Annotated in this window: 52 protein-coding genes (1 of these 52 running past the window's edge); 36 read left to right on the top strand and 16 right to left on the bottom strand. The window is 53.2% G+C overall.

The window, feature by feature from the left end; all coding sequences use genetic code 11:
* The 14 genes from mnmG to glmS form a co-directional block, all read left to right on the top strand.
* Positions 1–1415, top strand: partial view of a tRNA uridine-5-carboxymethylaminomethyl(34) synthesis enzyme MnmG gene (gene mnmG / locus NA986_RS23160; protein WP_023215948.1) — the 3' portion only. It extends 475 nt beyond the left edge of the window; the window shows 1415 of its 1890 coding nt (coding positions 476–1890); its start codon lies beyond the left edge, outside the window; the stop codon is at positions 1413–1415.
* 102 nt (positions 1416–1517) lie between these two features.
* Positions 1518–2141: a 16S rRNA (guanine(527)-N(7))-methyltransferase RsmG gene (gene rsmG, locus NA986_RS23155; RefSeq protein ID WP_023215949.1), complete on the top strand. Its 624-nt coding sequence runs from the start codon at positions 1518–1520 to the stop codon at positions 2139–2141.
* A gap of 616 nt (positions 2142–2757) precedes the next feature.
* Complete coding sequence (gene atpI / locus NA986_RS23150) at positions 2758–3138, top strand: F0F1 ATP synthase subunit I (RefSeq protein ID WP_000116685.1); 381 nt, start codon at positions 2758–2760, stop codon at positions 3136–3138.
* An 8-nt stretch (positions 3139–3146) separates the two neighbouring features.
* Complete coding sequence (gene atpB, locus NA986_RS23145) at positions 3147–3962, top strand: F0F1 ATP synthase subunit A (protein WP_000135632.1); 816 nt, start codon at positions 3147–3149, stop codon at positions 3960–3962.
* Positions 3963–4008: 46 nt separating this feature from the next.
* Positions 4009–4248, top strand: coding sequence for a F0F1 ATP synthase subunit C (atpE, locus tag NA986_RS23140; RefSeq protein ID WP_000429386.1), 240 nt, complete (start codon positions 4009–4011; stop codon positions 4246–4248).
* Positions 4249–4307: 59 nt separating this feature from the next.
* Positions 4308–4778, top strand: a complete 471-nt coding sequence (atpF, locus tag NA986_RS23135) for a F0F1 ATP synthase subunit B (protein WP_001052212.1) — start codon at positions 4308–4310, stop codon at positions 4776–4778.
* A 14-nt stretch (positions 4779–4792) separates the two neighbouring features.
* The gene (atpH, locus tag NA986_RS23130) at positions 4793–5326 is read left to right on the top strand and encodes a F0F1 ATP synthase subunit delta (protein WP_001288957.1); all 534 of its coding nucleotides are present in this window, start codon (positions 4793–4795) and stop codon (positions 5324–5326) included.
* A gap of 12 nt (positions 5327–5338) precedes the next feature.
* Positions 5339–6880, top strand: a complete 1542-nt coding sequence (atpA, locus tag NA986_RS23125; protein WP_001176751.1) for a F0F1 ATP synthase subunit alpha — start codon at positions 5339–5341, stop codon at positions 6878–6880.
* Between the two features lie 50 nt (positions 6881–6930).
* Positions 6931–7794 (top strand): F0F1 ATP synthase subunit gamma, encoded by an 864-nt coding sequence (gene atpG / locus NA986_RS23120; protein ID WP_000896506.1) that lies wholly within the window; start codon positions 6931–6933, stop codon positions 7792–7794.
* A gap of 26 nt (positions 7795–7820) precedes the next feature.
* Positions 7821–9203 (top strand): F0F1 ATP synthase subunit beta, encoded by a 1383-nt coding sequence (gene atpD, locus NA986_RS23115; RefSeq protein ID WP_000190499.1) that lies wholly within the window; start codon positions 7821–7823, stop codon positions 9201–9203.
* Positions 9204–9223: 20 nt separating this feature from the next.
* A complete protein-coding gene (locus NA986_RS23110) occupies positions 9224–9643 on the top strand; it encodes a F0F1 ATP synthase subunit epsilon (protein WP_001251971.1) in 420 nt (139 codons plus the stop codon).
* A 229-nt stretch (positions 9644–9872) separates the two neighbouring features.
* Positions 9873–10571 carry a Bax inhibitor-1/YccA family protein gene (locus tag NA986_RS23105; RefSeq protein WP_000009904.1) on the top strand — a complete coding sequence of 233 codons (699 nt, stop codon included), beginning with the start codon at positions 9873–9875 and terminating at the stop codon, positions 10569–10571.
* Between the two features lie 319 nt (positions 10572–10890).
* Positions 10891–12261 carry a bifunctional UDP-N-acetylglucosamine diphosphorylase/glucosamine-1-phosphate N-acetyltransferase GlmU gene (gene glmU / locus NA986_RS23100; RefSeq protein ID WP_000934851.1) on the top strand — a complete coding sequence of 457 codons (1371 nt, stop codon included), beginning with the start codon at positions 10891–10893 and terminating at the stop codon, positions 12259–12261.
* A gap of 187 nt (positions 12262–12448) precedes the next feature.
* On the top strand, positions 12449–14278 hold the full coding sequence (glmS, locus tag NA986_RS23095) for a glutamine--fructose-6-phosphate transaminase (isomerizing) (protein WP_000334061.1): 1830 nt from the start codon (positions 12449–12451) through the stop codon (positions 14276–14278).
* 150 nt (positions 14279–14428) lie between these two features.
* On the opposite strand, the gene NA986_RS23090 is transcribed toward glmS, so the two are convergent.
* A complete protein-coding gene (locus NA986_RS23090) occupies positions 14429–16186 on the bottom strand; it encodes an SgrR family transcriptional regulator (RefSeq protein ID WP_023215950.1) in 1758 nt (585 codons plus the stop codon).
* A 94-nt stretch (positions 16187–16280) separates the two neighbouring features.
* Between NA986_RS23090 and NA986_RS23085 the strand changes: the two genes are divergently transcribed.
* The 7 genes from NA986_RS23085 (at position 16281) to phoU (ending at position 23312) form a co-directional block, all read left to right on the top strand.
* A complete protein-coding gene (locus tag NA986_RS23085) occupies positions 16281–17099 on the top strand; it encodes a shikimate 5-dehydrogenase (protein WP_000166709.1) in 819 nt (272 codons plus the stop codon).
* A 48-nt stretch (positions 17100–17147) separates the two neighbouring features.
* Positions 17148–18521 (top strand): fructose-specific PTS transporter subunit EIIC, encoded by a 1374-nt coding sequence (locus tag NA986_RS23080; RefSeq protein ID WP_023215951.1) that lies wholly within the window; start codon positions 17148–17150, stop codon positions 18519–18521.
* 165 nt (positions 18522–18686) lie between these two features.
* Positions 18687–19727 carry a phosphate ABC transporter substrate-binding protein PstS gene (gene pstS, locus NA986_RS23075; protein WP_000867131.1) on the top strand — a complete coding sequence of 347 codons (1041 nt, stop codon included), beginning with the start codon at positions 18687–18689 and terminating at the stop codon, positions 19725–19727.
* A gap of 135 nt (positions 19728–19862) precedes the next feature.
* A complete protein-coding gene (gene pstC, locus NA986_RS23070; RefSeq protein WP_000741630.1) occupies positions 19863–20822 on the top strand; it encodes a phosphate ABC transporter permease PstC in 960 nt (319 codons plus the stop codon).
* Entirely contained in the window at positions 20822–21712 is an 891-nt protein-coding gene (gene pstA, locus NA986_RS23065; protein WP_000212197.1) for a phosphate ABC transporter permease PstA, read from the top strand. The genes pstC and pstA overlap by 1 nt, the downstream gene beginning before the upstream one ends.
* 86 nt (positions 21713–21798) lie before the next feature.
* Entirely contained in the window at positions 21799–22572 is a 774-nt protein-coding gene (gene pstB, locus NA986_RS23060) for a phosphate ABC transporter ATP-binding protein PstB (RefSeq protein ID WP_000063118.1), read from the top strand.
* A gap of 14 nt (positions 22573–22586) precedes the next feature.
* Positions 22587–23312: a phosphate signaling complex protein PhoU gene (gene phoU, locus NA986_RS23055; RefSeq protein WP_000377800.1), complete on the top strand. Its 726-nt coding sequence runs from the start codon at positions 22587–22589 to the stop codon at positions 23310–23312.
* A 94-nt stretch (positions 23313–23406) separates the two neighbouring features.
* On the opposite strand, the gene yieH is transcribed toward phoU, so the two are convergent.
* Both yieH and NA986_RS23045 read right to left on the bottom strand, forming a co-directional pair.
* Positions 23407–24072 (bottom strand): 6-phosphogluconate phosphatase, encoded by a 666-nt coding sequence (yieH, locus tag NA986_RS23050; protein ID WP_000061716.1) that lies wholly within the window; start codon positions 24070–24072, stop codon positions 23407–23409.
* A 12-nt stretch (positions 24073–24084) separates the two neighbouring features.
* A complete protein-coding gene (locus NA986_RS23045; RefSeq protein WP_023215953.1) occupies positions 24085–24894 on the bottom strand; it encodes a WG repeat-containing protein in 810 nt (269 codons plus the stop codon).
* A gap of 205 nt (positions 24895–25099) precedes the next feature.
* On the opposite strand from NA986_RS23045, the gene adeP reads away from it, so the two are divergent.
* Positions 25100–26437, top strand: coding sequence for an adenine permease AdeP (gene adeP, locus NA986_RS23040; protein ID WP_001519317.1), 1338 nt, complete (start codon positions 25100–25102; stop codon positions 26435–26437).
* A 44-nt stretch (positions 26438–26481) separates the two neighbouring features.
* On the opposite strand, the gene NA986_RS23035 is transcribed toward adeP, so the two are convergent.
* The 10 genes from NA986_RS23035 to NA986_RS22990 form a co-directional block, all read right to left on the bottom strand.
* Positions 26482–27066 (bottom strand): NADPH-dependent FMN reductase, encoded by a 585-nt coding sequence (locus NA986_RS23035; protein WP_001575173.1) that lies wholly within the window; start codon positions 27064–27066, stop codon positions 26482–26484.
* Positions 27066–27821, bottom strand: coding sequence for a 4'-phosphopantetheinyl transferase family protein (locus tag NA986_RS23030; protein ID WP_000190678.1), 756 nt, complete (start codon positions 27819–27821; stop codon positions 27066–27068). The genes NA986_RS23035 and NA986_RS23030 overlap by 1 nt, the downstream gene beginning before the upstream one ends.
* Before the next feature lie 157 nt (positions 27822–27978).
* Positions 27979–28938, bottom strand: a complete 960-nt coding sequence (gene yidZ, locus NA986_RS23025; RefSeq protein ID WP_000749365.1) for an HTH-type transcriptional regulator YidZ — start codon at positions 28936–28938, stop codon at positions 27979–27981.
* On the bottom strand, positions 28907–30094 hold the full coding sequence (locus NA986_RS23020) for an MFS transporter (protein ID WP_023215954.1): 1188 nt from the start codon (positions 30092–30094) through the stop codon (positions 28907–28909). Before NA986_RS23020 ends, yidZ begins: the two co-directional genes overlap by 32 nt.
* Positions 30095–30276: 182 nt before the next feature.
* Positions 30277–31641 (bottom strand): tRNA uridine-5-carboxymethylaminomethyl(34) synthesis GTPase MnmE, encoded by a 1365-nt coding sequence (gene mnmE / locus NA986_RS23015; RefSeq protein WP_023215955.1) that lies wholly within the window; start codon positions 31639–31641, stop codon positions 30277–30279.
* A 140-nt stretch (positions 31642–31781) separates the two neighbouring features.
* Positions 31782–33428: a membrane protein insertase YidC gene (yidC, locus tag NA986_RS23010; protein WP_000378283.1), complete on the bottom strand. Its 1647-nt coding sequence runs from the start codon at positions 33426–33428 to the stop codon at positions 31782–31784.
* A 2-nt stretch (positions 33429–33430) separates the two neighbouring features.
* Positions 33431–33688, bottom strand: coding sequence for a membrane protein insertion efficiency factor YidD (yidD, locus tag NA986_RS23005; RefSeq protein ID WP_001307474.1), 258 nt, complete (start codon positions 33686–33688; stop codon positions 33431–33433).
* Entirely contained in the window at positions 33652–34011 is a 360-nt protein-coding gene (gene rnpA / locus NA986_RS23000) for a ribonuclease P protein component (RefSeq protein WP_000239725.1), read from the bottom strand. The genes yidD and rnpA overlap by 37 nt, the downstream gene beginning before the upstream one ends.
* 16 nt (positions 34012–34027) lie before the next feature.
* Positions 34028–34168, bottom strand: coding sequence for a 50S ribosomal protein L34 (rpmH, locus tag NA986_RS22995; protein ID WP_000831330.1), 141 nt, complete (start codon positions 34166–34168; stop codon positions 34028–34030).
* A gap of 228 nt (positions 34169–34396) precedes the next feature.
* A complete protein-coding gene (locus tag NA986_RS22990) occupies positions 34397–34489 on the bottom strand; it encodes a hypothetical protein (protein WP_418142141.1) in 93 nt (30 codons plus the stop codon).
* A 339-nt stretch (positions 34490–34828) separates the two neighbouring features.
* On the opposite strand from NA986_RS22990, the gene dnaA reads away from it, so the two are divergent.
* The 4 genes from dnaA to gyrB all read left to right on the top strand — a co-directional run bounded on the left by dnaA (position 34829) and on the right by gyrB (position 40998).
* Entirely contained in the window at positions 34829–36229 is a 1401-nt protein-coding gene (dnaA, locus tag NA986_RS22985) for a chromosomal replication initiator protein DnaA (RefSeq protein ID WP_000059093.1), read from the top strand.
* Between the two features lie 4 nt (positions 36230–36233).
* A complete protein-coding gene (gene dnaN / locus NA986_RS22980; RefSeq protein ID WP_000673474.1) occupies positions 36234–37334 on the top strand; it encodes a DNA polymerase III subunit beta in 1101 nt (366 codons plus the stop codon).
* Positions 37335–37481: 147 nt separating this feature from the next.
* Positions 37482–38555 (top strand): DNA replication/repair protein RecF, encoded by a 1074-nt coding sequence (gene recF / locus NA986_RS22975; protein WP_000060081.1) that lies wholly within the window; start codon positions 37482–37484, stop codon positions 38553–38555.
* Positions 38556–38583: 28 nt separating this feature from the next.
* The gene (gene gyrB, locus NA986_RS22970; RefSeq protein ID WP_000072047.1) at positions 38584–40998 is read left to right on the top strand and encodes a DNA topoisomerase (ATP-hydrolyzing) subunit B; all 2415 of its coding nucleotides are present in this window, start codon (positions 38584–38586) and stop codon (positions 40996–40998) included.
* Positions 40999–41348: 350 nt separating this feature from the next.
* On the opposite strand, the gene NA986_RS22965 is transcribed toward gyrB, so the two are convergent.
* Positions 41349–42041, bottom strand: a complete 693-nt coding sequence (locus NA986_RS22965; protein ID WP_024147149.1) for a hypothetical protein — start codon at positions 42039–42041, stop codon at positions 41349–41351.
* Positions 42042–42481: 440 nt separating this feature from the next.
* Here NA986_RS22965 and yidA point away from each other — a divergent pair, with 440 nt between their 5' ends.
* The 4 genes from yidA to NA986_RS22945 all read left to right on the top strand — a co-directional run bounded on the left by yidA (position 42482) and on the right by NA986_RS22945 (position 46778).
* Positions 42482–43294, top strand: coding sequence for a sugar-phosphatase (gene yidA, locus NA986_RS22960; RefSeq protein ID WP_000985571.1), 813 nt, complete (start codon positions 42482–42484; stop codon positions 43292–43294).
* A gap of 201 nt (positions 43295–43495) precedes the next feature.
* Positions 43496–44518 carry a hypothetical protein gene (locus tag NA986_RS22955; protein WP_023215957.1) on the top strand — a complete coding sequence of 341 codons (1023 nt, stop codon included), beginning with the start codon at positions 43496–43498 and terminating at the stop codon, positions 44516–44518.
* Positions 44515–45654 (top strand): BamA/TamA family outer membrane protein, encoded by a 1140-nt coding sequence (locus NA986_RS22950; RefSeq protein WP_001078025.1) that lies wholly within the window; start codon positions 44515–44517, stop codon positions 45652–45654. The genes NA986_RS22955 and NA986_RS22950 overlap by 4 nt, the downstream gene beginning before the upstream one ends.
* Complete coding sequence (locus NA986_RS22945; RefSeq protein ID WP_001258173.1) at positions 45651–46778, top strand: DUF4056 domain-containing protein; 1128 nt, start codon at positions 45651–45653, stop codon at positions 46776–46778. Before NA986_RS22950 ends, NA986_RS22945 begins: the two co-directional genes overlap by 4 nt.
* A 104-nt stretch (positions 46779–46882) precedes the next feature.
* On the opposite strand, the gene torS is transcribed toward NA986_RS22945, so the two are convergent.
* Complete coding sequence (gene torS / locus NA986_RS22940) at positions 46883–49618, bottom strand: TMAO reductase system sensor histidine kinase/response regulator TorS (RefSeq protein ID WP_023215959.1); 2736 nt, start codon at positions 49616–49618, stop codon at positions 46883–46885.
* Positions 49619–49697: 79 nt separating this feature from the next.
* On the opposite strand from torS, the gene torT reads away from it, so the two are divergent.
* Positions 49698–50738: a TMAO reductase system periplasmic protein TorT gene (gene torT / locus NA986_RS22935; RefSeq protein ID WP_001202049.1), complete on the top strand. Its 1041-nt coding sequence runs from the start codon at positions 49698–49700 to the stop codon at positions 50736–50738.
* Here torT and torR read toward each other — a convergent pair.
* Positions 50711–51403 (bottom strand): two-component system response regulator TorR, encoded by a 693-nt coding sequence (torR, locus tag NA986_RS22930; protein ID WP_001562512.1) that lies wholly within the window; start codon positions 51401–51403, stop codon positions 50711–50713. The genes torT and torR overlap by 28 nt on opposite strands.
* A gap of 130 nt (positions 51404–51533) precedes the next feature.
* Here torR and torC point away from each other — a divergent pair, with 130 nt between their 5' ends.
* The 5 genes from torC to NA986_RS22905 all read left to right on the top strand — a co-directional run.
* On the top strand, positions 51534–52718 hold the full coding sequence (gene torC, locus NA986_RS22925) for a pentaheme c-type cytochrome TorC (RefSeq protein WP_001230254.1): 1185 nt from the start codon (positions 51534–51536) through the stop codon (positions 52716–52718).
* Complete coding sequence (gene torA, locus NA986_RS22920; RefSeq protein WP_023215960.1) at positions 52708–55260, top strand: trimethylamine-N-oxide reductase TorA; 2553 nt, start codon at positions 52708–52710, stop codon at positions 55258–55260. Before torC ends, torA begins: the two co-directional genes overlap by 11 nt.
* Positions 55253–55885 (top strand): molecular chaperone TorD, encoded by a 633-nt coding sequence (torD, locus tag NA986_RS22915; RefSeq protein ID WP_000595415.1) that lies wholly within the window; start codon positions 55253–55255, stop codon positions 55883–55885. The genes torA and torD overlap by 8 nt, the downstream gene beginning before the upstream one ends.
* A gap of 189 nt (positions 55886–56074) precedes the next feature.
* The gene (locus tag NA986_RS22910; protein ID WP_000724476.1) at positions 56075–57475 is read left to right on the top strand and encodes a cytochrome-c peroxidase; all 1401 of its coding nucleotides are present in this window, start codon (positions 56075–56077) and stop codon (positions 57473–57475) included.
* Between the two features lie 5 nt (positions 57476–57480).
* The coding region (locus NA986_RS22905) for an ATP-binding cassette domain-containing protein (protein WP_198889153.1) at positions 57481–57671 on the top strand (191 nt) is incomplete at its 3' end.

Here is a 57671-nt window from a genome sequence, read left to right as displayed (position 1 = left end):
TGGACGGCAAAATTCATATTGGTCTGGATAACTACAGCGGCGGTCGTGCTGGCGATCCGCCATCCATCCCGCTGTCTCGCCGTCTGCGTGAGCTTCCGCTACGCGTCAGTCGCCTGAAAACCGGCACACCGCCGCGTATTGATGCGCGTACTATCGATTTCAGCGTGTTGGCTCAACAGCATGGCGATAACCCGATGCCGGTTTTCTCGTTTATGGGGAATGCTTCTCAGCATCCGCAACAGGTGCCGTGTTACATCACGCATACCAATGAGAAAACCCATGACGTGATTCGTAATAACCTCGATCGTAGCCCAATGTACGCTGGCGTGATCGAAGGGATCGGCCCACGCTACTGTCCTTCGATCGAAGACAAGGTGATGCGTTTTGCCGATCGTAACCAGCATCAGATCTTCCTTGAGCCGGAAGGACTGACCTCTAACGAGATTTACCCTAACGGTATCTCCACCAGCCTGCCGTTTGACGTGCAGATGCAGATTGTCCGTTCCATGCAGGGCATGGAGAACGCGAAGATCGTTCGCCCTGGTTACGCGATTGAGTACGATTTCTTCGACCCGCGCGATCTGAAACCGACTCTGGAAAGTAAATTTATTCACGGCCTGTTCTTTGCTGGTCAAATCAACGGTACTACTGGCTATGAAGAGGCTGCGGCGCAGGGCTTGCTCGCTGGTCTGAATGCCGCGCGTCTTTCCGCCGACAAAGAGGGCTGGGCGCCTGCGCGTTCTCAGGCTTATCTCGGCGTGCTGGTGGACGATCTCTGTACGCTAGGCACCAAAGAGCCGTATCGCATGTTTACCTCCCGCGCCGAATATCGCCTGATGCTGCGTGAGGACAACGCCGATCTGCGTCTGACCGAAATGGGCCGCGAGCTGGGTCTGGTGGATGATGAACGCTGGGCGCGCTTCAACGAGAAGCTGGAAAATATCGAACGAGAACGTCAGCGGCTGAAATCGACATGGGTAACGCCGTCTGCGGAATCCGCCGATGAAGTGAATGCGCATTTGACCACGCCTCTCTCCCGTGAGGCCAGCGGCGAAGATCTGTTGCGTCGTCCGGAAATGACCTACGCGCAGCTCACTTCGCTTGCCGCATTCGCGCCTGCGCTTGAAGATGAGCAAGCCGCTGAGCAGGTGGAAATCCAGGTCAAATACGAAGGCTATATCGCTCGCCAGCAGGATGAGATTGAAAAACAACTACGTAACGAGAATACGTTGCTACCTGCCACGCTGGATTATCGTCAGGTTTCCGGTCTGTCGAACGAAGTTATCGCCAAGCTGAACGATCATAAACCGGCGTCTATCGGCCAGGCATCGCGTATCTCCGGCGTTACGCCAGCGGCAATCTCCATTCTGCTGGTATGGCTGAAAAAACAAGGTATGCTGCGTCGTAGCGCTTGATAACACTAATTTGGCGGGGGCGCTTCGCTTGCCCGCCCTACAAATTTGTAGGCCCGATAAGCGAAAGCGCATCGGGCATTTGATTATTAACAGGTAATGACCGTGCTCAACAAACTCTCTCGTCTGCTGGCTGATGCCGGTATTTCTCTTACCGATCACCAGAAAACGCTGCTGGTCGCCTACGTTGATATGCTGCACAAATGGAACAAAGCATACAACCTGACGTCAGTGCGGGATCCCAACGAAATGTTGGTACGCCATATTCTCGACAGCATAGTCGTTGCGCCGTATCTTCAGGGACAGCGTTTTATCGACGTAGGAACAGGACCGGGGCTGCCGGGCATCCCGCTGGCTATTGTTCTCCCTGACGCGCATTTCACCTTACTCGACAGCCTGGGCAAGCGGGTACGTTTTCTGCGTCAGGTCCAGCACGAACTGAAACTGGAAAACATCACGCCGGTTCAAAGCCGCGTTGAAGCCTATCCCTCCGAACCGCCGTTTGATGGCGTTATCAGCCGCGCTTTCGCATCGTTGAATGATATGGTGAGCTGGTGTCACCATCTGCCGGGAGAGAAAGGGCGTTTTTATGCCTTAAAAGGGCAATTGCCAGGGGATGAAATTGCCTTACTACCTGACAATTTTAGCGTCGAATCTGTTGAAAAATTACGCGTTCCGCAACTGGAAGGCGAGCGGCATCTGGTGATTATTAAGTCAAACAAAGTTTAATTTTTATCAAAAAAAAATAGAAAAAAAACGACGCGGCTTGTGTTAAAAATCGACAGGTATAACGCATTTCAGCGTTGTTACATTTAACTCTGGATTTACGGTTTCGTTTCAACATGACAACGTCGCTTCTTTTGTTAAAACAGAGAGTAATCAACTTTGTAAATATCAGTCTGCTAAAAATCGAATCGAAAAATCACTTTTGCTTGTTAAATTTTTATTATAAATGTCAATGGGGCGTTTTTAAGGTGTAAGCTGGTATTTTTAAAACAGTACCTGGTTTTACGCTTAAATATCAAAAAGATGAAAAGGCATGAATTGACACGTAAATGAATTGCGTAAGCATGAATATGTTTAATGTGTGATCTGGTGCACGCTTTATCGCCAGTGTTTTCGCGCTATTTGCAGTTTTGTACGATCGTTCACACTTTGGCTAAAAGTTAAAAATGCGGGCCAGAGAAAAATATTTAAACATTTATTCACCTTTTGGCTACTTATTGTTTGAAATCACGGGGGCGCACCGTATAATTTGACCGCTTTTTGATGCTTGACTCTAAGTCTTAAAGAACGTTTTATACGACACGCGGCATACCTCGAAGTGAGCAGGAGTAAAAACGTGATGTCTGTGTCGCTCGTGAGTCGAAACGTTGCTCGTAAGCTTCTGTTCATTCAGTTTCTGGCGGTAATAGCAAGTGGATTGCTGTTTTGCCTCAAAGACCCCTTCTGGGGCATCTCCGCAGTATGTGGGGGATTGGCAGTGGCACTGCCTAATATGTTGTTTATGATATTTGCCTGGCGTCACCAGGCGCATACACCTGCTAAGGGCCGCGTGTCCTGGACTTTCGCCTTCGGTGAAGCCTTCAAGGTGTTAGCGATGCTGGTTTTACTGGTGGTGGCGTTGGCGGTTTTAAAGGCGGTGTTTTTGCCGCTGATCGTTACGTGGGTTTTGGTGCTGGTGGTTCAGATACTGGCGCCGGCTGTAATTAACAACAAAGGGTAAAAGGCATCATGGCTTCAGAAAATATGACGCCGCAGGAATACATAGGACACCATCTGAATAACCTTCAGCTGGACCTGCGTACTTTCTCGCTGGTGGATCCGCAGAACCCCCCAGCCACCTTCTGGACGCTCAATATTGACTCCATGTTCTTCTCGGTGGTGCTGGGTCTGTTGTTTCTGGTGATGTTCCGTAGCGTTGCTAAAAAAGCGACCAGCGGCGTGCCAGGCAAGTTTCAGACCGCGATTGAGCTGATAGTCGGCTTTGTGCATGGCAGCGTCAAAGACATGTACCATGGCAAAAGCAAGCTGATTGCGCCGCTGGCCCTGACGATTTTCGTCTGGGTATTCCTTATGAACCTGATGGACTTACTGCCTATCGACCTGCTGCCGTATATCGCTGAGCATTGGCTGGGTCTGCCGGCAACGCGCGTGGTGCCGTCTGCTGACGTCAACATCACCCTGTCGATGGCGCTGGGCGTATTCATCCTTATTCTGTTCTACAGCATCAAAATGAAAGGCATCGGCGGCTTCGCAAAAGAGTTGACGCTGCAGCCGTTCAATCACTGGGCGTTCATTCCTGTCAACTTAATCCTTGAAGGGGTAAGTCTGCTGTCCAAACCGGTTTCTCTCGGTCTGCGACTGTTCGGCAACATGTATGCCGGTGAGCTGATTTTCATTCTGATTGCTGGTCTGTTGCCGTGGTGGTCACAGTGGATTCTGAATGTGCCGTGGGCCATTTTCCACATCCTGATTATTACGCTGCAAGCCTTCATTTTCATGGTTCTGACGATTGTCTATCTGTCGATGGCGTCCGAAGAGCATTAATTTACCAACACTACTACGTTTTAACTGAAACAAACTGGAGACTGTCATGGAAAACCTGAATATGGATCTGCTGTACATGGCTGCCGCTGTGATGATGGGTCTGGCGGCAATCGGTGCTGCGATCGGTATCGGCATCCTCGGGGGTAAATTCCTGGAAGGCGCGGCGCGTCAACCTGATCTGATTCCTCTGCTGCGTACTCAGTTCTTTATCGTTATGGGTCTGGTGGATGCTATCCCGATGATCGCTGTAGGTCTGGGTCTGTACGTGATGTTCGCTGTCGCGTAGTAAGCGTTGCTTGAATTAAGAGCAATATCAGAAGGTTAACTAGATAGAGGCATTGTGCTGTGAATCTTAACGCAACAATCCTCGGCCAGGCCATCGCGTTTATTCTCTTTGTCTGGTTTTGCATGAAGTACGTATGGCCGCCGTTAATGGCAGCCATCGAGAAACGTCAGAAAGAAATTGCTGACGGTCTCGCTTCTGCTGAACGAGCACATAAGGATCTTGACCTTGCAAAGGCCAGCGCGACCGACCAGCTGAAAAAAGCGAAAGCGGAAGCTCAGGTAATCATCGAGCAGGCAAACAAACGCCGCGCTCAGATCCTGGACGAAGCCAAAACTGAAGCAGAGCAGGAACGTACTAAAATCGTGGCGCAGGCGCAGGCGGAAATTGAAGCCGAGCGTAAACGCGCCCGTGAAGAGCTGCGTAAGCAAGTTGCTATCCTGGCTGTTGCTGGCGCCGAGAAGATCATCGAACGTTCCGTGGATGAAGCTGCTAACAGCGACATCGTGGATAAACTTGTCGCTGAACTGTAAGGAGGGAGGGGCTGATGTCTGAATTTGTTACGGTAGCTCGCCCCTACGCCAAAGCAGCTTTTGACTTTGCCGTTGAACACCAAAGTGTAGAGCGCTGGCAGGATATGCTGGCGTTTGCCGCCGAGGTAACCAAGAACGAACAAATGGCAGAGCTTCTCTCTGGCGCGCTGGCGCCGGAAACGCTCGCTGAGTCGTTTATCGCAGTCTGCGGTGAGCAGTTAGACGAAAACGGTCAGAACCTGATTCGGGTGATGGCTGAAAATAATCGTCTGAACGCGCTCCCGGATGTTCTGGAGCAGTTTATTCATCTGCGTGCCGCCAGTGAAGCTACCTCCGAGGTAGAAGTTACGTCGGCAACCGCATTGAGTGAAGAGCAGCTTTCGAAAATCAGCGCCGCGATGGAAAAACGTCTGTCACGCAAAGTGAAGCTGAATTGCAAAATCGATAAGTCTGTAATGGCAGGCGTTATCATCCGGGCGGGTGATATGGTCATTGATGGCAGCGTACGCGGCCGTCTTGAGCGCCTTGCAGACGTCTTGCAGTCTTAAGGGGACTGGAGCATGCAACTGAATTCCACCGAAATCAGCGAACTGATCAAGCAGCGCATTGCTCAGTTCAATGTGGTGAGCGAAGCTCACAACGAAGGTACTATTGTTTCTGTCAGTGACGGTGTTATCCGCATTCACGGCCTGGCCGATTGTATGCAGGGTGAAATGATCTCCCTGCCGGGTAACCGTTACGCTATCGCACTGAACCTGGAGCGCGACTCCGTGGGTGCGGTAGTCATGGGTCCATACGCTGACCTTGCCGAAGGCATGAAGGTTAAATGTACGGGTCGTATCCTGGAAGTTCCGGTTGGCCGCGGTCTGCTGGGACGTGTGGTGAACACCCTGGGTGCGCCAATCGACGGTAAAGGTCCGGTTGATAATGACGGCTTCTCTGCCGTTGAAGCGATTGCGCCGGGCGTTATCGATCGTCAGTCTGTCGATCAGCCGGTGCAGACCGGCTATAAAGCCGTTGACTCCATGATCCCAATCGGTCGTGGTCAGCGTGAACTGATCATCGGTGACCGTCAGACCGGTAAAACCGCGCTGGCTATCGACGCCATCATCAACCAGCGCGACTCCGGCATCAAATGTATCTATGTCGCTATCGGCCAGAAAGCGTCCACCATCTCTAACGTGGTGCGTAAACTGGAAGAACACGGCGCGCTGGCTAACACCATTGTTGTGGTGGCTACCGCGTCCGAATCCGCTGCGCTGCAGTATCTGGCGCCGTATGCCGGTTGCGCAATGGGCGAATACTTCCGCGACCGCGGCGAAGATGCGCTGATCATTTACGATGACCTGTCTAAACAGGCTGTTGCTTACCGTCAGATCTCCCTGCTGCTCCGTCGTCCGCCAGGACGTGAAGCATTCCCGGGCGACGTATTCTACCTCCACTCTCGTCTGCTGGAGCGTGCTGCGCGTGTTAACGCCGACTACGTCGAAGCCTTCACCAAAGGTGAAGTGAAAGGGAAAACCGGTTCACTGACCGCGCTGCCGATTATCGAAACGCAGGCAGGTGACGTTTCCGCGTTCGTTCCGACCAACGTAATTTCGATTACCGATGGTCAGATCTTCCTGGAATCTAACCTGTTTAACGCCGGTATTCGTCCTGCGGTTAACCCGGGTATCTCGGTATCCCGTGTAGGTGGCGCAGCCCAGACCAAGATTATGAAAAAACTGTCCGGTGGTATTCGTACCGCGCTGGCGCAGTATCGTGAACTGGCGGCGTTCTCTCAGTTTGCATCCGACCTTGACGATGCCACCCGTAAACAGCTTGACCACGGTCAGAAAGTGACCGAACTGCTGAAACAGAAACAGTATGCGCCGATGTCCGTCGCGCAGCAGTCTCTGGTTCTGTTCGCAGCAGAACGTGGTTATCTGGCGGATGTCGAACTGGCGAAAATCGGTAGCTTCGAAGCCGCACTGCTGGCTTACGTCGACCGTGATCACGCTCCGCTGATGCAAGAGATCAACCAGTCCGGTGGCTATAACGACGAAATCGAAGGCAAGCTGAAAGGCATCCTCGATTCCTTCAAAGCAACCCAGTCCTGGTAACGTCTGGCGGCTTGCCTTAGGGCAGGCCGTAAGGCATTGAGGAGAAGCTCATGGCCGGCGCAAAAGAGATACGTAGTAAGATCGCAAGCGTCCAGAACACGCAAAAGATCACTAAAGCGATGGAGATGGTCGCCGCTTCCAAAATGCGTAAATCGCAGGATCGCATGGCGGCCAGCCGTCCTTATGCAGAGACCATGCGCAAAGTGATTGGTCACCTTGCGAACGGTAATCTGGAATATAAGCACCCCTACCTGGAAGAGCGCGACGTTAAACGCGTGGGCTACCTGGTAGTGTCGACCGACCGTGGTTTGTGCGGTGGCTTGAACATTAACCTGTTCAAAAAGCTGCTGGCGGATATGAAGGCATGGTCCGATAAAGGCGTTCAGTGCGAACTCGCAATGATCGGCTCTAAGGGCGTGTCATTCTTTAATTCCGTAGGCGGCAACGTTGTCGCTCAGGTGACAGGTATGGGGGATAACCCTTCTCTGTCCGAACTGATCGGTCCGGTTAAAGTGATGTTGCAGGCCTACGACGAAGGCCGTCTGGACAAGCTTTACATTGTCAGCAACAAATTTATTAACACCATGTCTCAGGTGCCGACGATCACTCAACTGCTGCCGCTGCCGGCGTCAGAAGATGATGATCTGAAGCGTAAAGCCTGGGATTACCTGTATGAACCAGACCCGAAAGCGCTGCTGGATACTCTCCTGCGTCGTTATGTGGAGTCTCAGGTTTATCAGGGCGTGGTAGAAAACCTGGCCAGCGAGCAGGCCGCACGAATGGTGGCGATGAAAGCCGCAACCGATAATGGCGGCAGCCTGATTAAAGAGCTGCAGTTGGTATACAACAAAGCTCGTCAGGCCAGCATTACTCAGGAACTCACCGAGATCGTCTCGGGGGCCGCCGCGGTTTAACCAGGTTATTTCGTAGAGGATTTAAGATGGCTACTGGAAAGATTGTCCAGGTAATCGGCGCCGTGGTCGACGTCGAGTTCCCTCAGGATGCCGTACCACGCGTGTACGATGCCCTTGAGGTGCAGAATGGTAATGAGAAGCTGGTGCTGGAAGTTCAGCAGCAGCTTGGCGGCGGTATCGTGCGTACCATCGCGATGGGGTCTTCTGACGGTCTGCGTCGCGGTCTGGATGTAAAAGATCTCGAACACCCGATCGAAGTCCCGGTAGGTAAAGCCACGCTGGGTCGTATCATGAACGTCCTGGGCGAACCGGTCGACATGAAAGGCGAGATCGGCGAAGAAGAGCGTTGGGCGATTCACCGCGCAGCACCTTCCTACGAAGAGTTGTCAAACTCTCAGGAACTGCTGGAAACCGGTATCAAAGTTATCGACCTGATGTGTCCGTTCGCGAAGGGCGGTAAAGTCGGTCTGTTCGGTGGTGCGGGTGTAGGTAAAACCGTAAACATGATGGAGCTTATCCGTAACATCGCGATCGAGCACTCCGGTTACTCTGTGTTTGCGGGCGTAGGTGAACGTACTCGTGAGGGTAACGACTTCTACCACGAAATGACCGACTCCAACGTTATCGATAAAGTATCCCTGGTGTATGGCCAGATGAACGAGCCGCCGGGAAACCGTCTGCGCGTTGCATTGACCGGTCTGACCATGGCGGAGAAATTCCGTGACGAAGGTCGTGACGTACTGCTGTTCGTCGATAACATCTATCGTTACACCCTGGCCGGTACGGAAGTATCCGCACTGCTGGGCCGTATGCCTTCCGCGGTAGGTTATCAGCCGACTCTGGCGGAAGAGATGGGCGTTCTGCAGGAACGTATCACCTCCACCAAAACCGGTTCTATCACCTCCGTACAGGCGGTATACGTACCGGCGGATGACTTGACTGACCCGTCTCCAGCCACCACCTTTGCGCACTTAGATGCAACCGTGGTACTGAGCCGTCAGATCGCATCCCTGGGTATCTACCCGGCCGTTGACCCGCTGGACTCCACCAGCCGTCAGCTGGATCCGCTGGTTGTTGGTCAGGAACACTACGACACCGCGCGTGGCGTTCAGTCCATCCTGCAGCGTTATCAGGAACTGAAAGACATCATCGCCATCCTCGGTATGGATGAACTGTCTGAAGAAGATAAACTGGTGGTAGCTCGTGCGCGTAAAATTCAGCGCTTCCTGTCCCAGCCGTTCTTCGTGGCGGAAGTATTTACCGGTTCTCCGGGCAAATACGTTTCCCTGAAAGACACCATCCGTGGCTTTAAAGGCATCATGGAAGGCGAATACGATCACCTGCCGGAGCAGGCGTTCTACATGGTCGGTTCCATCGACGAAGCCGTGGAAAAAGCCAAAAAACTTTAACGCCTTAATCGGAGGGTGATATGGCAATGACTTACCACCTGGATGTCGTCAGCGCGGAGCAACAAATGTTCTCCGGTCTGGTCGAGAAAATCCAGGTTACGGGTAGCGAAGGCGAACTGGGGATTTACCCGGGGCACGCGCCGCTGCTCACCGCCATTAAGCCTGGTATGATTCGCATCGTTAAGCAGCACGGTCATGAAGAGTTTATCTATCTGTCCGGCGGCATTCTGGAAGTGCAGCCTGGCAGCGTGACCGTTCTGGCGGATACCGCGATTCGCGGTCAGGATCTCGACGAAGCGCGAGCCCTGGAAGCGAAGCGTAAAGCCGAAGAGCACATTAAGAGCTCGCACGGTGACGTGGATTACGCTCAGGCGTCTGCGGAACTGGCCAAAGCGATCGCTAAACTGCGCGTTATCGAGTTGACCAAAAAAGCGATGTAACACCGGCTTGAAAGCATAAAACCAGTCTGATTGCGGACTGGTTTTTTTTTATCCTCTCAATTTTTATTCGATAAACTAGCAACGACAAAAACAAGCGGCTGAAGGCGACGCGTTTTCAGCGACAGCGCTGTTTTCATTAAATCCTTCTTTCTGGCATTGGCATCTGCACATTGTGCGAAGAAGGGAGGAATGGATGCGTTTTTATTGCATAAAATGAGGGATTATTACTATGTCATTTCAGCCATCCTTTGCGGGTCCACAACCCGACTCAAGGATTGATCGTACTACCTTTATTCGTCGTGCTTATCTTCATCTCGCCGTCGCCATCGTCGGTTTTATCGTATTGAGCGCGGCGTGGAGTTTTATAGGGGTCGGGGAGTATGCGCTTGATGTGCTGCTGGCTGGTGGAAGATATAGCTGGTTGGTGGTTCTCGGCGCTTTTATGCTGGTGGGAATGCTGGCGACCCGTCTGGCGGATAATGCGGGGAATAATCAAACGCAACTTATCGGGCTGGGGATTTATGTGTTGGCAGAATCCCTGATTTTTGCCCCCCTGTTAACGGTGGCGGCGTATATTAACCCGTCGAGCATTGGCGCGGCGGCAATAACGACTCTGTTGCTGGTCGGCGGCCTGACGTTTACCGCGTTTTCCATAAAAAAAGACTTTTCTTTTCTGCGCTCGTTTCTGACTATGGCTGGGTTCATTGCTTTTGGCGCGATTATTGCCAGCGTCATCTGCGGCTTCTCGCTGGGCGTCTGGTTTTCTGCGCTAATGGTACTGCTGTGCGCCGGGTTTATACTTTACGACACTTCTAACATTATTCACCATTACCCTACCGATCGCCCTGCTGGCGCGGCATTACATCTGTTTGCTTCTATCGCGACCATGTTCTGGTATATTTTGCGGATTTTTATGTCGCGTAATTAAGTAAAAAATACGCGCAACGGAAAACCAGCGGCCTCTGTCGCTGGTTTTTGCTTTTCTGACTCCCCTGCGCTTTATTTCGTTATCTTCTTTATTTATGGAGTAAAAAAACAGCAAAAACATCGGACTACATTGCCAATACGCGGGTGTTTTTACTTTTCAGGAGACAAGAGGCGCGGTAATGAACGAAAATGATTCATTAGCAGGCGGGGATTTTATCCCGGTGAGCGTTTTATCCTTCTTCCATTTTACGATGAAAAAAATGTAGTATTTTCAACGTGAAACAGTATAAATTCGTTCTCAAATTACAGTCAGGACGCGTATGTTAAATAGTGCTATGAGCGTAGTGATCCTTGCCGCAGGTAAAGGCACGCGCATGTATTCCGATATTCCTAAAGTGCTGCACACGCTGGCGGGTAAACCCATGGTGCAGCATGTCATTGATGCAGCTACTAAATTAGGGGCCGCACAGGTTCATCTGGTCTATGGCCACGGTGGCGAGTTGTTAAAACAGACCCTGAAAGATGACAAGCTAAACTGGGTGCTTCAGGCGGAACAGTTGGGAACAGGTCACGCAATGCAGCAGGCCGCGCCCTTCTTTAGCGACGATGAAGATATTTTAATGCTTTACGGCGACGTGCCGCTGATTTCGGTTGAAACCTTACAGCGCCTGCGCGATGCCAAACCGCAGGGTGGTATTGGGTTATTAACCGTGAAGCTGGACGATCCGAGCGGCTATGGCCGTATTACGCGTGAAAACGGTAAAGTGACCGGCATCGTTGAACATAAAGACGCCACTGATGAACAGCGTCAAATCCAGGAAATTAACACCGGTATTCTGATCGCCAACGGCGCGGACCTGAAACGCTGGTTGTCTAAGCTGACTAACAATAATGCGCAGGGTGAATATTACATCACAGATATCATCGCGCTGGCTTATCAGGAAGGACGGGAAATCGCCGCGGTGCATCCGGCTCGCATCAGCGAAACGGACGGAGTGAATAACCGTCTACAGCTTTCTCGTCTGGAGCGTATTTACCAGGCCGAACAGGCGGAGAAACTGCTGTTATCCGGCGTTATGTTGCGCGATCCGGCACGTTTTGATCTCCGCGGCACCCTTCATTGTGGAATGGATGTGGAAATTGACGCTAACGTTATCATCGAAGGTTATGTAACGCTCGGTCACCGCGTGAAAATCGGCGCGGGCTGCATTATTAAAAACAGCGTTATTGGCGATGACTGCGAAATTAGCCCATACAGCGTGGTGGAAGATGCGCATCTGGAAGCGGCCTGCACCATCGGTCCGTTTGCTCGCCTGCGTCCCGGCGCGGAGCTGTTAGCGGGCGCTCACGTCGGCAATTTCGTTGAGATGAAAAAAGCGCGTCTGGGTAAAGGTTCTAAAGCCGGCCATCTGACCTACCTGGGCGATGCGGAAATTGGCGACAACGTGAATATCGGCGCGGGGACCATCACCTGTAACTATGATGGCGCGAACAAATTCAAAACGGTTATTGGCGACGATGTGTTTGTCGGCTCCGATACCCAACTGGTGGCGCCGGTTACTGTTGGTAAAGGGGCCACCATCGCCGCAGGGACTACTGTCACCCGTAACGTAGCTGACAATGAACTGGTATTAAGCCGCGTGCCGCAGGTGCATAAGCAAGGCTGGCAGCGTCCGGTGAAGAAAAAGTGATTTTGTAGGCCGGATAAGCGTCAGCGCCATCCGGCAGACCGGAGATGAGAGGATAAAATAATCCTCCGCTCCATGAGCAGTACTTATAAAAATACCCCACTCTCTACAAGGCTCGGGGTGCCCGCAACGACGGGCATACAGGTCAGCGACAACGCATGGCGTAATGCCATAATCAGGAAATAAAACTATGTGTGGAATTGTTGGCGCTATCGCGCAGCGTGATGTAGCTGAAATCCTTCTCGAAGGTTTACGTCGTCTGGAATACCGCGGATATGACTCTGCCGGTCTGGCCGTGGTTGATGCAGAAGGTCATATGACCCGCCTGCGTCGCCTCGGTAAAGTCCAGATGCTGGCTCAGGCAGCGGAAGAACATCCTCTGCATGGCGGCACCGGTATTGCTCACACTCGTTGGGCGACGCACGGTGAACCTTCAGAAGCTAACGCGCATCCGCATGTTTCTGAACACATTGTGGTGGTGCATAACGGCATCATCGAAAACCATGAACCGCTGCGTGAAGCGTTAAAAGCGCGTGGCTATACCTTCGTTTCTGAAACCGACACCGAAGTGATTGCACACCTGGTAAACTGGGAACTGAAACAGGGCGGTACTCTGCGTGAGGCTGTTCTGCGTGCTATCCCGCAACTGCGTGGTGCGTACGGTACAGTGATCATGGATACCCGTCACCCGGATACCCTACTGGCGGCACGTTCTGGTAGCCCGCTGGTGATTGGCCTGGGTATGGGCGAAAACTTTATCGCTTCTGACCAACTGGCGCTGTTGCCAGTGACTCGTCGCTTTATCTTCCTTGAAGAGGGCGATATCGCTGAAATCACTCGCCGTTCGGTAAATATCTTCGATAACACCGGCGCGGAAGTAAAACGTCAGGATATCGAATCCAATCTGCAATATGACGCGGGCGATAAAGGTATTTACCGCCACTACATGCAGAAAGAGATCTACGAACAGCCGAACGCGATCAAAAACACCCTTACCGGGCGTATCAGCCACGGTCAGGTGGATTTAAGCGAGCTGGGACCGAACGCCGATGAACTGCTGTCGAAGGTTGAGCATATTCAGATCCTCGCCTGCGGTACGTCTTACAACTCCGGTATGGTTTCCCGTTACTGGTTTGAATCGCTGGCAGGTATTCCGTGCGACGTTGAAATCGCCTCTGAATTCCGTTATCGCAAATCTGCCGTGCGCCGTAACAGCCTGATGATCACCCTGTCACAGTCTGGCGAAACCGCAGATACCCTGGCTGGCCTGCGTCTGTCGAAAGAGCTGGGATATTTGGGCTCTCTGGCAATTTGTAACGTGCCGGGATCTTCGCTGGTGCGTGAATCCGATCTGGCGCTGATGACCAACGCGGGTACGGAAATTGGCGTAGCATCTACCAAAGCCTTTACCACCCAGTTAACCGTGCTGTTGATGCTGGTGGCGAAACTGGCGCGTCTGAAAGGTCTGGATGCGTCCATTGAGCATGATATCGTGCATGGCCTACAGGCGCTGCCGAGCCGTATTGAGCAGATGCTGTCGCAGGATAAACGCATCGAGCTGCTTGCAGAAGATTTCTCTGACAAGCATCACGCGCTATTCCTCGGTCGTGGCGATCAATATCCGATTGCGCTCGAAGGCGCTCTGAAGCTGAAAGAGATCTCTTACATTCACGCGGAAGCCTATGCTGCAGGCGAGCTGAAACACGGGCCGCTGGCGCTGATTGACGCCGACATGCCGGTGATTGTGGTGGCGCCGAACAACGAACTGCTGGAGAAACTGAAATCCAACATCGAAGAAGTTCGCGCGCGTGGCGGTCAGTTGTACGTCTTCGCCGATCAGGATGCGGGTTTTGTGAGCAGCGACAACATGCACATCATTGAGATGCCGCATGTGGAAGAAGTGATCGCGCCTATCTTCTACACCGTTCCGCTGCAACTGCTGGCGTATCACGTGGCGCTGATTAAAGGCACCGACGTTGACCAGCCGCGTAACCTGGCGAAATCAGTGACGGTAGAGTAAGTACAAATGTTGCACCAGAAAAAAGGCCGTCGATAGACGGCCTTTTTTTGTGCGCCGTGACAGGCGCTGTTCTTTCTCTATGGTGGCTGAAGAGCGACTAAGAGGTGCTACGCCTGCCAGCGCTACGGGCACCCGGTAACATTCTCTTCTTTAAGGCCCTGGCTCAATCCAGGTGGATCGGAAATCAAACCATCCCAGGTTATTCAGGTGGATCCCCCTGGCCCGGTCGGGGCTTTTGAGTCGCATCCAGTGGTGAAAAAGCGGCTGTAGCCAGCCTGAACGGGTGGTTTCCCTGACCAGTTGTTCCGCGCTGATGGTTTCGGCATGCCACTGGGTTTCCCATTGGGCCAGCAGCGCATCATCCCCACCGCTGATGGCGTGGCGCAGTAAAGGGGAGCCCAGTAGCCATGTACCGACGTTCCACTCTTCGGGAATGGGGAAATTGACCGTCCCCAGCCAGAGATCCACATTGGCTTTGCCATTCGCCCAGTCATCATAATTCAGCTCAACGCCCTCAAGTAAAATGCCCTGCTGGCGCATGATCTCTTGCATGATATCCAGGAGCATTGGAAATTCAGGGTGCTGATCGTGATAGGCCAGACGCAGTTTCGCGTAGGGCGACGACGAGATAAAAGGTGAACAGGCCGGGCCCGCCTCAATAGTATGAAACCAGGAGGACAGCAGGCTGCCGCCCGGTACCCAGAAGGGGCGAATTGCCTCACTCAGATGCTGGAGTATGGCGTAAGGGCTGAGTGTTTCCCGCAGCCAGCGGCGATGTTCGGCGGTATGCCAGTGCGGGGAGCGGCTGTCGCATAATAAAAAATATCCTCCACGCTCAAGAAACATCTCGCGCAGGTTGTCAGAAGGTTTGCCTGATACCTGGCTAAGCCGTCCGGAAACGTAATCCTCATCGCTCAGGCTGGAGCTGAGCCAGGCTGCCGTGTCGTTATCCGACAGCGATTCCGCCAGGTTGTCTGTCTCCGTTAAATTCGGCCAGATAAAGACCTCCACTTCATCCAGCAGCCCGCGCAGACCGAAATAGTGGTCAAAGGCCTTCATTTGCAGATGAAAGCCATTGTTTTCCACCACCTCATAAGGGCCAGTTCCCACGGGATGTGCCGGGAAATCAGCGCGTTGCGTATGGTCAGGCGGTAGGATCATGGCATCAATATGGCTGAGCAGTAGCGGCAGTCGGTTATCCGGGTGCGCCAGCGTAATTTCAAGGCTCAGCGGCCCGGTGGCCTGAATGGTCTGCAAGTGCGAGAACAACGGCAGCTTAGCGCTGCGGGTCAGTGAAGCGATAACCGCGTCGATCGTCAGCTCCTGACCATCATGCCAGAGGACGGCGGGGCGCAGATAAAAACGCCAGCGCAGCGGATCAATCTGCCGCCAGTGGTGGGCAAGATCGGCTTCGACTTCACCTTTTTCCTCATTTATGCGCGTCAGGCCGCTAAAAATCTGCCTGACCAGATGCTGTTCAGAGCGGCGCAACGGCGTGCCGGGGCACAGCGACGGCATTGTCCGGTAATAGGGGATGCACAGCCGCTGATAGTCTGCCCGCACGCTATAGCCCAGCTTTGAACGCAGCAGTTGCGCCACCTGGTGCTTATTTTTACCCAGCAGCTGAATGGCCTGATCAATATGACCAGACTCCAGCAACTGCTCCGCCTTTTCGCTTAACAGCTGTTCTGGTTTATAGCGCAGGTGAAGCCGGGCGCGATGCCCACGTCCGGCCTGTGATTGCCAGATGAGCCACTTTGCCTCCTGCATCTGAAGCAACAGATTACGCATATGCCGCCGGGTGCAGAACAACACATCCGCCAGCTCCTGTAGCGTCACGCTAACAGGCTTGTCGCCATAGTGCTGGAGTAGCTTTAAGTATTTTTGTTCAGTGTGCCGGGTTGTCATAAAAGGTGAAATTTCCCGAACGGGAATGAGCAATTTTTAATATCCCCTTTTTAGCCGATGATTTTCTCTATCGCAACTTCCATGAGGATTCATCATGACAAAGCGCATTAATAAAGATACTCAGGTCTGCATGTCCCTGGCGGCACGCCCGAGTAACTTCGGTACACGCTTTCACAACTATCTGTACGAAGCGCTGGATCTCAATTATCTCTACAAAGCCTTTTCGCCGACCGATCTTACGCAGGCCATTAGCGGCGTGCGCGGTCTGGGGATCCGTGGGTGCGCGATCTCTATGCCATTTAAGGAAGCCTGCATTCCGCTGGTGGATGAACTGGATGCTTCCGCTCAGGCCATTCACTCAGTTAATACCATTGTGAATACCAATGGCCATCTGAAGGCGTACAACACCGATTACATTGCAATAGCTCGCTTGCTGGCGAATTACAAGGTCTCTCCCGACCTGGTGTTTGCTTTGCGTGGCAGCGGTGGTATGGCAAAGGCGGTGGCCTGCGCGCTGAAGGATGCGGGGTTTACCCGTGGTTATATTGTCGCGATTGATGAAGCGTCAGGTAAACAACTGGCCGAACTCTATGGCTATGAATGGCGCCCGGATACCGACGGTATTGAAGCCGATTTGTTAATTAACGCCACGCCTATCGGAATGGCTGGCGGTAATGATGCCGACAAACTCTCTTATTCCGAACAGGAAGTGGATAAGGCGAGCGTTATCTTTGATGTGGTGGCGCTACCGCCCGTCACGCCGCTGATCCGCTACGCCCGTGAACGCGGTAAAACCGTGATTACCGGTTCCGAAGTGTTTGCTATTCAGGCCGTGGAGCAATTTGTCCTTTATACCGGGATTCGCCCGGATGACGCGCTGTTCCAGAAAGCAGCGGCCTGGTCACGCCTGTAACATTTTTTCCCGCTTTTTCTTTAAATTAAAAGAACAGGGTACCCTACTATGACTAAAAAAATTGTTGCTGTGACGGCCTGTCCGACGGGCGTCGCCCATACCTTTATGGCGGCAGAAGCGTTGGAAATTGAAGCCCGCAAGCGTGGTGACTGGATCAAGGTTGAAACCCGCGGTTCCGTCGGGGCGAAGAACACGCTGACCGCGGAAGAGATAGCGCAGGCGGATGTGGTGATTATCGCGGCGGATATTGAACTGGATCTGTCAGGCTTTGTTGGCAAAAGACTCTATCGCACCAGTACCGGCGCGGCGCTAAAAAAGAGTGCGCAGGAAATGGATAATGCTTTCAATAGCGCCGAGGTCTATCTGGGGAGTGCCGGGCGCTCTTCTTCAGCTGGTAAAACAGAGCTACCCGGCGTTTATAAGCATTTAATGACCGGCGTATCCCATATGCTTCCTTTGGTGGTGGCGGGAGGATTGTGTATCGCGCTCTCTTTTGTCTTCGGTATCCAGGCCTTCAATGAGCCGGGCACGCTGGCGGCTGCGCTATTTCAAATTGGTGGTAAGGCGGCCTTTGCGCTGATGGTGCCGGTACTGGCTGGGTTTATTGCCTTCTCAATTGCCGATCGTCCGGGTCTGGCCCCGGGGCTTATCGGCGGGATGTTGGCCAGCCTGTGCGGCGCTGGTTTCCTGGGAGGGATTGTGGCCGGTTTTCTGGCCGGTTACAGCGTACGGTTTCTGGCGCAAAATATTAAGCTGCCAGCGTCAATGGAAGCGCTTAAGCCGGTACTGGTTCTGCCGCTACTGTCTACGCTGATTACCGGCCTTATCATGATTTACGTGGTGGGTGGCCCCGTTTCTGCGGTGATGGAAGGGCTGACGACGTTCCTGGGGAATATGACCTCTACGAATGCTATCTTGCTGGGAATGTTGCTGGGCGCAATGCAAGGTTTTGACCTTGGCGGGCCGGTGAATAAAGCTGCGTATACCTTCGGCGTCGGTTTACTGGCTTCTCATTCTTATATGCCAATGGCGGCCATTATGGCGGCAGGGATGGTACCGGCATTAGGAATGGGCGTCGCAACCTGGGCGGCCAGAGCGAAATTCACTGCCTCTGAGCATGAAGCGGGTAATGCATCTTTTATCCTGGGGCTGTGCTTTATCTCTGAAGGGGCGATTCCCTTCGCCGCGCGTGACCCGATGCGCGTCATCCCTTCTACGATGGTCGGTGGCGCAATCGCCGGGGGACTATCCATGTATTTCGGTTGTACACTGATGGCGCCACACGGCGGCCTCTTTGTCCTGGCGATCCCACATGCGGTAGAACATGTGATGCAGTACCTGCTCTCGATTGCCCTGGGCACGATTGTCTGCGGCCTGATGTACGCGCTGTTGAAACCGTCTGCGGTTGCGCAAACAGTCTAATTCATCTCCCCCTGCAGGCTGGTCTGGTGTCTCCCCAGGCCAGCTTTTTTATTTCCATTGTCATCAAACCGTCATAATCAAGACATATAACTGTCATCAATTTGTCCTATTTTGCTCATCGTAGCAACTCAAACAACGATTTACCGAAACCGTGCAGGAGACATTATGAAAGTTATGCGTACCACTGTCGCAACTGTTGTCGCCGCGACCTTATCGATGAGCGCGTTCTCTGCCTTTGCAGCAGCAAGCCTGACAGGTGCCGGTGCAACGTTTCCTGCGCCGGTGTATGCCAAATGGGCGGATACCTACCAGAAAGAAACCGGTAACAAAGTCAATTACCAGGGGATAGGCTCTTCCGGCGGCGTGAAACAAATCACCGCGAATACCGTTGATTTTGGCGCTTCCGATGCGCCGCTGTCTGACGAAAAACTGAATCAGGAAGGCCTGTTCCAGTTCCCGACGGTGATCGGCGGCGTGGTGCTGGCGGTGAATATTCCAGGCCTCAAATCCGGCGAACTGGTGCTGGATGGTAAAACGCTGGGTGACATCTACCTCGGTAAAATCAAGAAGTGGGATGATGAAGCCATCACCAAACTGAACCCAGGCGTGAAGCTGCCTTCTCAGAACATCGCTGTGGTGCGTCGCGCTGACGGTTCCGGTACTTCCTTCGTGTTCACCAGTTACCTGGCGAAAGTCAACGACGAGTGGAAATCGAAAGTGGGCGCGGGTTCTACCGTGAACTGGCCAACCGGTCTGGGCGGTAAAGGTAACGACGGCATCGCGGCATTTGTACAGCGTCTGCCAGGCGCTATTGGCTACGTTGAGTATGCGTATGCCAAGCAGAACAACCTGGCCTACACCAAACTGGTTTCTGCCGACGGCAAACCGGTAAGCCCGACGGAAGAGAGCTTCTCTAATGCGGCGAAAGGCGCAGACTGGAGCAAAACCTTCGCGCAGGATCTGACCAACCAGAAAGGTGACGATGTGTGGCCAATCACCTCCACCACCTTTATCCTGGTCCACAAAGCGCAGAAGAAACCTGAGCAGGGTGCTGAAGTGCTGAAGTTCTTCGACTGGGCCTACAAAAATGGCGCTAAGCAGGCGAATGATCTGGACTACGCCAGCCTGCCGGATAACGTTGTTGAGCAGGTTCGTACCGCCTGGAAGACCAGTATAAAAGACAGCAACGGTAAGGCGCTGTATTAATTAACGAATTGGCGGATGGCGCTACGCTTATCCGCCCTACGGTTTCGACCGCAGGCCCACGTTGTAGGCCGGATAAGCGTAGCGCCATCCGGCAGGGGCAACGTCGTAAAACGCGTTTAATGGAAAGAGTAATTTATGGCTGCAACCAAGCCTGCTTTTAACCCGCCGGGTAAAAAAGGCGACATGATTTTCAGCGCGCTGGTAAAACTGGCTGCGCTGATTGTGCTATTGATGTTGGGCGGTATTATCGTCTCATTGATCATCTCCTCCTGGCCAAGTATTCAGAAATTTGGTTTCTCATTTCTTTGGACTAAGGAATGGGACGCGCCAAACGATATCTACGGCGCACTGGTGCCCATTTACGGCACGCTGGTGACCTCCTTTATCGCACTGCTGATCGCCGTTCCGGTCAGTTTCGGCATTGCCCTGTTTTTAACCGAGCTGGCGCCAGGCTGGCTAAAGCGTCCGCTCGGCATCGCCATTGAGCTGCTGGCGGCGATCCCCAGTATCGTGTACGGCATGTGGGGGCTGTTTATCTTCGCGCCGCTGTTTGCGACGTACTTTCAGGAGCCGGTCGGTAATATTCTTTCCAACATTCCGTTTGTCGGCGCGCTGTTCTCTGGCCCGGCGTTTGGTATCGGCATTCTGGCGGCGGGCGTCATCCTCGCCATCATGATCATCCCCTACATTGCGGCGGTTATGCGCGACGTCTTCGAGCAAACGCCGGTAATGATGAAAGAGTCCGCTTACGGTATCGGCTGCACTACCTGGGAAGTTATCTGGCGCATCGTGCTACCGTTCACCAAAAATGGCGTGATCGGCGGCATTATGCTGGGGCTGGGCCGTGCTCTGGGTGAAACGATGGCGGTCACTTTTATCATCGGTAATACCTACCAGCTCGACAGCGCGTCGCTGTATATGCCGGGCAACAGCATCACTTCCGCGCTGGCGAACGAATTCGCTGAGGCGGAATCGGGTCTGCACGTGGCAGCGTTGATGGAACTGGGGCTGATCCTGTTTGTGATCACCTTTATCGTCCTGGCGGCGTCTAAGTTCATGATTATGCGTCTGGCGAAGAACGAGGGAGCACGTTAATGGCTACGCTTGATATGCAGAACACCGCGCAGCTCGCGGAATCCCGTCGCAAGATGCAGGCGCGTCGCCGCATGAAGAACCGTATCGCACTAACGCTCTCAATGGCGACGATGGCATTTGGTCTGTTCTGGCTGATCTGGATTTTGATGTCCACCATCACGCGTGGTATCGACGGGATGTCGCTGGCGCTGTTTACCGAAATGACGCCGCCGCCGAACACGGCGGGCGGCGGGCTGGCGAACGCCCTGGCGGGGAGTGGATTATTGATTCTCTGGGCTACCGTATTGGGTACGCCGCTGGGGATTATGGCGGGTATTTACCTGGCCGAGTATGGCCGTAAATCCTGGCTGGCGGAAATCATTCGCTTTATTAACGACATTCTGCTTTCCGCGCCGTCAATTGTTGTGGGGCTGTTTGTTTACACCATCGTGGTGGCGCAGATGCAGCACTTCTCCGGTTGGGCAGGGGTGATTGCGCTGGCGCTGTTGCAGGTACCGATCGTTATCCGTACCACTGAAAACATGCTCAAATTGGTGCCGGATAGCCTGCGCGAAGCCGCCTACGCGCTGGGTACGCCGAAGTGGAAGATGATCTCCGCGATTACGCTGAAAGCCTCTATCTCCGGGATTATGACCGGTATCCTGCTGGCTATTGCGCGTATCGCCGGGGAAACGGCGCCATTGTTGTTTACCGCGCTCTCCAACCAGTTCTGGAGCACCGACATGATGCAGCCGATCGCCAACCTGCCGGTGACCATCTTTAAATTCGCGATGAGCCCATTTGCCGAATGGCAACAATTAGCCTGGGCGGGCGTGCTGATTATTACCCTGTGCGTACTGCTACTGAATATTCTGGCGCGTGTTGTTTTCGCGAAGAAAAAACACGGTTAAAGACATTGTCGGCCTGATAAGCGTAGCGCCATCAGGCATTATTTTACGGCGTGGCGGATGCGGCGCTGGATGAGGAAAAGAGTGAAATGAGTATGGTTGAAACTGCCCCGAGTAAGATTCAGGTTCGTGATTTGAACTTCTACTACGGCAAATTCCATGCCCTGAAGAACATTAATCTGGATATCGCGAAGAATCAGGTAACGGCATTTATCGGGCCATCCGGCTGCGGTAAATCAACGCTACTGCGTACCTTCAATAAAATGTATTCGCTTTATCCGGAGCAGCGCGCGGAAGGTGAAATTCTGCTGGATGGCGACAATATTCTCACCAACACCCAGGATATCGCGCTGCTGCGCGCAAAAGTGGGGATGGTATTCCAGAAGCCGACGCCGTTCCCGATGTCCATCTATGACAATATCGCCTTTGGCGTGCGTCTGTTTGAGAAGCTGTCTCGCGCCGATATGGACGAGCGCGTGCAGTGGGCGTTGACCAAAGCCGCATTATGGAACGAAACCAAAGATAAATTGCACCAGAGCGGGTACTCTCTCTCCGGTGGTCAGCAGCAGCGCCTGTGCATTGCGCGCGGTATCGCCATTCGCCCGGAAGTGTTGCTGCTGGATGAGCCATGTTCAGCTCTGGACCCGATCTCTACCGGGCGTATTGAAGAGCTGATCACCGAGCTGAAACAGGATTACACCGTGGTGATCGTGACCCACAACATGCAGCAGGCGGCACGTTGCTCCGATCATACGGCGTTTATGTACCTGGGCGAGTTGATTGAGTTCAGCAACACGGACGATCTGTTCACCAAGCCCGCGAAGAAACAAACAGAAGACTATATCACCGGTCGTTACGGTTAATTCAGGAGTGCGTAATGGACAGTCTGAACCTTAATAAACATATTTCCGGCCAGTTCAACGCCGAACTGGAAAGCATCCGCACTCAGGTAATGACCATGGGCGGCATGGTGGAGCAGCAGCTTTCTGACGCTATCACCGCCATGCACAACCAGGACAGCGAGCTGGCGAAGCGCGTGGTAGAAGGCGACCATCAGGTTAATATGATGGAAGTCGCCATCGATGAAGCCTGCGTGCGTATTATCGCCAAGCGCCAGCCGACGGCGAGCGATCTGCGTCTGGTAATGGCGATTATCAAAACCATCGCCGAGCTGGAACGTATTGGCGACGTGGCGGATAAAATTTGTCGCACCGCGCTGGAGAAATTCTCCCAGCAGCACCAGCCGCTGTTGGTCAGCCTGGAGTCACTGGGCCGCCACACCGTGCAGATGCTGCACGACGTGCTGGATGCGTTCGCGCGCATGGATCTCGACGAAGCGGTGCGTATCTACCGTGAAGATAAGAAAGTTGACCAGGAATATGAAGGCATTGTGCGTCAGCTGATGACCTACATGATGGAAGACTCGCGCACCATTCCCAGCGTGCTGACCGCGTTATTCTGCGCTCGTTCTATCGAGCGTATCGGTGACCGTTGCCAGAATATCTGCGAATACATCTTCTACTTCGTGAAGGGGCAGGATTTCCGTCACGTCGGCGGCGATGAGCTGGATAAGCTGCTGGCGGGGAAAGATCCGAAAGAGTAAATCTCATTCTTTTGCCCGGTGGCGCTGCGCTTACCGGGCCTACAGGTACAGATGCTGTAGGCCGGATAAGCGTTAGCGCCATCCGGCATTTCAGTTAACGCGTAATCTCCCACCCGCGCGCTTTCCACAATCCCGGCAACTGCGCCAAATCGGTAAACGTCGTCACGTTAGGGTGATCGATCGGCTTGTTATGCGGATCGGCGCAGAAATAAAACACTTCCATTCCCGCCGCAATTCCTGACTGCGCGCCTGCGCTGGAGTCATCCACCAGAATACACTTCTCAACATTGACCTTCATGGCGTTCGCCGCATGGAGCATCAGCGCCGGATCGGGTTTCCAGCGTTGAATATCGTAACCGCTAAACAGCAAATCGGGAAAATGATGCAACATGCCCAGTTTACCCAGCGAATGCTGCATCTTACTGACCGGCCCGTTGGATACCACGCACATCGGCGTCTTAATGCTCTCCAGCAGGGTATTTGCGCCCGCGATCGCTTCCAGTTCGGTATCGAACAGGCGCGCCACTTCCGCGCGGTACACCGGCTCCAGAACGTCGCGTCTTAGTGTAACACCGTACTCCTTGCTGATAGTTTCGATAATTTCGTAGAGTTTTACGCCCTTAAAGCGTTTAAATACCGTTTCGAGATCGAGCGTGATGCCAAATTCCTGAAACATTGCGACATAGGCACGCGAGCAAATCACTTCACTATCGACCAGCGTACCGTCGCAATCGAAAAATACCGCTTCTATCATGGACATGATGTTTCCTGTTTAGTCGCCAAACCGTGGACGCGCGCCGCGTTGCGTTAACCATTTTTCTGTGTCATCCCGGCTGTAGCGCAGCGGCCTGACCAGGTTGCCTGTTTTATCGATCACTCCCCAGCGCCCGTTTTTAGCAACGGCGATGAAGTTGATATTGTACCGATAATCTGTATTAGAGACAGTATCGTAGCGAAAGGGAATAATGATGTTTCCTGAAAAATCAAGAAGGCCGTATAAAATCTTGTCGTTCATCCGCTTTCCCGCGACAAACGCATCGGGTCGCTGGTTTATCATCTGTATCGACGAAAATTGCGGCGCAATAATCACATTGCCGTAAGCATCGCCCATGCCGCTTAGCTGAGCGCTATTCTGGTAAGTCGAGAGAAAAACTATGGCGCTGCTTTCGGCTAACTCAATGCTGGAATAGACGGGCGGGTAGATAAATTGCTGCTGGCGGGCGCTATACAAACCGGTATGGTTACCGGTGAACGATGTTGAGACGTAAAACAGATCTGTTTCGCTGTCATAATGCTCAATATAGATTTTTTTCCACGGAATGATTGCCTGCCCAGCGGCGTTGTAGAGTCCACAAAACTCATCCTGACAGATGACGTAAAAGCGCGTTACTGGCAGTCTTAAGCCGTCGGCGCTAAAAGAAACGTCAGATATTTCTACCTGGTCAGGTTTTAGCGGTAACGGTACAGGTGCGTTCAGATAAGTTTTTGGTTGAATGGTGTTGATAAGACTCAGAATGGATGAGCCTGCCGCCCCGGATGTTGAAGAAACCAACGCGAGTAAGAAAAACAGACGGGTAAACATAAAAATCCTTTTCATATCCTGGTCGCTGCCTCAGTATTTCCTGTCTCATATCGCTAGTTTAACGTTTACGTAATGCTGAATGAGGGGACGCAATCGTTGCCGTACTAACAAATTGAGTGAAAAAAATTACCACACAACTGCGCCAGGTGTCGCATTTTGGTATAGGATAACGGCGAATTTTCCCTCCTTTCTCCGGAAATTGATAATGAGTCAACAACACACCACCCAGGCTTCTGGTCAGGGTATGCTGGAACGCGTGTTTAAACTGCGCGAACATGGCACGACGGCACGAACCGAAGTGATCGCCGGTTTTACCACTTTCCTGACGATGGTTTATATCGTTTTTGTTAACCCGCAAATTCTGGGCGTAGCTGGCATGGACACCAGCGCCGTCTTTGTGACCACCTGTCTGATTGCGGCCTTTGGCAGTATTCTGATGGGCCTGTTCGCTAACCTGCCGGTGGCGCTGGCGCCCGCGATGGGGCTGAACGCGTTCTTTGCCTTCGTGGTTGTGCAGGCAATGGGACTGCCGTGGCAGGTAGGCATGGGCGCCATTTTCTGGGGCGCTGTTGGTCTTTTATTGCTGACTATCTTCCGCGTGCGTTACTGGATGATCGCCAACATTCCGGTCAGCCTGCGCGTGGGCATCACCAGCGGCATCGGCCTGTTTATTGGCATGATGGGGCTGAAAAACGCCGGCGTGATCGTCGCTAACCCGGAAACGCTGGTCAGCATCGGCAACCTGACCTCGCACAGCGTGCTGCTGGGGGTTCTCGGATTCTTTATTATTGCGATTCTCGCTTCGCGCAACATTCATGCGGCGGTGCTGGTGTCCATCATCGTCACGACGCTGCTTGGCTGGATGATGGGTGATGTACACTACAACGGCATTGTCTCCGCGCCACCAAGCGTCACCAGCGTGGTAGGGCATGTCGATTTGGCAGGCTCGTTCAATCTTGGCCTGGCGGGGGTTATTTTCTCCTTCATGCTGGTAAACCTGTTTGACTCCTCCGGTACGCTGATTGGCGTGACCGATAAAGCCGGCCTGGCGGATGAGAAAGGCAAATTCCCGCGCATGAAGCAGGCGCTGTTTGTTGATAGTATCTCTTCCGTCACTGGCGCATTTGTCGGAACGTCTTCTGTGACCGCTTATATTGAATCGTCTTCCGGCGTTTCGGTGGGCGGTCGCACCGGTTTGACGGCGGTGGTGGTCGGTATTTTGTTCCTGCTGGTTATCTTCCTGTCGCCGCTGGCGGGCATGGTGCCGCCTTACGCGGCGGCGGGCGCGCTGATTTACGTCGGCGTGCTGATGACCTCCAGCCTGGCGCGGGTAAACTGGCAGGATTTAACCGAATCGGTCCCGGCGTTTATTACGGCGGTAATGATGCCGTTTAGCTTCTCGATCACCGAAGGTATCGCGCTGGGCTTTATCTCTTACTGCGTGATGAAAATCGGTACCGGTCGCCTGCGCGACCTTAGCCCGTGCGTAGTGATTGTCGCGCTGTTATTTGTGCTGAAGATTGTGTTTATTGACGCACACTGATGAAATGAACCCTCGCCCCATCGGGGTGAGGGTTTTTAAATAACTTACGCTTTAACGCGCTGAATATACTCGCCAAATGCGGTCAACTGACCGGTCAAATGATCTAACGTTCCCTGATCCACCACTTCTCCAGTCTGCGGGTCGACTTTATTCTGAATCACGCCACCCATAAATTCCGGTTTATTCATCACCATCGCATCAAGGAACACCAGAATCTGGCGCAGATGATACTGGCAGCGCGCGCCGCCAATCGCCCCCATTGAACTGGTCTGGATAAGAACGGGCTTACCCGCCAGCGGCTGCTCAGGCAGACGGGATAGCCAGTCGATGGCATTCTTCAGGCCGCCGGGAACGGAATAGTTATATTCCGGCGTCACAATGACGACGCCGTCGGCGTTGCGAATCTGCTCCGCCAGCGCCTCTACGCTGGCTGGAAATCCCTCTTCCTGCTGGATATCGGCGTCATACAGCGGAATATCCCCGATCGAAGGCAGCGGCGATACTGTCATTCCTGCCGGCGCGACTTTAGGCAACGTACGCGCCACCATCCCGTTAAAGGAACCTTTGCGTAAACTTCCCAGCAATGTAACCACATTCAGCGTTTCAGACATACGTGCCCCTTTTTTCATTATGAACGATTAAGCGTATACGATTTGGCGGCGGGGAGTTGGGCGAATCGCATCAGACGGCCGGTTGGCTCATTGGCGCGCGTCTGGATATCGGGCAGGCTTTTCCAGCCCAGTTTGCCATCGAACTCCCACACTTTTAATTTTTCTATCGCTGGCGTAACGGTTACGGACCATACCAGCACATCTTCCGCATCGCACACGGCTTCAAGCTGCGTGACATGCGCGCACTTCAGGCGTCCGGCAACGGGTAAAAGTTGCAGCTCCCGCGGATCGTCATTCATGACATCGCCGGTGAGTTTTAACACGCTCTGGCGCAATGTAATGAGTTGCGCTCGCGCTTCGTTGGGATCGTTTTGATTGGCTACCCATAAGTTTTCATTACGGGAGAAAGGGTGGCGTTCGAGCGAATGTGGATGGTGAAAGCCGCGGGAGGTGCGCTGTAATTCCATATCCAGCCCGCACTCTCCTTCGGTGGTCAACGCCACGCCAACCATATTTCCAGCGTAGGAGATAGAAAAACCTGGCAGATTTTTGTCACGAAACGCGGGTTTACCTTTCGCCTGAATAATGATTTCCGGCAGCTCGCTAATTCCGTACAGCATAAACATCAGTTCGGCAAGAAGGCCTCTGGAGGCGAGAAAACGCGTTCGTCGGTGAGCAGGCAGGTTTCTGGCTTCAATATGGCAAGACGAAGAGAGACGAATTGAAACCAACTGTCCCTCCGTAAGTATCCCTCTGGCAAAGTGAGTCGCCATTTTTCGCTCCGTGATTAATGGGCCGTGATAATGACGAGAGTAACATTAACGTAAATTATGGACAGGTTTTACGCGCTAAAAATTCAATTTCAGAAGGTTCTTTAATCAGACGGTGACATTTCTGGTAAGAGGAAGGTTAATTTATCAACGCAGGTGGTCAGATAAGGCGACGGCAGAGCGTGTTGATAGCCTGTCGTAGCCACACAATCTTGGGATTATGACTATTACGTTTGTGCCATAATAGGGTAAACGGCACCATCAGCTTTTCCCGCTGTTGCGCATCAAAAGGCAGGGGGCGCGCCACTAACGGTAGCTGGTGGAGCTGATTGTAGTGCTGGCAATAGCGCGGCGCGGTTGCTATCAGGGTGTGATCCGGCTGGGCGGCCATAAAGAGCGACTGCTCGAACCCCGGCAGGCTCAACGCAATATGGCGTTTGCGTCCCATTTCTTGCAGGACATCATCCAGCGCCCAGGTATCGCTTTGCTCCCAGCAAATACTGATATGCGGGTAGCGCAGAAAAGTGTCCAGATCCCACGCTTCGCGCAGCGCCGGATGATCTTCCCGCAGCCAGACCCACGGTAAATCGCTAAACAGTACCTCAAAATCAATCGCGAGCGGCAACAGACTGAGCAATTCTCGCGAGCGGGGATGGCTTTCGCGTCCGGTAAATCCGATATCGACTTCCCCGCGCGTAATCGCCTCCAGCGAGTCATAATCCCAGTTGCGAACCTTAATGGTAGCCTGCGGATAGCGCTGATAAATCTGCTGCGACAGTGAATTAAACATAATCATCATCAGCGGCGACTCTGCCGCCAACTCAAATTTTAAACCGCGCGGCGTTTGATGATGCGGCTTATCAAGCAGTTGATTCCCCATCTGCATCCAGTCCGCCAGACTTTGCTCCATACTGACCATCAGCGGCGTCGGCGCCAGGCCCAGCGGCGTATTGACGAACAGCGGATCGTCAAACCATGCCCGGAGTTTCGCCAGCGATTTGCTGACCGCCGATGGCGTTACGTTCATCCGTTTTGCAGCTTTAGTGACGCTGCGCTCCTGCATGAGTAACTGTAGGCATAACAGCAAATTAAGGTCGAGATTGGTAAGGGATTTCTTCATGCTCGGCTACGGACCTGTTGGGCGTGACGGAGAAGATCAGCAGAATACTCACTATGCTACAACCAATCAGAATCCCGATCAGCATATTCATCGCGCTGATACCGAGTATTGCCGCCAGCCAAATCCACAGTGATGAACCGCAAACCTGCGCGATACCGAGCGTGGAACTGGCCACTCCGGCGCGCAGCGAAAACGGCCCCAGCGCCTGGCTCATCGCGACGCCAAAACCAACCGAGAATCCGGCGCAGATAAGCGTCAGGCCAAAGAGCGTGACGGTATTGGTATGAGCAAGGCTTAACGTCACGCCAGCCGTCAAAAACAGCCCCTGTGAGACGAGCATTAAGGTTCGCGGCTTAAATAACCCAAGCGCAAAAGGGGTAGAAAAAGAGACGACCATGCTGACGCCTGCGGTGAGCGCCATGGTAATGGCATAGTCGCCACGACTAAATCCCATCACCTCCATCAGCAGCACTGGAGAGGCATTGACGAAGGTCAGGATCACCGACACGCTAAGGGTGGTGATCGCCAGTCGACTGACGAAAAAACGGTTAACCAGCGACTCGGCGGCGGGCGACGATCGTGATAAATCGCGTGGAGCCAGCCTTGCCGGGCGCGTCTCGCGCAGGATAAACAGTGATAACAGGCCCACAATAATGCCCATCGAGGACATCGTATAGAACAGACTTTGCCAGGGGAAACGAAGCATAATCAAATGCCCCACCACCGGGGCGAGTACCGGCACAATACAGGTAATCCCATTCAATAATGACAGCACTTTCGCCCGGCGATGCTCGTCGAGCGTATCGCGCAGAATGGCGAACGCCACCACATAGCAGCCGCCTGCGCCTACTCCCTGAAGAAAACGCCCACTCAGAAATAGCGAGCCTTCCGACGCCCGTGAACAAAGCAGTGAGGCCATCATAAAGACGAGCGCGCCGACGATCGCGACCGGCTTGCGGCCTGACTGGTCGGCTATCTTCCCGGCAAACAGCATGGCCGTCGCCATTCCGGCCAGGTAAACGGAGAAGGCGATATGCAACTGCGCCTCGCTGGCGTTCAGATCGGCGGCTATACGCGGTAAACCGACCAGATACATATCAATACCGGCAGGATAGAGTAAAACCAGGGCAAAACTACACAGTAGAAAACGTTTCATAGCGGCCTCACGAAAAGTGTGGCGCTAAGAATACGGGGCGACGTTGCGCGAGACGAGTTGCCATTTGGACAACAGTGATTTCCTCATGGGAAAACATTGCTGCCGGATGGCGGCATAAACGCCTTATCCGGCTTACGGGTTTTGTAGGCCCGGTAAGCATTGCGCCACCGGGCAATACAACGTTACTTACCAATACAGAAGCTGGAGAAAATCCGTCCCAGCAGGTCGTCGGAGGTAAACTCGCCGGTAATCTCGCTTAAGCTTTGCTGCGCCAGGCGCAACTCTTCCGCCAGCAGTTCCCCCGCCCATGCGCCTAATAGCTGCGCTTTGCCCTGTTCAAGATGGTCAGCGGCTTCCGCCAGCGCCTGCAGGTGACGGCGGCGGGCCAGGAATCCGCCTTCCATATTGGTATCAAACCCCATGCTCTGCTTGAGGTGGTTACGCAACACGTCGACGCCTTCGCCGGTACGCGCCGAGAGGCGAACCAGTGAGTGACCGTTTACTTCACTAATACCCAGCGTTTCGCCGGTGATATCCGCCTTGTTACGTACCACGGTAATCGGTAGATTTTTGGGCAGACGGGCGATAAAGTCCGGCCAGATGTCGGCAGGGTCAACGGCGTCCGTCGTGGTGCCATCCACCATAAACAGCACGCGATCGGCCTGTTCAATCTCCTGCCAGGCGCGTTCGATGCCGATACGCTCAACTTCGTCGTTGGCGTCGCGCAGTCCGGCGGTATCGATGATATGCAGCGGCATCCCGTCGATGTGAATATGCTCGCGCAACACGTCGCGCGTGGTGCCGGCGATATCGGTAACAATGGCCGCTTCACGGCCTGCCAGCGCATTCAGCAGGCTGGATTTCCCGGCATTCGGGCGTCCGGCAATCACTACCTTCATCCCTTCGCGCAGCAGGCTGCCCTGGCGCGCTTCGGTTCGCACGGCGTCAAGATCGGCGATGACGCCATTGAGCTGCGCTTCAATTTTGCCGTCAGAGAGAAAGTCGATCTCCTCATCCGGAAAATCGATAGCCGCTTCGACGTAGATTCGCAGGTGAGTAAGTGCTTCCACAAGGTGGTTAACGCGGGCGGAAAATGCCCCCTGTAACGAGTTTAGCGCCGAACGCGCCGCCTGTTCGGAACTGGCATCGATCAGGTCGGCAATGGCTTCTGCCTGGGCTAAATCGAGCTTATCGTTGAGGAACGCTCGCTCGGAGAACTCGCCCGGTCGGGCAATGCGCACGCCTGGAAGCGTCAGGATACGTTTTAATAGCAGGTCCAGGATCACCGGACCGCCGTGCCCTTGTAGCTCCAGCACATCTTCACCGGTGAAGGAGTTCGGGCCGGGGAACCACAGCGCAATACCCTGATCCAGCGCGCTGCCGTCAACGTCTTTAAACGGCAGGTAGTCGGCATAGCGCGGCTTCGGCAGTTTGCCCAGCACCTCTTGCGCAACGTCGCGCGCTTTCAGACCAGAGATACGCAGGATACCCACGCCACCGCGTCCCGGTGGGGTTGCCTGGGCGACGATAGTGTCGTTATGGCTCATGGTTAGTCTCAACTTTGTTGCAATAAAAAAGGCGGTCATATGACCGCCTTTTGATTGTAGGCCTGATAAGCGTTAGCGCCATCAGGCTGACCGGCGCGCCTTGCCGGATGGCGGCTTCGCCTTATCCGGCCTACACCGAATCAGGATTTTTTCTTCTCGCGGCTATGCAGGCCACGCTTCTCCAGACCACGGTAAATCAGCTGCTGCTGAATGATGGTGACCAGGTTGCTGACGATATAGTACAGCACCAGACCTGACGGGAACCACAGGAAGAACACCGTAAAGATGACCGGCATAAAGGTCATGATCTTCTGCTGCATCGGGTCGGTCACGGTGGTCGGCGACATCTTCTGAATGAAGAACATCGTTACGCCCATCAGGATCGGCAGAATGTAGTACGGGTCCTGTGCGGACAGGTCATGAATCCACAGCGCGAACGGCGCATGACGCAGTTCAATGGAACCCATCAGCATGTAGTACAACGCCAGGAAGATAGGCATCTGGATGATCAGCGGGAAGCAGCCGCCCAGCGGGTTAACCTTCTCCGCTTTGTACAGGGCCATCATCTCCTGGCTTTGGCGCTGTTTATCATCGCCAAGACGTTCGCGCATCGCCTGAATTTTCGGCTGCAGCATACGCATCTTCGCCATTGACGTGTACTGCGCTTTGGTCAGCGGGTACATGATACCGCGAACGATAAAGGTAATGATGATAATGGAGAAGCCCCAGTTGCCCACAAAGCTGTGGATCCACTTCAGCAACTTGAACAGCGGCTGAGAGATGAACCACAACCAACCGTAGTCCACGGTCAAATCCAGGTGCGGTGCAACAGCCGCCATTTTATCCTGAATTTCCGGGCCGACCCACAGGGTGCTGGTCATCGCGCCAGTCTGGCCTGGCTGTACCAGTACCGGCTGCGCTTTATAGCCGATAGCGACAATGCCGTTACCCAGATTAGCGGTGTAGAAATTGTTGGTGCCGTCGTTACGCGGAATCCATGCGGTAGCGAAATACTGCTGCAACATTGCCACCCAACCGCCTTTGGAGCTGACGTTGAGGTTTTCGTTATCGGCAATAGTGTCGAATTTGTATTTCTCATACTTCTCATCCGGCGTGGAGTACGCTGCGCCGCGGAACGTATGCAGCGCAAAGTTGCTGCTGCCGGTATCGCGATGAGGAGGCAGGTTGACGGATTGTTTTAACTGACCAAAGGTGGAGACTTCCAGCGGTTTTTCGCCGGTGTTCTGCACGCTATAGTTCACGTTAACCGCATAATCGCCACGCTTAAAGACAAACGTTTTGGTAAACGTGTTGCCTGCGGCGTCAGTATAAGTCATCGGAACCTGCAGTTCGTTCTGACCGTCGGCCAGTACAAACGCCTCTTTCTCGACGTTGTACAGCGGACGCGGGCCGTTCGCCGGGTTATCCGGGCCGTCGCGGCCTGTCAGGCCGCTTTGCGCCTGATAGATAAACTGCGGGGTGGTTTCCAGCAGCTGGAACGGTTCGTTGGAACCCAGTTCTTTCGGGTAAGCCGGGAGCAAGGCCTGCTCGACATCACCACCACGGGTGTTGATAGTCAAATCAAGCACATCGGTTTTCACCGTAATCATTTTCCCCTGGCCACTGGCTGGTACGCCCTGGTCGGCGGCGCTACCCGCTGCGGTGGTCGTTGTCTGCGTGGTCTGTTGAGTCTGAGGTTGCGGATTTTTATCCTGCTCCCAGGCTTGCCAGATCATGAAAGACACGAACAGCAAAGCGATGACTAAAAGATTGCGTTGCGAATCCATCGTTAGTGTTCTCTGGTATCAAATGGTCCGGGCGGGACGGGATCGTCACCACCAGGGTGTAAAGGGTGGCATTTTAATACGCGTTTCACCGTCAACCAACTGCCTTTTATCACTCCAAACCTGCGCAATGCCTCAATTCCGTAGCTTGAGCACGTTGGCGTGAAACGACAATGCGGCCCAAGCAGCGGACTGATCAGGCGTTGATAGACCCGAATAAGGGCTATCAGGACCCGCGAGCCAGGCGACAGTGGCGGCGCCATAATTTTTCCAACGCTTCCGAGAGAGCACGGTTATCGAGGTCGGCAACCCCTTTTTTCGCCACCACCACGAAATCCATTGCAGGAAGTTCATGCTGGCGCAGACGGAAGCTTTCACGCGTCAGACGTTTAATCCGGTTGCGTTCATGCGCACGTCGAACATTTTTCTTGGCGACGGTAAGACCGATACGGGGATGCCCCAGCGAATTCAGGCGGCCGAGGATGGTGATTTGCGGCGTGCCAGCCCGTTGAGGTTGCTGGAAGACGAATGTGAAATGAGCGGGAGTTAACAAACGTAACTCCCTGGGAAATGCGAGCTTAACCACTCAGGGGTTAGCTTTATTACTTGGAAACGGTCAGACGAGCGCGGCCTTTAGCACGACGACGTGCCAGAACCTGACGACCATTTTTAGTAGCCATACGAGCACGGAAGCCGTGAGAACGGTTGCGCTTCAGTACAGACGGTTGAAAAGTGCGTTTCATGGCGATTTCTACCTAAACTTGAATAAATTCACTGACTTTTGCGTATACCCGAACAAACTTTGAACGACTTACGCCACAGTGTGGGTGATTAAAGAGGCCGGATTGTAATAATTGTACACTCCGGAGTCAATTCTCTTTCCTTATTTTCCCGCGATTTTCCACGCCTTTTTGTGCGGAAAATAAGCAGCGTTGACGCCATATGACGGGCATTGCGCGACGGGTGGAGAATTATACGGACTGCCAGGTAAAGCGCAAGGATCGCCCTGGATCTTTATGCGATCTTTTAGGCGTCTGCTCACCTTTACCTATTAATTTTTTCAATATGCGCGCGAAAGCGTACAGGAGTTCCCCAGGATCGATTACACTTATCCTTTCCTGGAAAGTCCTGTGGATAAATAGGGAAGAATCTGTGAGAAACAGAAGATCTCTTGCTCAGTTTAGGCTATGATCCGCGGTCCTGATCGTTTCAAACGATCCTGGTCAGGCATGAACACGAAATCTTTCAGACTGCGTGAAGTCGCGATCGTTTGAAAGATCCGTGAAAACCGCAGACAGCGGTTCGTGCGTCACCCTTCATGCAGGGTCTTATCGACGTGCGCCAACAATCATTAATGTATCAGCCTTTGTCATTTATCGACTTTTGTTCGAGTGGAGTCCGCCGTGTCACTTTCGCTTTGGCAGCAGTGTCTTGCCCGATTGCAGGATGAGTTACCAGCCACAGAATTCAGTATGTGGATACGCCCGTTGCAGGCGGAACTGAGCGATAACACGCTGGCTTTGTATGCGCCAAACCGTTTTGTGCTCGATTGGGTAAGAGATAAGTACCTCAACAATATCAATGGATTACTCAACACATTCTGCGGCGCGGATGCCCCACAACTGCGTTTTGAAGTGGGAACAAAGCCCGTTACGCAAACGCTAAAAACGCCTGTGCATAACGTTGTCGCGCCTGCGCAGACAACAACGGCGCAGCCGCAGCGCGTAGCGCCTGCGGCCCGTTCGGGCTGGGATAACGTACCAGCGCCGGCGGAGCCGACCTACCGCTCCAACGTCAATGTAAAACATACATTTGATAACTTCGTCGAAGGTAAATCCAACCAACTGGCGCGCGCGGCGGCACGTCAGGTGGCGGATAATCCTGGCGGCGCTTATAACCCGTTATTCCTCTATGGCGGCACCGGTCTGGGTAAAACTCACCTGCTGCACGCGGTGGGTAACGGCATTATGGCGCGCAAACCCAACGCGAAAGTCGTGTATATGCACTCCGAGCGCTTTGTGCAGGACATGGTAAAAGCCCTGCAAAATAACGCCATCGAAGAGTTTAAACGCTACTACCGCTCCGTTGACGCATTGCTGATCGACGATATTCAATTCTTCGCCAATAAAGAACGATCCCAGGAAGAGTTTTTCCATACCTTTAACGCTCTGCTGGAAGGCAATCAGCAGATCATTTTGACGTCGGATCGCTATCCGAAAGAGATCAACGGCGTTGAGGATCGTCTCAAGTCCCGCTTTGGTTGGGGGCTAACAGTGGCGATCGAACCGCCAGAACTGGAAACCCGCGTGGCGATCCTGATGAAAAAAGCGGACGAAAATGATATTCGTCTGCCAGGCGAGGTCGCGTTCTTTATCGCCAAGCGTCTACGCTCTAACGTACGTGAACTGGAAGGCGCGCTGAACCGGGTGATCGCCAATGCCAACTTTACCGGCCGGGCGATTACTATCGACTTTGTGCGCGAAGCGCTGCGCGATTTACTGGCGTTGCAGGAAAAACTGGTCACCATCGACAATATTCAGAAGACGGTGGCCGAGTATTACAAAATCAAAATTGCGGATCTGCTTTCTAAGCGTCGATCTCGCTCGGTAGCACGTCCGCGCCAGATGGCTATGGCGCTGGCAAAAGAGCTCACCAACCACAGTCTGCCGGAAATCGGCGATGCGTTTGGCGGGCGCGACCACACTACCGTACTTCATGCCTGTCGTAAAATTGAGCAACTGCGTGAAGAAAGCCACGATATCAAAGAAGATTTTTCGAATTTAATCAGAACATTGTCGTCGTGATCCTATGAAATTTACCGTTGAACGTGAACATTTATTAAAACCGCTTCAGCAGGTCAGCGGCCCGCTGGGCGGTCGTCCTACGTTGCCGATTCTCGGTAACCTGCTCCTCCAGGTAGCGGACGGTACGCTTTCTCTGACTGGCACCGATCTTGAAATGGAGATGGTCGCGCGCGTTACGCTTTCTCAGCCGCATGAGCCGGGCGCCACTACCGTGCCGGCGCGGAAATTCTTTGATATCTGCCGCGGCCTGCCGGAGGGCGCGGAGATTGCCGTTCAGTTGGAGGGCGATCGGATGCTGGTGCGTTCTGGCCGTAGCCGCTTCTCGCTGTCTACGTTGCCTGCCGCCGATTTCCCGAATCTTGACGACTGGCAAAGCGAAGTTGAATTTACGCTGCCGCAGGCCACGATGAAGCGCCTGATTGAAGCGACCCAGTTTTCGATGGCCCATCAGGATGTGCGCTACTACTTAAACGGTATGCTGTTTGAAACGGAAGGCAGCGAACTGCGCACTGTTGCGACCGACGGCCACCGTCTGGCGGTGTGCTCAATGCCGCTGGAGGCGTCTTTACCCAGCCACTCGGTGATTGTGCCGCGTAAAGGCGTGATTGAACTGATGCGTATGCTCGACGGCGGCGAAAACCCGCTGCGCGTGCAGATCGGCAGTAATAATATCCGCGCGCACGTCGGCGACTTTATCTTTACCTCGAAGCTGGTGGATGGTCGTTTCCCGGATTACCGTCGCGTTCTGCCGAAGAATCCGGATAAACATCTGGAAGCGGGCTGCGATATCCTCAAGCAGGCGTTTGCCCGCGCGGCAATCCTCTCGAATGAGAAATTCCGCGGCGTGCGTCTGTATGTCAGTGAGAATCAGCTCAAAATCACTGCCAATAACCCGGAACAGGAAGAAGCGGAAGAGATTCTGGACGTGAGCTACGGCGGGACGGAGATGGAAATCGGCTTTAACGTTAGCTATGTGCTGGACGTGCTCAATGCGCTGAAGTGCGAAACCGTGCGCATTATGCTGACGGATTCCGTATCCAGCGTACAGATTGAAGATGCGGCGTCACAGTCGGCTGCCTATGTTGTTATGCCAATGAGGCTGTAGAATCTGAAAAGGGGCTGGTTTACTTGCCATTTCGCCTCCCGGCAGTGCTCGAAATGCTCACGTACTTCGTGTACGCTCCGCTTTCTGCGCGCTGGCGGTAGACGAACTGGCTGCGACACACACGCCCCTGGACGAATGTACTAATATATGTCACTGACGCGCCTTTTAATCAAAGACTTCCGCAACATAGAAAATGCGGATCTCGCTTTATCCCCCGGCTTTAACTTCCTGGTTGGCGCCAACGGCAGCGGCAAAACCAGCGTGCTGGAAGCTATCTATACGCTTGGCCATGGTCGGGCGTTTCGCAGTTTGCAGCCTGGCCGCGTGATTCGTCATGAGCAGGAAGCGTTTGTTCTTCACGGGCGATTACAGGGCGAAGAGCGTGAGACGTCGATTGGCTTAACCAAAGATAAGCAGGGCGACAGCAAGGTCCGTATCGACGGTACCGACGGTCACAAGATCGCGGAGCTGGCGCATTTAATGCCGATGCAGTTGATTACGCCGGAGGGGTTTACTTTACTCAACGGCGGCCCCAAATACAGAAGAGCGTTCCTTGACTGGGGATGCTTTCACAACGAAGCCGGATTCTTCACCGCCTGGAGCAACCTGAAACGATTGCTGAAACAGCGTAATGCCGCGCTGCGCCAGGTGAGTCGTTATGAGCAATTGCGCCCGTGGGATAAAGAGCTGATTCCGCTGGCGGAACAAATTAGTACCTGGCGGGCGGAGTACAGTAGCGCTATCGCACAGGACATGGCGGATACCTGTCAGCAGTTTTTACCTGAATTTTCCCTGACGTTCTCTTTCCAGCGAGGCTGGGAGAAAGAGACGGACTATGCGGACGTGCTGGAGCGAAGCTTTGAGCGTGACCGTATGTTGACCTACACCGCGCACGGGCCGCATAAAGCGGACTTTCGCATTCGCGCTGACGGCGCGCCGGTGGAAGATACCCTGTCGCGCGGGCAGCTAAAGTTATTGATGTGCGCCTTACGTCTGGCGCAGGGCGAGTTCCTTACCCGCGAAAGCGGGCGGCGCTGCCTGTACCTGATAGATGATTTTGCCTCTGAACTTGACGATGCGCGTCGCGGACTGCTGGCCAGCCGCTTAAAAGCCACGCAATCGCAGGTCTTTGTCAGCGCAATTAGCGCTGAACACGTTATAGACATGTCGGATGAAAATTCGAAGATGTTTACCGTGGAAAAGGGTAAAATAACGGATTAACCCAAGATTAAATGAGCGAGAAACGTTGATGTCGAATTCTTATGACTCCTCCAGTATCAAAGTCCTGAAAGGGCTGGATGCGGTGCGTAAGCGCCCGGGTATGTATATCGGCGACACGGATGACGGCACCGGTCTGCACCACATGGTATTCGAGGTGGTAGATAACGCTATCGACGAAGCGCTCGCAGGTCACTGTAAAGATATCGTCGTGACTATTCACGCCGATAACTCCGTGTCCGTAACGGATGATGGCCGTGGCATTCCTACCGGGATTCACCCGGAAGAAGGCGTCTCGGCGGCGGAAGTGATCATGACCGTTCTGCACGCGGGCGGTAAATTTGACGATAACTCCTATAAAGTCTCCGGCGGTCTGCACGGCGTGGGCGTCTCGGTAGTCAACGCTCTGTCGCAAAAACTGGAACTGGTTATCCAGCGAGATGGCAAAATTCACCGTCAGATCTACGAGCACGGCGTGCCGCAGGCACCCCTGGCCGTCACTGGCGATACCGATAAAACCGGCACGATGGTACGTTTCTGGCCGAGCCACGAAACCTTCACCAACGTCACTGAATTTGAATATGAGATCCTGGCGAAACGCCTGCGTGAACTGTCATTCCTGAACTCTGGCGTTTCCATCCGCCTGCGCGACAAGCGCGATGGTAAAGAAGATCATTTCCACTACGAAGGCGGCATCAAGGCGTTTGTTGAATATCTGAACAAGAATAAAACGCCGATCCACCCGAATATCTTCTACTTCTCCACCGAAAAAGACGGTATCGGTGTGGAAGTAGCGCTGCAGTGGAACGATGGTTTCCAGGAAAACATCTACTGCTTTACCAACAACATTCCGCAGCGCGACGGCGGTACTCACCTGGCAGGCTTCCGTGCGGCGATGACCCGTACGCTGAACGCCTACATGGACAAAGAAGGCTACAGCAAAAAAGCTAAAGTCAGCGCCACCGGCGATGATGCCCGTGAAGGTCTGATTGCTGTGGTTTCCGTAAAAGTACCGGACCCGAAATTCTCCTCGCAGACCAAAGATAAGCTGGTCTCTTCCGAGGTGAAATCGGCGGTAGAACAGCAGATGAACGAACTGCTGAGCGAATACCTGCTGGAAAACCCATCTGACGCGAAAATCGTCGTCGGCAAAATTATCGACGCCGCGCGTGCGCGTGAAGCGGCGCGTCGCGCCCGTGAAATGACCCGTCGTAAAGGCGCGCTGGATTTAGCCGGTCTGCCGGGCAAACTGGCGGATTGTCAGGAACGCGACCCGGCGCTGTCCGAACTGTACCTGGTGGAAGGGGACTCCGCGGGCGGCTCTGCGAAGCAGGGGCGTAACCGTAAAAACCAGGCGATTCTGCCGCTGAAAGGTAAAATCCTCAACGTCGAGAAAGCGCGCTTCGACAAGATGCTCTCCTCTCAGGAAGTGGCGACTCTGATCACCGCGCTGGGCTGCGGTATCGGTCGCGACGAGTACAACCCGGACAAGCTGCGCTATCACAGCATCATCATCATGACCGATGCGGACGTCGACGGCTCGCACATCCGTACGCTGCTGTTGACCTTCTTCTATCGTCAGATGCCGGAAATCGTCGAGCGCGGCCACGTTTACATTGCCCAGCCGCCGCTGTACAAAGTCAAGAAAGGCAAGCAGGAACAGTACATTAAAGACGACGAAGCGATGGATCAGTACCAGATTTCCATCGCGCTTGACGGTGCGACTCTGCACGCGAACGCTCATGCGCCGGCGCTATCCGGCGAAGCGTTAGAAAAACTGGTCTCTGAATATAACGCCACGCAGAAAATGATTGGTCGTATGGAGCGTCGCTTCCCGAAAGCGCTGCTCAAAGAGCTGGTATATCAGCCAACTCTGACCGAAGCCGATCTTTCTGATGAGCAGACTGTAACGCGCTGGGTGAATGCGCTGATTACCGAGCTGAATGAGAAAGAGCAGCACGGCAGTCAGTGGAAGTTCGATGTTCATACTAATACGGAACAGAATCTGTTCGAGCCTATCGTTCGCGTGCGTACGCATGGTGTGGATACCGATTATCCGTTGGATCACGAGTTTGTGACCGGCGCGGAATATCGTCGTATCTGCACGCTGGGCGAGAAGCTGCGCGGTCTGATTGAAGAGGACGCGTTTATCGAACGCGGCGAGCGTCGCCAGCCGGTAACCAGCTTCGAGCAGGCGCTGGAGTGGCTGGTGAAAGAATCACGTCGCGGTCTGGCTATCCAGCGTTATAAAGGTCTGGGTGAAATGAACCCGGATCAGCTGTGGGAAACCACCATGGACCCGGAAAGCCGCCGTATGCTGCGTGTGACCGTCAAAGATGCGATTGCTGCCGACCAGCTGTTCACCACGCTGATGGGTGATGCCGTTGAGCCGCGTCGTGCCTTTATCGAAGAGAACGCCCTGAAAGCGGCGAATATCGATATTTAATATTCCCGCGTAATCTCTCCCTTATATAAGGGAGAGATTTAGTCTGTAGGTTGAGGGGAGCGAATCCCAACATTTAACAGCGCCTGGAAGGTTTGTCAGCAGTCTGAGATTTAGTAACGCATTGGGGGTAGTGAGTGCAATACAATGACATATCCAATATAAAGAATTATAGCCACTACAAGTATTGTTAAAATTAATATTTCTAATAATTTGTTCATAATATATCCTTGATGTATTTTCCATTGTTTAGCATTAAAGATACTTTGCTGGTTGGATAGAGTATTTACTCCGCCATCCGACAAGGTAAGGCTGACATAGAATGCCTGAATACATTCAGGCATTCTTTATTATTAGTAGCGCATCGCCGGTAAAGAATTCATGATAATAATATAGCCAATTGCCTGGAAGGGCGCAGTGACAACATCGCCAATAATAGAGAATGGCATTAATAAAACCTTAGCCGAGAAATGCTTCTTATCACGTGTGAAATTTATTTTATGGGAAGATTTTAGTAATATTTCATTTTCATTATCGGCATCTTTGGGTTGGATTTTTCCTGCTAACGTAAAATAAAAAGGACTGCCAGGATCGTTTTCATGTACATAAAATGCCTCTCTGACTTTTGATTTTTCTTCTTCCGTCAAAGACTTATAGCTGTAGCTAATATCTGAAGGGCGGACGCAATGAAACTCATTTTGTTTGTTCCCTTTTTTACTATCGGTAGAACAGTAAAGCTGTTTGGAAAATTCGATAATTCTTTTATCGATATGAGGATTATTCAGTAAAGTGACGAAATTTCTGGTTGTTGTGTTGATATTATCATCTTTTATATCAAGTTGATAATTATTGTCTTCACCAACAAATGTCCACGTTTTCTCTCCGCTTGTGGTCGTTGATGGTTTGATACTTTTTATTTCATCTGTTTTCCAGACTTCTGTCGTGGGTGCGCTTTCCGTTTTTATAGTATCGAGTAAAGATGACGTCATACAACCGCTTAAAAAATAACTCATGGCAATGGCTGATATTATTTTAATTATTTTCATGAATGTATTCCTTACATGTCATATTCGTTATTATTACCACGCCGCTAATTTTATTGCTATTTTTTCTATCTGCGCTTTCTTACCGGTGTGCCGTTTAATCGAAAGCTGTGTTATTTTTATTTTTTTTCAGATAGTACCAACGGTAATTGTCATCAAATTATTCATTCCTCAAATGGTTTAACGGGACACTCAGTCTCTTTTTCTTCTATAGACGGTGAGTTTCCCAATAACCTCCTTTATTTTTCTATATGTTATTGCCTGATAAATCGGTCAATGCACAATAGAAGCAACCATTGTAAAGACCGTTAAACTCCTCATCATGTCGGACAAAAGAGGAATCCTTTTTCCAGAGTTTATCCCCCTTTATCCCTGACTCTTTTGCTGTTTTTTGAGCGGAATCGCGTTAGCATGAGTCAGGACTCATTTAATGCGGGGATTTCATGGCTATCAAACTTATTGCTATCGACATGGATGGCACCCTTCTGCTGCCCGATCACACCATTTCTCCGGCGGTTAAAAACGCGATTGCCGCTGCGCGTGAAAAAGGGGTAAATGTGGTGCTGACCACAGGCCGTCCGTATGCGGGTGTGCACAGTTACCTGAAAGAACTTCACATGGAACAGCCCGGCGATTATTGCATCACCTATAACGGGGCGCTGGTGCAGAAAGCAGGGGACGGCAGTACGGTTGCGCAAACGGCGCTCAGCTATGATGACTACCGTTACCTGGAAAAACTGTCCCGTGAGGTGGGTTCTCACTTCCACGCATTAGACCGAAATACGCTTTATACCGCTAACCGCGATATCAGCTACTACACGGTGCATGAGTCGTATGTAGCGACCATTCCGCTGGTATTTTGTGAAGCAGAGAAGATGGACCCGAACACCCAGTTCCTGAAAGTTATGATGATCGATGAGCCTGCCGTTCTCGACCGGGCGATTGCGCGTATACCGGCAGAGGTGAAGGAAAAGTACACCGTGCTGAAAAGTGCGCCGTACTTCCTTGAAATCCTCGATAAACGGGTTAATAAAGGCACCGGCGTAAAATCACTGGCCGAGGCGCTGGGTATTAAGCCAGAGGAGGTGATGGCGATTGGCGATCAGGAAAACGACATTGCGATGATCGAATACGCCGGTATGGGCGTGGCAATGGACAACGCCATTCCGTCGGTCAAAGAGGTGGCTAACTTTGTGACTAAATCGAACCTTGAAGATGGTGTTGCCTGGGCGATTGAACAACATGTTCTGTCCTGATTCACTCCGGCCCGATCGCCGTCGGGCCGATAGTTCCACTCATGAAGCTAATGTGTTGCAACAAAGACGTTGTAGAAAATAGTTTTTTATTTCAAAAGATTAATTCGCACAGAAATCCCGCCCACCAGGCGACGATTACTATATTCTCCCTCCTCCTTTCGATCCGGCGGCGCTTCTCGCCAGAATAAACGCTTCATCATTATGAAAAAACGCTCCCTTTTGCTGTTGGCGCTGCCCGCTATGGCTTTTTCTACCTGGGCGGCTACCAACCCCCCGGCGAACCTGTCGCCTGTTTATAGCTATCAGGATGACGTCCCATCTGCTGCCATACCGCCAGTCGCGACAACGCCGGTGGCAAAGCCTGCCAGTACATCAGTGTTGCCTTTTCTGGGTGATGAAGCCCGAAAGCGTGGCTATGAGCTTCCCGAGCCATTTGGCCTCAATATTAACTACATGAATATTGGGCAGAATATTAACGTTGATAGCATCAACTTTAATGGCCTGGCTTTAGGTCCCAACGGGGGAATTCCATTAGATAACGCATTTAAAATTAACGTCGGTCATACCCGTGAAAAGAGCAAGACCGAAACGGTCAAGCTGGATGCCTGGCTGCTGCCATTTATGAATGTGTACGGCCTGGTGGGCTATACCGATGGTCATTCCATTTCGCAAATTGGTGTTGGGTTGATGACGAAAAATGGCCACGTTTTTCATCCCGCCGATCTGCAAAACCTCAAGTTTAAACTCGACTTTAAAGGCACTACCTATGGCATCGGCACCACGCTGGTCGGCGGCGTAGGTAACTGGTTTACCGCTGTTGATGCTAACTACACCCAGACACAGTTCGATATCCTTGATGGCAGCATCGATGCCTTTACCGTCTCACCTCGCGTTGGTTACCGTTTTACCACCCCGGGTATAGATAAGATGCATCTGCCGTCGGGCAAGCTAAACGTCTGGGTCGGCAGCATGTATCAGGATGTGCAGCAGGAGTTTAAAGGCAGCCTCGACGACCTGACCATGCCGTCAGCGACGCTACAAAGGCTGGTGAGTATGGCTAACTATAACAATAACGGCCGCTTTGACGTCAAACAGCATCTACAATCACCGTGGAACATGCTGCTGGGCGCTCAGTATGAAATAACCCGCCATTTCAACGTTACCACCGAGTTTGGCTTTGCCGAGCGCAATAGCTTCTTTGTGGCCGGTGAGTACCGCTTTTGAACCGCTGCCATTGCCGACTGTTGCTTTGCGTCGCTGGTGTGCTGTCCGGCGTGGCGCAGGCGGCGCTGCCCAGCCGCAGTCAGGTGGACGGCTGGCTACAACAAATGGGGGATAGCGATACTTACGATGCCGCCAAAGGCGTCAACTGGGGAGTAATGCCCGGGCCATTTTATACCCCTGAACTGGGGCTGGGCATCGGCACCGCTATCGTCGGTATGTATCGCCCCGATCCTGCCGATAAGGTTAGCCAGGTATCCACGCTGTCGCTGAGCGGCTATTTCAGCTCCACAGGCGCTTTTGGCGTAAGCCTGCAAAATTACGCTTTTTTCGCGCAAGATCGCTGGCGTTTCTTCCTCACTGGCGCATTGAGCGACACGCCCACTTACTATTGGGGACAGGGTTTTGCCGCCGGTGATAAAGACAGCCATAAGCAGGCCTATACTGCGCAGGTGCTGGATCTGCAACCCATGCTGTATCGTCGGCTTGTTAACAATATCTATCTTGGCGTTGGCTGGACGCTGGATATACAGCACGCCGCGCAAATTGATGAGACCGATCCGCCCAAAATTCAAAGTACAGCGCAGGGCTGTTCTTCACTGAGTAACGGCGGTAGCGTTGAGATTAGCTGGGATGATCGTGATTTTATACCTAACCCACGCAAAGGGCAGTATGCCACCCTTCGCTATACCCACTTCGCACCGGACGTCGGTAGCGATACGCGGTTTGATGAATACCAACTGCACTATAGTCGTTACCATGCCCTCAATGATAAAGATGTGCTGGCCTGGGAAACGGACGGCGCTTTTACTCAGGGTGATGTGCCGTGGAATATGCTGCCGCTGCTGGGCAGTAACCATCGTATGCGCGGCTATTATGAAGGGCGCTATCGCGATAAAAATGCTATCAGCGGTCAGCTGGAATATCGCCATAAGCTGAGCTGGCGGCATGGCGTTGTCGGTTGGGTGGGCGCGGGCACCATGGGATCGTCTTTGCACCATCTGGATGACGGGCGATGGCTGCCTTCTGCGGGCGTGGGCTATCGCTTTGAGTTCAAGCCGCGCGTCAACGTGCGGCTGGATTACGGCGTGGGCAAAGCTAGCAGCGGTTTTTATTTTCAGGTAGGAGAAGCATTTTGAGGTCCGTCGTTCGGGTTATCTTTCTGGCGCTGCTGTTTCTGGCGGGGAGCGCCCGCGCCGCCTTACCACTGTCGCTCTATCTGTCCACTCACCCAATGCCTGCTGCCAGTGAAGCCTGGCCGACGATGCCGCCGCAGCCGCTGCCAAAGGGGTTGCGGCCGTGTTGCGCTTTTGGTTACGACCTGCATGCCGAGCTGCTGGGACTGCCGGTTCCGTTCTATCAGTTAAATAACATCGTGACGGTGGACTCGCTGGGGCATCATCAGTACAACGACCATCTGTACTCGGGCGTGGCAAACCTGATTGGCCTTAGCGGTGAGAATAACGGTATTGTGTATACCTTGCGTGGCGGATTCATCGACACCGCACATGTGCGGGATACCGCTGATATGACAGTGTATATCTTCAGCCAACTACTACCAAAGCTGGGGCAGGCTTTTACGCTGAATCTGGGCGAGGAGCTGGCCGAACGGCGTCTGGTTTTTACTGCTTTTACCCCTCCGGTCGATGCACGCGAGCGTTACACGCTGGCCGCCTGGCTGTCGGCGCATCTGGCGTTCCAGGTGGCGGAGTGGCACGAAATCGCCCAATGGTACGGTTTCGAGTCTGTTCGCGGATTTTCTGAGGGAGTATCGGCCTTTTCGCCGGAAGATCTCTATTCTAACCTCGCGGGTGCCCGTCTGGCGGCGTCTTTAATTGTCGGCGGCCAGACGAAAACGCAAGAGATGTACAACACGGCGATGGAAACTGCGCTGCGGCAAGCGCTGACGCAGCTGGCAGCGCAGCCGACGCAGATCACCCGTTTTCAGTTTGATATGCTTGATGGCCGTTGGTGGAACAGCCAGCGGCGGGTACCGGAAAAATATCTGGTGCTGCATCGTAATTATCAGATGGGCGATGACCGCCTGCCGACCGCCATTCCTGGCGAGATAATGCCGCTATTGCCGCTGAGCTTGCCCCATCGCTGGCGCGGTATCCAGCTTAGCACGCTGGCGCAACTACAATTGTGGCCCAGCGAGGATATGGCGCAGCTACCGCCTCCCGCGCACTATTACAGCGAAAAAGATTTTGCCGCCCTGGCGGAGCAGGCACGGCTACAGGACGAAAAAACACAGAATCATTAAACAGGCAGTAGCCGTAGGCTAGTTCCCTCTTATACCCTCGGCGTACTGTTTTATGTCCTGATAACTGGTGATGTGAAACGCGTCGTTTGGCGAGCCGGAAGCTATTATGGCGAAGGATGATCGGCTATCCATGCGTCGAGCGCCGTCACTCCCTGCGTCACGATAGTTTTAATATCTATATCGCTAAGCGGTTGCAATTCCAGCTCCCGACAGGCTTCGGTTGCCTGCGTCATCCCCAGGCTGGCGCAGCCGCTTTTTAATTTATGCGCCAGCCGCTTAATGTTAACGTCGTCATTCATGGCGCGCGCCGCCTCGATCTCCTCGACTAAAGGCAGCGCGCTGTCTTTGAATAACGCGACCCATTGCCGGAGTTTTTCCGGGCCGACAGACGCCATATCGCCGGCAAGCTGATGTTCATTCAGCATCGCCCGCGCGTTGTGAGATTTGCCCTGTAAATAGTGCGCTATCATACGGTAAAGCTCCTCGCGGGGAACGGGCTTTTGAATAATCCCGCAGAAAAGACCGGCGGTACGCTGACGAAGATTATCGTCTATCACATGCGCGCTAAAACCAATGCGTTTCATGGCGGGATACAGGCTCATCAACTGCTGCGCCAGGGTTAAGCCGTCATAATCCGGTAAATCAAAATCCACCAGCGCCACATCAAAGGGCTCGCCTTCGGCTAAACAGCGTAGCGCGTCATTCGCGCTTTCAGCTACTGAGACCTTCACCCCTTTACCCGTGAGCATTTCAGCGGTAATACGCTGCGTCAGCATATTATCTTCAATCAGCAACAGGCGTAGTCCGTTAAGATTTACCGGTTCCCTGAACGCACTTTTGCTTGCGGGTTTGGGGTGGCGAACCGGCAGTTGTAAGCGAAAACAACTGCCAACATGAAGCGTACTGGAGACGGTTAGCGTCCCGCCCATCGCCTCTGCCAGGCTGGCGCTGATAGCCAGCCCCAGGCCCGTCCCGCCCCGGCGTCCTGTCGCCTGCACAAACGGTTTGAAAATAGCCGTCAGCTTCGCTTCAGGGATACCGCACCCGGTATCTTCAACCTCAATAAACCAGCTCTGATCGTCGCAAAACGTGCGCAGCACTATGCTGCCGCGATCGGTAAATTTCGCCGCATTACTTAAAAGATTAATCACAATTTGACGTATCCGGCGCGGATCGCCTTGTAGTGTGGAAGGGAGTTGCTCGCTAAAGTCGGCGATGAGCGCCACCTGCACGCGGCTGTGCATTAAATGCAGCGCGCTATTCAACAATTGTCGCGGTTCAAACGGCTCCTCGCTAATAGAAACGTTGGTGCCGCCTACTTCAATCGCCGAGTAATCAAGAATATCGTTAAGAATCGCCAGTAGCGATTCGCCAGAATCATTAATGGCCTGTAAGTCGTCGCGGTAGTTTGCCATGAGCGGTTTATCGGCCAGCAATTGTACCGTACCGAGAATGCCGTAAAGCGGCGTGCGAATTTCATGGCTCATGGCGGCAAGGAACGTCGATTTCGCCTCGTTGGCCTTTTCCGCTTCGGCGCGCGCCTGCCGGTGTTCCAGCACCAGCGCATGAAGCTCCGCCGTTTGCGAACGCACCTGTTCCGCCAAATCCTCACGATGGCGGTTTAATTTGCGCACGTTGGCGCGAAACGCTTCCATCAGACGGCTGATGGTATCCAGTTCGCTGACGCCAGCCGCCTCCGGAAACGGCGAGTCAATATCGCCCTCCAGTAGCCGCTGTAAGGCCTGCGTTTGTTGCGCCAGCGGGCGGGATACGGAACGGTAAACCACTCGCCAAAGGATAAAACTTAATGAGCACAGCGCCAGGATACCTAAGATCACTAACCCTATTTGCCCACGCTGACTGGCGTGTGTAAGACGCGCTAACCCAGCCTCGTTTCGTTTTTCGATGGCGTTCACCAACTGCGACACTTCCGTACTGAAGCGGGTAAACTGAAAGAGGTTATTGGCCATAAGCGTTTGAAGCTGGTCGCGGATGGCGTTTTCCTTACGAAACAGGGTAACTAGTGTGGTGTACTGGTTTATTTTCTCCAGCGCGTCGGCGATTTGGGCGCGAACGGTAGGATCTTCTATACGCTGCTGGCGGCGGGATAAAATTTTAACCAACTGATTAAGTTTTTCATCGGTGTCCTCGGCATCGCTCAGCCCTTGCGCGTCTTTTAAGGTCACAATGAGTTGCTTAAACCGCAGGGCATTGACCCGCAACTCATTCATCTGATTCACATACTCAAGGTCGATATCAATCAATCGGTCAAGCGCGCGTTCAGCCTGGTCCCCTTTACCGCTTTCGATAAGATCGTAAATACCGGCCTGGGTGGCGCCCGCAGATGTCGCTGCATTATTGGCCTGACCGTGAGCCTGGGCGGCAATGCTTTCCGCCGCCTCCGCAATCTGGCGGCTTAACTGCTGTTGCTGTGCGCGCAGCGTGAGAATTTCACCGACCAGCGTTCCCTGTTGCCCAAGCGTTTGCGCAATCTCTTTTTCTTGCCGGGCGATGGCCGAGGTATTAAATCCCTGCTCGCTTAATGCCTGCAAAAGATGGTTAATTTTAAGGCTTTGCGCTTTCAGCATCTTCCCCTGCGCCAGCCAAACGCCCTCACTGTCGGCATTGGTCAGATTTTGCGCGGAAAAGAGCTCGTAAGCGCTGGCTTCGCTTAACTGCCTGGCCATATTCATCGTCGGGAGCAGCGCTTGCGTATTGGTTTGCTCCACCTGACTAATGACGCGCAGGCTTATCCAGCCGATCACGGTGCTGAGCAGGGTGAGTGCCGCCATCAGGGCGAAGGCCAGCCATAATCTGCGGGTCAGTGAAGGCGTTGACATTTATGCGCCGCGGGTGAAATGGGTTGAGTTTCCGCCGGAAAAACCATTAGGATAAAACCTTGTTGCTGGTGGGGCTATCATGCGCGCGCTTATTTCGTTCTTTTTTTTGATAATCATCGTCTCGAATGTAGAAACGGCGTCAGCCGAAACCGGACTGCTACACTGGACGCGCGCCGATCGGGCGATTCCCTGGCGGCAAACGTCAGTCAATGCGAGTAAACCCTGGAAACTGTGCGCATTATACCCCAGCCTGAAAGATTCTTACTGGTTGTCCGTCAACTACGGGATGCAAAAAGCGGCCAAATTGTATGGCGTTGATTTAAAAGTGCTGGAAGCGAATGGCTATCGGCAACTGGCGACGCAACAACAGCAAATGACGCAGTGCCGGGAGTGGGGCGCCGACGCTATTCTGCTTGGCAGCAGTACCATTCGTTTCCCGGAACTGGAACGGTATGCCGGTAATGTGCCGGTTATTGAAGTGGCGAACGTGATACGCGACGCCAGCGTGGCAACTCACGTCGGTCTGCCGTGGTTTCAGATGGGTTATCTGCCGGGACGTTTCCTGGTGCAGTGGAGCAAAGGAAAAACGCTTAACGTTTTACTCTTCCCGGGGCCGGAGGAAGCTGGCGGCAGTCAGGAGATGGTGGCGGGTTTTCGTCAGGCAATTAAAGGCAGCGCCATCAACATTGTGGATATCGCCTGGGGCGATAACGACATTGAAGTGCAGCGAAACTTACTCCAGGAAATGCTGGAGCGTCATCCGGACGCCAATGTGGTCGCCGGGTCGGCGATAGCGGCGGAGGCGGCGATGGGCGAAGGGCGAAATTTGACGACTCCGCTCACGATCGTCTCATTTTATCTGACGCATCAGGTTTATCGCGGTTTAAAACGCGGCCATATCCTGATGGCGCTCAGCGATCAGATGGCCTGGCAGGGAGAATTAGCGATAACGCAGTCGATTAAGGTCTTACAGGGGCAACCGGTGCCTGAAAATATCAGCCCGCCGGTGCTTATTTTGACGCATAACAACGCCGACAGCGCGCGCGTTCGCCGTTCGCTATCGCCTCCGGGATTTCGGCCCGTCTATCTGTATCAATACACCTCCGAGGCTAAAAAGTAGCCTTCGCCATGCTGTGTGACCAGCAGTTCCGGCGTAATTTTATGGCGTAAGCGGCGAACCAGGACATCAATCGTGCGGAGATCCGGGGTCTCTACGCGGCGGGCGGAAAGCATTCGCAGCAGACGTTCGCGATGCAGCACTTTGCCTGGGTTGGTCACAAAGGCCAGCAGCAGCTCGTACTCTGCGCGCGTAAGCTTAATGGCTTCACCGTTGTGCTCCAGCGTGTGATTCATCACGTTCAGGCAGTAACCGGAAAACATATAGCAGTTTTCACTGGCATTTTGCGGCGTGGGGCGGGCCAGATCGATACGCCACAAAAGATTTTTTACCCGCACTACCAGCTCGCGCAGTTCCAGCGGCTTGGTGACGTAGTCGTCCGCGCCCATCTCCAGCCCGACGATGCGGTCGATTTGGTCGCAACGCCCCGTCACCAGAATAATGCCCACCGTGGAGCGTTCGCGTAGCGCCCTGGTCAGCATCAACCCGTTTTCGTCGGGGAGGTTGATATCCAGCAGGATCAGCGAAACGTGCTCATGCTCCATGATGTCGCGCAGGCCCGCGCCGCTGTCGGTCACCGAAACGCGATATCCCTCCTGCTCAAAATAGGCCTGTAATCTGGCCTGAGTAACAGGTTCATCCTCAACAATAACAATGTGATGTGACATCCTGCGCGCGGTCTCTTTCTGTTCATATCTGTTCATATATTGCCGTATCCCGTTCATCACTGACCAGTGACGCTGTTCATATTTGCGGAATAAGATCTGCGCATTAAACCATATAATTACAGGGGCTATTATGCGAAAACTCTGGAGAGCGCTACTCAGGCCAAGCGCCCGTTGGTCGATACTGGCGCTGGTCATTGTCGGGATTGTGATCGGCGTTGCGCTGATCGTGTTACCTCACGTCGGTATCAAACTGACCAGTACGACAGAGTTTTGCGTCAGCTGCCATAGTATGCAGCCGGTGTATCAGGAATATAAACAGTCCGTACATTTCCAGAACGCTTCCGGCGTACGCGCGGAATGCCACGATTGCCATATCCCCCCTGATATTCCAGGCATGGTGAAACGTAAGCTGGAAGCCAGCAACGATCTTTACCAGACATTTATCGCCCACTCGATTGATACCCCGGAAAAATTTGAAGCCAAACGTGCCGAGCTTGCCGAGCGTGAATGGGCGCGCATGAAAGAGAATAACTCCGCGACCTGTCGTTCCTGCCATAACTACGATGCGATGGATCATGCGAAACAGAACCCGGAAGCGGCGCGGCAAATGAAAATCGCCGCGAAAGAAAATCAGTCCTGTATCGACTGTCATAAAGGGATTGCCCACCAGCTACCGGATATGAGCAGCGGTTTCCGCAAACAGTTTGATGAACTGCGCGCCAGCGCCAGTACGCATAATGACGGCGATACGCTCTATTCGCTGGATATCAAGCCGATTTACGCCGCTAAAGGCGATAAAGAACCGGCAGGTTCGCTGTTACCTGCTTCTGAAGTGAAAGTCCTTAAACGGGACGGTGACTGGCTGCAAGTGCAAATCGAAGGCTGGACGGAGACGGACGGTCGCCAGCGCGTGCTGACGCAGTTGCCCGGTAAACGTATTTTTGTCGCCTCGATTCGCGGCGATGTGCAACAGCATGTGAAAACGCTGGAAGAGACCACCGTCGCGGCGACCAATACTCAGTGGAGCAAATTACAGGCAACCGCGTGGATGCAAAAAGGCGACATGGTAAATGACATTAAACCGATTTGGGCCTATGCCGACTCCCTCTATAACGGCACCTGTAATCAGTGTCACGGCGCGCCGGACAAAGCGCACTTTGACGCTAACGGCTGGATCGGCACGCTCAACGGCATGATCGGTTTCACCAGTCTGGATAAGCGTGAAGAACGTACCTTGTTGAAATATCTCCAGATGAATGCGTCTGATACCACCAACACGCCGCACAGCGATAAGGGAGAACACAATGAAAAATAAGGACCCGTTACACGTCTCTCGTCGACGTTTTCTGGCGCAGCTTGGCGGTTTGACGGTGGCAGGAATGCTGGGGCCGTCACTGCTGACGCCCCGTAGCGCCCGCGCGGCGGATGCCGTTGCGCCAGGCGCCGCGACGAAAGAGGGTATCCTTACCGGCTCTCACTGGGGGGCGATTCGCGCCACGGTGGTTGACGGTCGATTTGTGGCGGCAAAACCGTTTGAACAGGATAAATACCCGTCCAAAATGATCGCCGGCCTGCCCGATCACGTCCACAACGCGGCGCGTATTCGCTATCCGATGGTGCGCGTCGACTGGATGCGCAAAGGTCATCAAAGCGACACCTCGCAGCGCGGCGATAATCGTTTTGTGCGCGTCTCCTGGGATGAAGCGCTGGATCTGTTCTATCAGGAACTGGAGCGGGTGCAAAAAACCTACGGGCCGAGCGCGTTACTGACGGCGAGCGGCTGGCAATCTACCGGCATGTTCCATAACGCCTCCGGGATGCTGGCGCGCGCGATTGCGCTACATGGCAATAGCGTCAGCACGGGAGGGGACTATTCGACCGGCGCGGCGCAGGTGATTCTGCCGCGCGTGGTGGGTTCAATGGAAGTGTACGAGCAGCAAACGTCATGGCCTCTGGTTTTACAGAACAGTAAAACGATTGTGCTATGGGGTTCTGATATGGTGAAAAACCAGCAGGCAAACTGGTGGTGCCCGGATCACGATGTCTATCAGTACTATGAACAATTAAAAGAGAAGGTTGCCAGCGGCGCTATCTCGGTCATCAGCATCGACCCGGTCGTCACCTCCACGCACGATTATCTGGGGCGCGATAAGGTCAAACATATCGCCATTAACCCGCAGACGGATGTCCCGTTACAACTGGCGCTGGCGCATACCCTGTACAGTGAGAAACTGTACGATAAAAATTTCCTCGATAACTACTGCGTCGGTTTTGACCAGTTCCTCCCCTATTTGCTGGGCGAAAAAGATGGACAGCCCAAAGATGCCGCCTGGGCGGAAAAACTGTGCGGTATTGACGCCGACACCATCCGCGCGTTGGCGCGGCAGATGGCGGGCGACAGAACGCAAATCATCGCTGGCTGGTGCGTACAACGTATGCAGCATGGCGAACAGTGGTCATGGATGGTCGTCGTGCTGGCGGCAATGCTGGGACAGATTGGTTTACCGGGCGGCGGCTTTGGTTTTGGCTGGCACTACAACGGCGCCGGGACGCCTGGTCGTAAAGGGATCATTTTAAGCGGCTTTTCCGGTTCGACGACCGTTCCGCCAGTACACGACAGCACGGATTACAAAGGCTACAGCAGCACCATTCCTATTGCGCGTTTTATGGATGCCATTCTTGAACCGGGCAAGGTCATTAACTGGAACGGCAAATCGGTTAAATTACCGCCGCTGAAGATGTGCGTGTTCGCCGGGACCAACCCGTTCCACCGACACCAACAAATTAACCGCATAATTGAAGGGTGGCGCAAGCTGGAAACGGTCATCGCTATTGATAACCAGTGGACGTCGACCTGCCGCTTTGCGGATATCGTTTTGCCGGCTACCACCCAATTTGAGCGTAACGACCTCGATCAGTTCGGCAACCACTCTAACCGCGGCATTATCGCCATGAAACAGGTGGTGTCGCCGCAGTTTGAAGCGCGTAACGACTTTGATATTTTCCGCGATCTCTGCCGACGCTTTAACCGTGAAGCGGCATTCACGGAAGGTCTTGATGAAATGGGCTGGCTGAAACGCATCTGGCAGGAAGGGAGCCAGCAGGGAAAAGGTCGCGGTATCCACTTACCGACTTTCGAGGTGTTCTGGAATCAACAGGAGTATATCGAGTTTGATCATCCGCAGATGTTTGTGCGCCATCAGGCTTTCCGTGAAGATCCGGACCTGGAGCCGTTGGGCACGCCAAGCGGTTTGATCGAGATTTACTCCAAAACGATCGCCGACATGCAATACGACGATTGTCAGGGCCATCCCATGTGGTTCGAAAAAATCGAACGCTCGCATGGCGGGCCGGGATCGCAGCGCTGGCCGCTGCACTTACAGTCCGTCCACCCTGATTTCCGTCTGCATTCCCAACTGTGCGAGTCGGAAACGCTGCGTCAGCAATATGCCGTTGGCGGCAAGGAGCCGGTCTTTATTAACCCACAGGATGCCAGCGCGCGCGGGATCCGCAACGGTGACATCGTGCGGGTATTCAATGCACGCGGGCAGGTACTGGCGGGGGCGGTGGTTTCCGATCGCTATGCGCCGGGCGTGGCGCGAATTCATGAAGGCGCCTGGTACGATCCTGATAAAGGCGGCGACATCAATGCGTTGTGTAAGTACGGCAACCCTAACGTATTAACGCTGGATATCGGTACATCACAGCTCGCGCAGGCGACCAGCGCGCATACGACGCTGGTGGAAATTGAAAAATATACCGGCCCTATTGATAACGTCACGGCGTTTAACGGTCCGGTCGAGATGGTCGCGCAGTGTGAATATGTACCCGCATCGCAGGGGAATCCGCATGATTAAGCAGCCAGCGCTTGCTCAGGAACAGTACGCCTGCGTATATGCATGGCTGGCGTTACTCTTTTTCCGGGAAGTGGATGATGAAGGGTTAATACAATTACAGTCCGCGGAAATCGCGGACTGGCTGGCGCTGTTAAAGCGTCAGCCTGCGCTGGCGGCGTCGGTGGCGTTACTCGAACAAAAAATTGCCGCGCTTAGCCTGCGCCAGGATGCGCAGCTGGAGCTGGCCGCAGATTTTTGCGGATTGTTCCTGATGACGGATAAAAAATCGGCCTTGCCCTACGCCTCGCAATACCCGCAGCAGGAACCCGGCATGATTAAACATTTATTGCTTGAAGCCGGGATGGAAGTCAACGACGATTTTAAAGAGCCGGCCGACCACCTGGCGATTTATCTGGAATTACTCAGCCATTTACATTTTTCATTGGGTGAATCGTTCCAACAACGGAGAATGAATAAATTACGCCAGAAAACATTGTCGTCATTACTGGAATGGCTTCCGGAATTTACAAATAATTGCCTTAAGCATGATCCTTATGGTTTTTATGCTGCGTTAAGTCAATTATTGTTGGCTATTGTTCGTTTTGATGACGGAAAAGAGGATTTATCCATTGTTGCGGCTGAATAAACCCTGTGACGGGCATCGCAAAATAAATCTTACGATAGTCGGGGGTTATCATATCTATAGGTTTAGCCAATTGTAATTATTGATACCAATCAATATCCATGATGGGTTTGTATTTAGTATTGACGGGCCTCATGAGTAAAAAAATAAAATTTAATTAATCATGCCGCAATACCCCATAAGGATAGTGATATGAAAAAAATTACCCTCTATGCGACAACGGTTATCACCGTTGGGCTGTTATGTTATTTAGGTTTGTCCGGGTATGTATGGTATTACGACAAACAGCGCAGTAAAAAAAGCGATGTGCAGGCCTCGGTTGTGGGTGAAAATAATAAAATACTGGGTTATTTCAGGGAGAAAGGATGTGATTATTGTCATACGCCTTCCGCTGAATTACCTTTTTATTCCTCTTTTCCGGTGGCAAAGCAGCTAATGGATTACGATATCCAGCTCGGCTACAAATCGTTTAACCTGGAGGCGGTACGGGCCGCCCTGATTGCGGATACGCCGGTGCCGCAGAGCGAACTGAATAAAATTGAATGGGTTATGCAACATCAGACTATGCCGCCAACCCGCTATGTCGCGCTGCACTGGGCGGGGGGCGTCAGCGATAAAGAGCGTACTGACATCCTGAACTGGATAGCCGATCAGCGTGAGCGCAACTATGCCAGCGCCGATACCGACCCGGCGCACCGGAATGAACCCGTTCAGCCTATTCCGCGCAATATTCCCGTCGATGCGAAAAAAGTCGACTTAGGTTTCCGTCTTTATCATGATGAACGTTTATCCGGCGACAGCACAATATCCTGTGCGCATTGTCACGCGTTAAATGCGGGCGGTGTCGATGGCAGAAAAACCTCAATTGGCGTTGGCGGTGCGGTAGGACCAATAAATGCGCCGACGGTATTCAACTCCGTATTTAATATCGAACAATTTTGGGATGGTCGTGCTGCAACCCTGCAGGAGCAAGCAGGCGGACCACCGTTAAATCCTATTGAAATGGCCTCTAAATCCTGGGATGAAATTATTAGCAAGCTTGATAAAGATCCTGTCCTGAAAAAAGATTTCCAGGCGGTTTATCCGCAAGGATTTACCGGGGAAAATATTACTGATGCGATCGCCGAATTCGAAAAAACGTTGATAACGCCGGATTCCGCCTTTGATAAATGGCTACGTGGAGATGAAAATGCGCTGACCGCGCAACAGAAACACGGTTATCAATTATTTAAAGAAAATAAATGTGCAACCTGTCACGGCGGTATCATTTTAGGCGGGCGCTCTTTTGAACCATTGGGATTAAAGCGAGACTTTAATTTTGGCGAAATTACCGCAGCGGATATTGGTCGTATGAACGTCACCAAAGAGGTTCGCGATAAATTACGGCAAAAAGTCCCGGGCTTACGCAACGTCGCGTTAACGGCGCCTTATTTCCATCGGGGCGACGTACCGACGCTGGATGGCGCGGTAAAACTGATGCTGCGTTACCAGGTTGGCACCGATCTGCCGCAAAACGATATTGACGATATCGTCGCCTTCCTGGAAAGCCTGACCGGTGTTTATACGCCATATCAACCTGAATATGCGCAATGACAATGATGCTTGAAGCCAGAGATCTGTACTGCGAGCGGGACGAGAGGACGCTGTTCTGTGGGCTGTCGTTCACCGTGGACGCCGGGGAGTGGGTGCAGGTCACCGGCGGCAACGGCGCCGGAAAAACCACCCTGCTGCGCCTGCTGACCGGGCTGGCGCGCCCGGACGGCGGCGAGGTGTACTGGCAGGGCGAGCC

This window comes from Salmonella sp. NW177 (genome assembly GCF_051811585.1).
Classification (GTDB): Bacteria; Pseudomonadota; Gammaproteobacteria; order Enterobacterales; family Enterobacteriaceae; genus Salmonella; species Salmonella enterica.
This window is presented reverse-complemented; position numbering and strand designations above follow the sequence as displayed.

What these genes read in the sequence shown, in the direction of transcription:
- atpI (WP_000116685.1), top strand. Translation starts at nt 2,758, where the DNA reads ATGTCTGTGTCGCTCGTGAGTCGAAACGTTGCTCGTAAGCTTCTGTTC.
- atpB (WP_000135632.1), top strand. Translation starts at nt 3,147, where the DNA reads ATGGCTTCAGAAAATATGACGCCGCAGGAATACATAGGACACCATCTG.
- atpE (WP_000429386.1), top strand. Translation starts at nt 4,009, where the DNA reads ATGGAAAACCTGAATATGGATCTGCTGTACATGGCTGCCGCTGTGATG.
- atpH (WP_001288957.1), top strand. Translation starts at nt 4,793, where the DNA reads ATGTCTGAATTTGTTACGGTAGCTCGCCCCTACGCCAAAGCAGCTTTT.
- atpA (WP_001176751.1), top strand. Translation starts at nt 5,339, where the DNA reads ATGCAACTGAATTCCACCGAAATCAGCGAACTGATCAAGCAGCGCATT.
- atpG (WP_000896506.1), top strand. Translation starts at nt 6,931, where the DNA reads ATGGCCGGCGCAAAAGAGATACGTAGTAAGATCGCAAGCGTCCAGAAC.
- atpD (WP_000190499.1), top strand. Translation starts at nt 7,821, where the DNA reads ATGGCTACTGGAAAGATTGTCCAGGTAATCGGCGCCGTGGTCGACGTC.
- NA986_RS23110 (WP_001251971.1), top strand. Translation starts at nt 9,224, where the DNA reads ATGGCAATGACTTACCACCTGGATGTCGTCAGCGCGGAGCAACAAATG.
- NA986_RS23105 (WP_000009904.1), top strand. Translation starts at nt 9,873, where the DNA reads ATGTCATTTCAGCCATCCTTTGCGGGTCCACAACCCGACTCAAGGATT.
- glmU (WP_000934851.1), top strand. Translation starts at nt 10,891, where the DNA reads ATGTTAAATAGTGCTATGAGCGTAGTGATCCTTGCCGCAGGTAAAGGC.
- glmS (WP_000334061.1), top strand. Translation starts at nt 12,449, where the DNA reads ATGTGTGGAATTGTTGGCGCTATCGCGCAGCGTGATGTAGCTGAAATC.
- NA986_RS23090 (WP_023215950.1), bottom strand. Translation starts at nt 16,186, where the DNA reads ATGACAACCCGGCACACTGAACAAAAATACTTAAAGCTACTCCAGCAC.
- NA986_RS23085 (WP_000166709.1), top strand. Translation starts at nt 16,281, where the DNA reads ATGACAAAGCGCATTAATAAAGATACTCAGGTCTGCATGTCCCTGGCG.
- NA986_RS23080 (WP_023215951.1), top strand. Translation starts at nt 17,148, where the DNA reads ATGACTAAAAAAATTGTTGCTGTGACGGCCTGTCCGACGGGCGTCGCC.
- pstS (WP_000867131.1), top strand. Translation starts at nt 18,687, where the DNA reads ATGAAAGTTATGCGTACCACTGTCGCAACTGTTGTCGCCGCGACCTTA.
- pstC (WP_000741630.1), top strand. Translation starts at nt 19,863, where the DNA reads ATGGCTGCAACCAAGCCTGCTTTTAACCCGCCGGGTAAAAAAGGCGAC.
- pstA (WP_000212197.1), top strand. Translation starts at nt 20,822, where the DNA reads ATGGCTACGCTTGATATGCAGAACACCGCGCAGCTCGCGGAATCCCGT.
- pstB (WP_000063118.1), top strand. Translation starts at nt 21,799, where the DNA reads ATGAGTATGGTTGAAACTGCCCCGAGTAAGATTCAGGTTCGTGATTTG.
- phoU (WP_000377800.1), top strand. Translation starts at nt 22,587, where the DNA reads ATGGACAGTCTGAACCTTAATAAACATATTTCCGGCCAGTTCAACGCC.
- yieH (WP_000061716.1), bottom strand. Translation starts at nt 24,072, where the DNA reads ATGTCCATGATAGAAGCGGTATTTTTCGATTGCGACGGTACGCTGGTC.
- NA986_RS23045 (WP_023215953.1), bottom strand. Translation starts at nt 24,894, where the DNA reads ATGTTTACCCGTCTGTTTTTCTTACTCGCGTTGGTTTCTTCAACATCC.
- adeP (WP_001519317.1), top strand. Translation starts at nt 25,100, where the DNA reads ATGAGTCAACAACACACCACCCAGGCTTCTGGTCAGGGTATGCTGGAA.
- NA986_RS23035 (WP_001575173.1), bottom strand. Translation starts at nt 27,066, where the DNA reads ATGAAAAAAGGGGCACGTATGTCTGAAACGCTGAATGTGGTTACATTG.
- NA986_RS23030 (WP_000190678.1), bottom strand. Translation starts at nt 27,821, where the DNA reads ATGGCGACTCACTTTGCCAGAGGGATACTTACGGAGGGACAGTTGGTT.
- yidZ (WP_000749365.1), bottom strand. Translation starts at nt 28,938, where the DNA reads ATGAAGAAATCCCTTACCAATCTCGACCTTAATTTGCTGTTATGCCTA.
- NA986_RS23020 (WP_023215954.1), bottom strand. Translation starts at nt 30,094, where the DNA reads ATGAAACGTTTTCTACTGTGTAGTTTTGCCCTGGTTTTACTCTATCCT.
- mnmE (WP_023215955.1), bottom strand. Translation starts at nt 31,641, where the DNA reads ATGAGCCATAACGACACTATCGTCGCCCAGGCAACCCCACCGGGACGC.
- yidC (WP_000378283.1), bottom strand. Translation starts at nt 33,428, where the DNA reads ATGGATTCGCAACGCAATCTTTTAGTCATCGCTTTGCTGTTCGTGTCT.
- yidD (WP_001307474.1), bottom strand. Translation starts at nt 33,688, where the DNA reads ATGGCGCCGCCACTGTCGCCTGGCTCGCGGGTCCTGATAGCCCTTATT.
- rpmH (WP_000831330.1), bottom strand. Translation starts at nt 34,168, where the DNA reads ATGAAACGCACTTTTCAACCGTCTGTACTGAAGCGCAACCGTTCTCAC.
- dnaN (WP_000673474.1), top strand. Translation starts at nt 36,234, where the DNA reads ATGAAATTTACCGTTGAACGTGAACATTTATTAAAACCGCTTCAGCAG.
- recF (WP_000060081.1), top strand. Translation starts at nt 37,482, where the DNA reads ATGTCACTGACGCGCCTTTTAATCAAAGACTTCCGCAACATAGAAAAT.
- gyrB (WP_000072047.1), top strand. Translation starts at nt 38,584, where the DNA reads ATGTCGAATTCTTATGACTCCTCCAGTATCAAAGTCCTGAAAGGGCTG.
- NA986_RS22965 (WP_024147149.1), bottom strand. Translation starts at nt 42,041, where the DNA reads ATGAAAATAATTAAAATAATATCAGCCATTGCCATGAGTTATTTTTTA.
- yidA (WP_000985571.1), top strand. Translation starts at nt 42,482, where the DNA reads ATGGCTATCAAACTTATTGCTATCGACATGGATGGCACCCTTCTGCTG.
- NA986_RS22955 (WP_023215957.1), top strand. Translation starts at nt 43,496, where the DNA reads ATGAAAAAACGCTCCCTTTTGCTGTTGGCGCTGCCCGCTATGGCTTTT.
- torS (WP_023215959.1), bottom strand. Translation starts at nt 49,618, where the DNA reads ATGTCAACGCCTTCACTGACCCGCAGATTATGGCTGGCCTTCGCCCTG.
- torT (WP_001202049.1), top strand. Translation starts at nt 49,698, where the DNA reads ATGCGCGCGCTTATTTCGTTCTTTTTTTTGATAATCATCGTCTCGAAT.
- torR (WP_001562512.1), bottom strand. Translation starts at nt 51,403, where the DNA reads ATGTCACATCACATTGTTATTGTTGAGGATGAACCTGTTACTCAGGCC.
- torC (WP_001230254.1), top strand. Translation starts at nt 51,534, where the DNA reads ATGCGAAAACTCTGGAGAGCGCTACTCAGGCCAAGCGCCCGTTGGTCG.
- torA (WP_023215960.1), top strand. Translation starts at nt 52,708, where the DNA reads ATGAAAAATAAGGACCCGTTACACGTCTCTCGTCGACGTTTTCTGGCG.
- torD (WP_000595415.1), top strand. Translation starts at nt 55,253, where the DNA reads ATGATTAAGCAGCCAGCGCTTGCTCAGGAACAGTACGCCTGCGTATAT.
- NA986_RS22910 (WP_000724476.1), top strand. Translation starts at nt 56,075, where the DNA reads ATGAAAAAAATTACCCTCTATGCGACAACGGTTATCACCGTTGGGCTG.